This window comes from Klebsiella sp. A-Nf5 (assembly GCF_002810545.1).
Taxonomy (GTDB): domain Bacteria; phylum Pseudomonadota; class Gammaproteobacteria; order Enterobacterales; family Enterobacteriaceae; genus Klebsiella; species Klebsiella variicola.
Map to the genome: position 1 here is coordinate 1 of NZ_PIOG01000027.1, position 56,929 is coordinate 56,929.

Sequence of the window (56,929 nt, forward strand, 5' to 3'; positions counted from 1 at the left end):
CTGTATCGAAGACCCGGGCCACAACCCGCTGGGGCACTGGCTGGCTAATGCCTTCTCCCTGCCGCTGGTCGGCAGCGTGGGCTACGACACGCCGGGCTCCTTTGGCAGCTGGTGCGCCGATATCGGACTCCCCTGCATCACCGCCGAGTTCCCGCCGGTCTCCGCCGACGAGGCAACGGAGCGTTACCTGCCGGCGATGACCGACCTGCTGCGCTGGCAGGCTTAAAGATGAAGCACGCCGGTGCTGAACCGCAGCGCCGGCTCAACGTCCACCGCCAGCCATGTCGGGCCGTCGAGATCGGCGAAGCGCGCCAGCGGCGCCAGGGGGAGCGCGGCGGCGATCCCGCGCGAGGTGCAGAGCATACAGCCCAGCATCCGTTCAAACCCCTGCCGTTCCGCCTCCTCGGCCAGAGCCAGCGCTTCGGTCAGACCGCCCGTTTTATCCAGTTTGATATTGACCATCTCATAGCGCCCGCGCAGCCTCGGCAGGCTCTCCCGGGTATGGCAGCTCTCGTCGGCGCAAATCGGTAACGGATGAACGAAGTTTTCCAGCGCCGCATCGGCGTCAGCCGGGAGCGGCTGCTCGAGCATCGCCACGCCGAGGTCCGCCAGCAGCTGACAGCGCGCCGCCAGCCCCTCGCTGTGCCAGGATTCATTGGCGTCGACAATCAGGGTGGCCTGCGGCGCCGCCTGACGGATAGCGATTAACCGCTCGCTGATCAGCCGGTCGTCAAGCTTCACTTTCAACAGCTGGGCCCCCTTCTGCCACAACGCCGCGGCGCTGGCTGCCATCTGATCCGCCGTACCAATGACCACCGTTTGGGCGGTGATCACCCGGTTGGGTAACGCCACACCCAGCAGCTGGGGCAAGGTTTTGCCTTCGCGCCGCGCCTGCAGATCCCACAGCGCGCAGTCAACGGCATTGCGCGCGGCGCCTGCCGGCAGCAGTCGCTGCAGCTGTTCGCGGGTGAGGCCCGCTTCCAGTTGCTCGCCGATCGCCATCACCTGGGCCATGACCGAAGCGATGCTCTCGCCATAGCGGGGATAAGGTGTGCATTCGCCCACCCCTTTCACACCGTCCTCCTCCAGTTCCACCACCACCACTTTTGCCTCGCTGCGGCTGCCGCGGGCGATCACAAAAGGGGTATGTAGCGGCCAGGCTTCCTCATACACTCGCACGTTGCGCATTCCCTTGTCCTCTCTGGTAGATGTTAAATAGGGTTTGCCGTGTAGCTGGCGGATGTCATACACTACTCGTGACGTTAACTATATGTAAACAGGAAGATAACCATGTCACAAACCGTGCATTTCCAGGGCAACCCCGTTTCTGTTCAGGGCACCATTCCGCAGGCAGGCGCTAAAGCGCAGCCGTTTACGCTGGTCGCCAAAGATCTCTCTGACGTCGCGCTGAGCCAGTACGCCGGCAAACGTAAAGTACTGAATATTTTCCCGAGCATTGATACCGGCGTGTGTGCCGCATCAGTGCGTAAATTCAACCAGCTGGCCGCTGAACTGGACAACACCGTGGTGCTGTGCATTTCCGCTGACCTGCCGTTCGCCCAGTCCCGCTTCTGCGGCGCGGAAGGCCTGAGCAACGTGGTGACCCTTTCCACGCTGCGCGGCGCGTCGTTCCTCGCTGACTACGGTGTCGCCATCGCCGCCGGTCCGCTGGCTGGCCTGGCTGCTCGCGCCGTGGTCGTTATCGATGAAAACGATCAGGTCGTCTACAGCCAGCTGGTGAACGAAATCACCGAAGAGCCGGACTACGACGCCGCGCTGGCCGCTCTGAAAGCCTGATAACAGCGTGCCCGGGCGCATCGCGCCTGCGGACATTCTCTTTGCTCAGCCCCCGCTCTGCGGGGGCTTTTTATTGCCGTGGCGCATAGCGGGAGATAGCCCGCGCCATCGCCGGGCCGGTCAGTAAAATGGTAAACAGCCGCAGCGTCTGTAGCGCCATAATGAACGACATATCCGCCGGGGTGCCGGCGGCGATAATCGCCACCGTGTCCAGCCCGCCGGGGCTGGTGGCCAGATAGGCGGTCATAAAGTCCATCTGCAAAATGTGAGTCAGGCCGAGGGCCATCAGGGCGCACATCATGATCAGCCCGAGAATAGAGGCGATAATCTGCGGCAGCGTCTTCAGCGCCAGCAGAAAAATGGCTTTATTAAACTGGAGCCCCACCGTCCAGCCCAGCACCGCATAGGCCATCGCCAGCAGCCACTCCGGCAGCTCCAGCATCACCCCACCGCTGCCCTGTGCGAGTGCGCCGAGCAGCATCGGCAACAGCATGGCCCCGGAGGGGATGCGCAGCCGCATGCCCAGCCAACAGGCTAGCGCCGTCAGCAGCAGCGTGAAAGGGAAATTCAGGGTCAACGATGGAAACCAGACAATATCCTGAGTCATTTCCTGCGCTTCATTGCCCAACGCATAACGCACCACCAGCGCCGCCGCGCCGACGACAAACAGCACCCGCAGATACTGCATCAGCGCCACCAGCCGCACATCGGCCCCGTACTCCTGGGCCATCACCACCATTGCCGACGCGCCGCCGGGAGAGCTTCCCCAGGCGCCAGTGGCGCCCGGCAGCGCGCTATAGCGGACCAGTAGCCAGCCGGTGAGGCCGCTAATCGCCAGGGTTGTCAACAGGATCGCCAGTACCAGCGCCCAGTTGTTGAACAGCACACCAAAAACAGAGGGGTTGATCGCCCGGGCAATCATGCAGCCGACAATGGCCTGCGCCGCCAGGTAACAGGGGCGGGGAAGCTGCAGCGTCACCCCGCGCAGGCTGAAGATGATGCCGGCGATTAGCGGCCCCAGCAGCAGCGCCGCCGGCAGATGAAGGCGTAACAGCAGCGAGGAAAAGAGAACAGAGAGCAGCAGCAATGCCAGCCATTGCCCGATCGCGCGACGCGACGCCAAGATGCACCACCCCGGAAAAAGGATTAAAAAACCAGTATATACAGGTTTGGCCCGCTTTGCAGGCCAGGATGCCGGCAACGAGGGTCGCCGGCCTGGCGGGATTATTCGTCGCCCTTTTTCTGACTCAGACCATATTCACGCAGCTTATTGGCGATGGCGGTATGCGACACCCCCAGCCGCTTCGCCAGCTTACGGGTGCTGGGGTAGCTGCGATAGAGCTGGGTCAGCACCGAGCGCTCAAAGCGGCGGGTGATGTCGTCCAGCGACCCTTCCATCGCCTCCTCGCCCACTGGCAGCGACGCGACGTCATGGTCCGGCAGCAGAATGTCCTGTGGGCGCAGCTCAAATCCCTCCAGTTGGGTCAGCGCGCGATAGACGGCATTCTTCAACTGGCGAACGTTGCCGGGCCAGCTGTAGCGGGTGAGCACCGTACTGAGATCGGCGGAGAGCTTCGGCCGCGGGACGCCCTGCTCATCAGCAAAGCGGGCCACGAACAGCTCCGTCAGCGGCATAATGTCCTGCGGGCAGTCGCGCAGCGGCGGCAGATACAGCGTCAGGACGTTGAGGCGATAGTAGAGATCTTCACGGAACAGCCCTTTCTGCACCAGCTCGACCAGGTTTTTCTGCGTCGCGCAGATCACCCGCACATCGACGTGCACTTCATGATCCTCGCCAACGCGGCGGAAGGTGCCGTCGTTGAGGAAGCGCAGCAGCTTAGTCTGCATTCGCGGCGACATCTCGCCAATTTCATCCAGCAACACCGAGCCGCCGTTGGCCTGCTCGAAGAAGCCCTTCTTGCCCTGCAGCGCGTCGCCAAACAGTTCGCTCTCGACCGCGTCCTCGGGAATGGAGCCGCAGTTGAGCGCCAGATAAGGTTTGCCCGCCCGCGGACTGGCCAGATGGCAGGCATGCGCCAGCAGATCTTTGCCGGTACCGGTGTCGCCGACAATCAGCAGCGGCGCGCTGAGCATCGCCAGCTTGCGCGCTTGCTCCACCACGTGGCGCATTTTCGGCCCCACCGCGAGGATCTGGCTGAAGGCGCTGGTGTCCTGGCTGGTCATGGTCTGCAGCTGACGTCCCATGCGCACGGTTGAGCGCAGCATCGCCACGGCGCCGGTCAGCACCCGCTCGTTATGCTCCCCCTCCAGATAGACCGGAGTCACTTCCAGCAGGTAATTCTGACCATTCACCACCACATGTTCCGCATGCGTCTCCAGCGGGTTGCTCTCCAGCCAGCGCTGAACGTTAAAATCGGCGATCAGCTGGGCCACCGGATGGTTACGCAGCTTCGCCTGGCTTTGACCAAACAGCAGACAACTGGCGGGGTTGGCCAGTTCCACCTTGCCTTTGGTATCCAGCGACAGCACCGGCTCCGGCATCGCCACCAGCAGGGCGCTGAGCGCCAGGTGTTCACGCTCCGATGGCATCCACGGCACGGTGCGCACATCTGTCACGCCGGCGATACGACGGATCTCTGCCATCAGGCTGCTGAACGTGGCGAACTCCAGTTCGGCAAAATTGAGGTAAATTCGGCCAATAGGGTCAATATCGATACCGCGCAGGTCTATGCCGCGCAGCACCAGCAAATCGAGCAATTCACGAGTCAGACCGAGACGGTCTTCACAAAAGACTTCAAGACGCATGGGAGTGTTCACCCTAAAAGTGCCAATGACGGGAGAATAATAGGACAGGAATGGGTTTTCGGGAAGCTAACTGTCAACAATTATTGACAGTATGGCGGAAAAATGGGCGTTGTGCCGTAAAGTCAGGCGGTCAGTGGCTAAATGACCGCCTCGGCGAGCCGGGATCCGACGTGCCCTGTCGGCCGGGCAAGGCGAAACCGCCGCCCGGCAATGTCTTTCAGCGGGGATCAGTTCTCCGGGCGGGTTTTGCTTTTCTGCAGGGTCTCTTTCAACTGCCCAATCAGCTCGCGACGAAAATCGCCGAGCCGCGGTTTATCATCGGCGATCCACGGCAGTGGGCGGCACAGCTCCATTGCCTTGATCCCGAGACGGGCGGTCAGCAGTCCGGCGCCGATGCCCTGCGCGGCGCGCGCCGACAGCCGGGCCGCCAGATCCTGCGACATCCAGTCCATCCCCACCTCGCGCACCAGTTCGCTGGCGCCAGCGAAAGCGATATTCAGCAATACCAGGCGAAACAGTCGCAGACGGCTGTAATACCCGAGCTCAATGCCGTACAACGTGGCAATTCGGTTGATCAGCCGCAGGTTACGCCAGGCGATAAACGCCATATCCACCAGTGCCAGCGGGCTGACGGCAATCATCAGCGTCGACTCCGCCGCCGAACGGCTGATTTCCCGCCGCGCCTGGGCATCCAGCACCGGCTGCACCAGCTGCGCATAAAGGCTCACCACTTCACGATCGCTTTGCGTTTCGTGGATAGCAGCATACCAGCGCTGCAGCGCCGGATGCGACTGATCCAGACCGGCCTGCTGCGCCAGTTTCTCGCAAAAGGCTTTCCCTTTGCCGACCGCGTGACTGTGCAGCATATCGCGCGCTTCATCGCGTTCGTGGGCGCGCTGGCGCAGTCGCCACAGGCGGCGCCACTCGGTGGCCACCGACCCGACGCCAGCCCCGACGATCAGCGCACCGGCGACGCAGCCGCCCAGCGCAATCCAGTCCTGGGTCTGCCAGGCGTTAGCCGTCCACTGTACGCCTTGCGCCACGACGCTGACGCCGAAAATCGCCAGTCCGGCGCTGACCATCCGCCGCCACAGGCTGCGTTTGGGTCGCAGGACCGACTCCACCACCGCTTCCGCCGCCCCCTCTTCCTCTTCGCCGGTCACCAGCCGCGCTGGCGCGAAGTTGTCCGCCTCGAGGCGGTCGAAGGCGCGGGCGCTTTTCAGCGGCGGTATTTTTTCCGCTTGCAGCGGGCCATCAAAATCAATCCGCGGTTTTAAGGGTTCGCTCATCGCAGTTTATCTCCAATCAAAAATTCCAGCGCCGCGTCGAGGCGAATGTGCGGCAAAGGCCGATCGACATCCATGACCTGCGGACGAAAGTTTTCAAACTGAAATCCCTGCTGCTGCCAGAAGGCCTGGCCCGGCAGGCGCGCGGGTACCTCGCCAGGATAGATGGTCAACGGCTGGCCATCGCTCAGCCGATCGCCGCGCAGGGCGGGAATTTTCTCGCCATTAACCTCAATCAACCCGCTCTGGGTCGCCTGAATGGACGCCAGCCCCAGGCAATCCATACTGATCCCCTCAAAGGCGGCGTTCTGCCACGCGTCCTGAATCAACTGCTGCAGGAGCGACACCATATTGCTGTGCTGATCGACCGTGACGTGATCGGCTTTGGTGGCGGCAAACAGCAGCTTGTCGATGACCGGCGAAAACAACCGGCGGAACAAGGTGCGCTGCCCGTAATGGAAACTTTGCATCAGCTGGGTCAACGCCAGACGCATATCGTTAAAGGCCTGCGGCCCGCTGTTGAGCGGCTGCAGACAGTCCACCAGCACAATCTGCCGATCGAAGCGCAGGAAGTGCTCTTTGTAGAACCCCTTCACCACCCTTTCGCAATAGTATTTGTAGCGTTCGCGCAGCATGCCGGCGTTGCTGTGTTTGTCCGCCTGCGCCAGCTTGGCTTCGCCGACGGCATCGACGTCAGGCCAGGGGAAAAACTGCAGCGCCGGCGCGCCCGCCATTTCACCGGGCAGGACAAAGCGCCCGGGCTGGATAAAGTGCAGCCCTTCACGCTTACAGGCGTGCAGATAGTCCGTCCAGGCGGCGGCGATATCAGCCAGACGGGCCTCGTCGGCAGGTGCCAGCGGATCCAGCCCGGCGCACAGCTGCCGCCAGCGGGCCGACCACTCCGCACGCTGTCCCTGCAGGAGTCCGGTCATCTGTCGTGACCAGCTCAGATAATCCTGTGCCAGCATCGGCAGGTCGAGCAGCCACTCGCCCGGATAGTCGACGATCTCCAGATACAGCGTGGAGGTGTCTTTAAAATGGCGCAGCAGGGAGTCATTCGAACGGTAGCGCAGCGCGAGACGGATCTCGCTCACCCCGCGCGTCGGGGTTGGCCACATAGGAGGCTGGCCGTACAGCTGGGCCAGCCCTTCGTCGTAGGTGAATCGGGGAATGCCAAAGTCCCGCTGCGGCACGCGCTTGACGCCGAGCAGCCGCTCTTCGCGTGCGGCGCTCAACAGCGGCAGGCGGGCGCCGGTGTGGATATTCAACAGTTGATTGACCAGCGCGGTGATAAACGCCGTTTTACCGCTGCGGCTCAGGCCGGTCACCGCCAGACGTAAATGCCGGTCAACCCCGCGGTTGACCAGCGCATTCAATTCAGTTTTCAGTCGCTTCATCGCCAGTCCGTTATGCCCTGAAGGTGGTTCTCGTTATCATAAGCTATCTGGTGAGGATAAGCAGGGCAACGTTCATCCCTGGGGGATTTCCTCACGGCGGCATTATTTCATCCCGCGCGTGACGCGGTTGGCCAGCCGGCTGAGCAGCGGCTCCAGTGCCACCGCCAGCAGCATTTTCAGCGGCCGACGCGCGACCGATTTGACCGCCCAGCCGGCAACGCCCGCCGGGCCATAACGCAGCGCGGTCAGCAGCGCCAGCTTACCGACGATTTTCAGACCGGGCTTTACTTGCTGCCCGGCGCGTTGCCATTTGCTATTCATGCGTTGCCTCACTCGTTAAAAACAGGATTTACAGCTGGCGAAAGCGGCTGCGCAGCGTAAAGGTGTCGGAGGTCACATACCGCTCCATTTCACGCAGACGCTGTTCACCGGAGGCCAGCTCGGCATCCACGGCGGCCAGCAGATCGCCATTGCTCGGCGCTTTGTGTCCGTACAGCTCGCTGTCCGGCATCGGATCCAGAGCAAAAGTCAAAATGATGTAGGCCACCAGGACAAAGAAAAAGAGGCCGAAAATCATCGCCAGCACGGTAATCAGGCGCACCAGCTTCACCGGGACATCAAGATGCTGAGCAATGCCCGCGCAGACGCCCTTCACCATCCCGCGCTGCGGGATACGCCACAGTTTTTTATTCAGATCCAGTCCGGCCATTATTTGTCTCTCCAGTTCGGATGTTCGGCATCCAGGATCGCTTCCAGCGCCTGAATACGTTCGCGCATCCGCTTCGCGTCATCGGTCAACTGCAGCAGCCGTTGCTGTTCATTTTGTGTCAGACTGCCGTTGGCGCCGCGATTGTTATAATGCAGCCACAGCCAGACCGGCAGAACAAACAGCACAAACAGCGTCAGCGGAATGGCGAGAAAAAGCATGCTCATGTGTACTCCTTACAGGGGGGTGAGCCGCGGCGCAACGCCGCGCCGCGCAATCGTACTTACTGGTTCGACTGGTTCATTTTGGCTTTCAACGCCGCCAGTTGATCGCTGATTTCGTCGTCTGCTTTCAGTTCGGCAAACTGCTGATCCAGCGTCTGCTGCTTGCCAAAGCGGTGGCTCTCCGCTTCCGCTTCCATCTGATCGATGCGGCGCTCAAACGATTCAAAGCGGGCCATCGCCTCATCCAGTTTACCGCTGTCCAGCTGGCGACGCACATCGCGGGACGAACTCGCCGCCTGATGGCGCAGCGCCAGCGCCTGCTGACGGGCGCGGGTTTCGCTGAGTTTGTTCTCGAGCTCGCCAATCTCTTTTTTCATGCGCGCCAGCGTTTCATCCACCAGCTGCACTTCGTGGTCCAGCTGAGCAATCAGGTCGGTCAGCTTCTGTTTTTCGATCAGCGCCGCCCGGGCCAGATCCTCTTTCTCTTTACGCAGCGCCAGCTCGGCTTTTTCCTGCCATTCCGCCTGTTGGGCGACCGCCTGCTCAATACGACGGGACAGCTGTTTCTTTTCCGCCAGCGCGCGGGCCGACGTCGAACGCACCTCCACCAGCGTGTCTTCCATCTCCTGGATCATCAGACGCACCAGCTTTTGCGGGTCCTCCGCTTTCTCCAGCAGGGAGTTGATGTTGGCGTTCACGATGTCGGCAAAACGAGAAAAAATACCCATAATTTCAATCCTCATAGTTCTGGTTTCAGGTATTCACCTGTGGCTTAGCTAATACAAATGGCGTGCCAACTTTTTATCTTATTGATTTTAAACAGAGTGGTTGCGAATTGTGCAAGGCGTTGCTACAGTCACCTGGTTAATCACACTACTTAATGGCGAAATTCATCATGGCGCAGTACAAGGATAATCTGCTGGGCGAGGCCAACAGCTTTCTCGAGGTGCTGGAACAGGTTTCCCGGCTGGCCCCGCTGGATAAACCGGTGCTGGTCATCGGCGAGCGCGGTACCGGGAAAGAGCTTATCGCTAACCGTCTGCACTACCTCTCCAGCCGCTGGCAGGGGCCGTTTATCTCGCTGAACTGCGCGGCGCTGAACGACAATCTGCTCGACTCGGAGCTGTTCGGCCACGAAGCCGGGGCCTTCACCGGGGCCAGCAAGCGCCATCCCGGGCGCTTCGAACGCGCCGACGGCGGGACGCTGTTTCTCGATGAGCTGGCGACGGCGCCGATGCTGGTGCAGGAGAAGCTATTAAGAGTCATTGAATATGGCGAGCTGGAGCGCGTAGGCGGTAGCCAGCCGCTGCAGGTTAACGTCCGGCTGGTGTGCGCCACCAACGCCGATCTGCCGCAAATGGTAGAGGAAGGCCATTTTCGCGCCGACCTGCTCGACCGTCTGGCCTTCGACGTGGTACAGCTCCCCCCGCTGCGTGAACGGCAGAGCGACATCATGCTGCTCGCCAACCAGTTTGCCATTCAGATGTGCCGCGAACTTGGCCTGCCGCTGTTTCCCGGCTTTAGCGAGCGGGCGACCGCAACGCTGCTCGGCTACCGCTGGCCGGGCAATATTCGCGAACTGAAGAATGTCGTCGAGCGCTCGGTGTATCGCCACGGCGACAGCGAGCATGAGCTGGACGCGATTATCCTTAATCCTTTCCGCCAGACTACCTCACCCACGCCGGAAGCCGCGTCCGGCGAAGAGCTGCCCGCCCTGCCGCTGGATTTGCGCGATTTTCAGCTGCAGCAGGAAAAACGCCTGCTGCAGCGGAGTCTGGAGCAGGCGAAGTATCATCAGAAGCAGGCGGCGGAGCTGCTGGGGTTGACCTATCACCAGCTCCGCGCGCTACTGAAAAAGCATCAGCTGTGAGAGGTGCGCGGCAGCAGCAGCGCGCTCACCGCCATCGCGCCCAGGCATAAGACGGCGTTGAACCACAGGGCATACTGGGCGGCATGGGCCATGCCCAGCGGTAAAAACAGCGCAAAAAGTGACGCCGTCACGGCAATGCCCATTGCCCCGCCCAGCGAGCTGCCCATCTTGTAGATCCCCGAGGCGACGCCGATTTTGTTCTCCGGCGCGTTGGCCACCGCCGTATCCGTTGACGGCGTGGCGTAGCAGCCCAGCCCGAGACCAAACAGCACATTGCTGGCGAACACCACCCCGATATACAGCGCCTTATCGAGAAAAGTGCAAGATATCAGGCCGATGGCAATGGCGGTCAGCACCGGCCCGGCCATCATCGGCAGCCGGGCGCCATAGCGCTGCAGCAGCTTCTCGCCGACCCGGATCATCGCCAGGACGGTCACCAGATAGCCGAGGGTCATCATCCCGCTCTCCAGCGGCGTCAGGTGGTGCCCCTGCTGCAGCCAGATGCTGGCGATCATCATGGTGCCAATCGCCCCATTGAGCAGAAAGTTCGACAGCACTGCCGCGCCGTAGGCCCGGTTACGAAACAGCGCAAAATCAATCAGCGCCGCCTCGCCTTTGCGCATGCCGTTGCGGATAAATACCGCCCCCGCCGCCAGCGCCCCGACCAGCATGGTCAACGACAGCGGGCTGCTCCAGCCCCAGCCGTGGCCTTTGCTGATAAACAAATTCACCAGCACCAGCGCGGCAATCAGGCTCAGCAGACCGCCGACGTCCAGCTTATGCTGGCTGGCGCTGGCGCTGCGGCTCTCCGGCGTGCCGCGCAGCAAAAACAGCGCCAGCAGGGCGACGGCGATGGAGAAGACGAAGATCCAGCGCCAGCCGAGCCCGGTGGCGATGGCCCCGCCAACGAAGGAACAGAGACCGCTGCCGCCCCACGAGCCGATGACCCAGAAGCTGACCGCCCGTTGACGCGCACGCCCCTCATACCAGGTCTTAATCAGCGCCAGCGTCGCCGGCATAATGCACGCTGCCGACAGCCCCTGTAGCACCCGGCCGGCCAGGAACAGCCCCGGTCCCTGAGCGACCACCAGCATGGCGCTGCCGACGATGCTCAGCCCCAGTCCGAGGGTGGTCATCCGCATCCGGCCAAACTTGTCCGCCAGGCCGCCACTGGCGACCACGAAACAGCCGCTGAACAGCGCGCTGAGGCTGACGGCCAGAGTTAAGGTTTCAAGGGAGATATCAAGACTGCTTTTCATCGCCGGCACCACGTTAATCACCGACTGGGCAAACAGCCAGAAGGTTAAAACGCTTAGCACAATCCCCACCAGCAGGCGATCGCTGCCGACAAAGGGGGTGTCGCTCACGGTGACAGTGCTCATCGCATGGCCCTCCTGTTTCCGGTGATTAACGCAGATAGTGTTCCGCCAGACCGCACCACAGCGCCGCCCCGGTCAGCAACAGCGCGTCGTTGAAGTCATAGCCCGGGTTATGGACCATGCAGCGATCCGGCTCATCGCCGGCGCCGATGGTGAAATAGCTGCCATGCGGGTGCTGCTCCAGCATGAAGGCAAAATCTTCACTGCCCATAAACGGCTTCACCTCGCCCACCTGCTCTGCGCCAAACAGCGATGTCGCCACCTCCCGCACCATCGCGTTGGCCGCCGGATCGTTACGCAATACCGGGCTGCCGTTGACGTGCGTCAGCGTGGCCGTGGCGTTGAAGCTCTCCGCCTGAGCCATGGCGATATCATGGATCCGCTGCAGCACGGTCTCGCGCACCTGCTCATTGAGGGTGCGCACCGTGAGCTTCATCAGCACGTGATCGTTAATGATATTGGGCGCGTGTCCGGCCTGGATGCTGCCGACGGTCACCACCGCCGGTTCGAACGGGGTGATATTGCGCGAGACGATCGACTGCAGCGCGAGGGTGATATGGCAGGCGACCAGCGTGGCATCCACGGTATGCTCCGGTACCGCGCCGTGGCCGCCAACGCCTTTCACCTCAATATGCAGCGTATCGGAGGAGGCCATCATCGCCCCGTCGCGCAGGCCGATCTTGCCCAGCGGCTGACCCGGCATATTGTGCAGGCCGAAGATGGCATCGCAGGGGAACTGGTCAAACAGACCGTCCTCGACCATCACTCGCCCGCCGTACAGCAACTCTTCCGCGGGCTGGAAAATCAGCTGCAGCGTCCCGGTAAACTGGCGGGTGCGCGCCAGATATTCTGCCGCGTAGAGCAGCGTGGTGGTGTGCCCGTCATGGCCGCAGCCGTGGAATCGCCCCTCGACCTGGCTTGCCCACGGCTTCCCGCTCCGCTCCTGCATCGGCAGGGCATCCATATCCGCCCGCAGGCCGAGGCGTTTTTTCCCGTGGCCGACGCGCAGCGTGCCCACCACTCCGGTGCCCGCCAGGCCGCGGTGAACCTCGTATCCCCACTCGCCAAGCAGTCGGGCGACCTCGCTGCTGGTCTGATGTTCTTCAAAGCCGATCTCCGGCTGCTGGTGGAACTGGCGACGCAGGGCAATAAATTGCGCCTCGTTGACCTGCAAGGCTTCAAGCAACGGATGTGTCATTTTTGTTATTCCTGTGTTGTGTTTGCACGACACTTTCGAGTTTATGCGGGTGAAACAGCTTTCAGGTGCGCTTTTTTGTTTTATATTGACGAGAAATCAATGACTGTTTTTCATACATATCAGTTATGACAAAAAATAACGGGTTGTTTTTTGTCTGCGGAGGAGTGTTACGTGGAGCAGCATTCAGGGGACTTTAGCGTTGCCGTGCGCGATGTCCGTCAGTTGAACCAGCCGGAAAGCGATCTGCTGACGCTGCTGTGGGTGCTGGAGGGGTCTGTGACGCTGACGGAGGCCGACGCTGCGCAGCCGCTCGCCGTCGACGGGCTGGCGATCGTTAACCGCAATCGTCGCTGGAACCTGCGCGGCGACGGGGCCAATGCGGTGATGTTCCTGACCCTTTCCGCCAGCTGGTTGACCCGCATTGACAGCGCTTTTTTTGCCGTCGATTACCAGATAACGCCGCGCACCCGGGATGCGGAGGACGGCCTGCGCCGCCTGATGCGCCAGCTGCTGGTGAGCGGCCTCGTCAATCATCCTGGCCATTACCGGCTGGAGGCCAATCGCTGGCTGAGTGAGATAGCGCTCCTGCTGGCCACGCGCTTCAGCCAGCCCATCGCCTCCACGCCACGCCGTGGGGCGGAGAACTGGAGCCGGCGAATCGCCAGCGTGGTGGCGCGGATCGACGCCAACTATCAGCGCCGCCTCTCGTTACAGGAGGTGGCGGCAGCGGAATTTGTCTCCGAGGCCTGGCTGTCGCGCTTATTTCACAAAGAGGTCGGGGTGAGTTTTGTTCAATACCTCACCGCGCTGCGCCTGCGCCACGCCGCCGAACAGTTGTTGACCACCCGCAAACCCGCCCAGCAAATCGCCCGCGAACAGGGGTTCGCCAGTACCCGTATGATGAGCGATCTGTTTAAGCGCCAGCACGGCGTGACGCCGCGCCAGTATCGTGAACAGCATCCCCGGGAGCTTGCCCGGCCGCGGCCGCCGCAGGCCGACCGCTGGCAGCCGGTCGCTGTCGACCGGCTCTATGCTCGCCTCAATGAACCGGAACCACGCGACCGGGAAAGTCCCCCGCTGCCGATCAATCCGCCGCAGACCCGGGAGATCAACCTGCAGGAACGCCCGGCGCGCGCCGCCGTGCTGCGCCATACCCGGATGGTGGTGACCGTGCGCGAGCTGGACGATCTGCTGCGGGAGGATGTGCGCCGGGAACTGGAGCAGTTGCACCGCGCCCTGCCGGTGTATGCCATCGATATCAACGATCCCTTTCTCAGCAGCCGGCTGTTCGGCACCGGCTGGGACGATCCGCAGATGGCCGGCTACGCCTGCTGGTATAACCTGCAGCAGATTTTTAGCTGGCTGGCGGCGATGGGCTGGAACGTGATCCTTCACACCGGCGTCACCACCCGCAGCGACCTGCTGCAGCGGTTTCTGCTGCTCGCCGCCAACCATTTTCCGCCGGCCACGCTCAACAGCTGGCGCTTTGTCTGGCACTGGTCGCCGCAGGCCAGCGAAGCGGCCCGCCAGGCGGCCTGGCGCCAGCAGCGCGAGGTTCTTCACCGCCTGCTGCCGCAGCCGCAGCTGGGGATCTGGCACCGCTTTGCACCCAGCGATCCCGGGAACGATCCGCTGTTTCACTCACCGCTGCTGGCGGAGGCGGATTTTCTCGCCTGCCAGGCAGATGCCAACGAACAGCTGGATCTGGCGCAGGCAGACAGCAGCCGCCTGGCGTCCAGCGAACATTATCCGCTGCACAAGTTGCGGCAGATCCACAGCGCCCTGCGCCAGCGACAGCTTAACCTGCCGCTGTGGCTGCTCTCCTGGAATACCCTGACCGGCGATACGCGGGATACCAACGGCCGCTTTTTTCGCGGCGCGCTGTTGATGGATAATCTGCTGGGGGTGGCGGACCAGGTCTGGCTGGCGGGCTTCTGGTTAAATTCAGGCCTCCAGGGCGAAGCCCGTGCTAACGGGAAGCTCGATACCTCCAGCCTGGCGCTGCACTATCTGCATGGCCTGCCTCGCCCGGTTTACTGGGTACTGTGGCTCTGGCGGCGGCTACGCGGCGAGATCCTGTTTCAGGATAAAAACCTGCTGTTGCTTCACCACCAGGGGCACTACCAGCTGCTGCTGCGCAATACGGTGGTCTACAATCCCTGGCTCTCCAGCGAAGCGGCTTTTATCCAGCGCTTCAGCCAGCCCTACAGCGTGCGGCTGCAGGGGCTGGAGGGCGGCTGGCGCGTCAAACAGCACCTGTTCGATCAGCATCATGGCGCGTTATTCCCGCTGGTCGACGCCTTTCGCAGCCGCAGCGGCCCTGACGCCGAGGATTACCAGTGGCTGATGCATCAGGCCCGTCCGGCGCTCAGCGTGGAAGATGCCCGGCTCGACGGACACTGGCTGCGGGTCGACTCGCTGGAGAGCAATGCTCTGGCGCTGTACGAATTTACGCCTCAGCGCTCACCAGGCGAGGATCCCGCCCCCGCAAGCAAACCGTGAATTTTCCGCTGACTTTCCGTCGTTGCCGGATTAAAGACCAGTAGCGAAAGATCGGGGCGGCCTTCCACGGCAAAAGAGGTGAACTCCAGATCGAGCGGGCCCATCTGCGGGTGGTGAATGCGCTTATAGCCTTCTCCGTGGCCGGCGACGTCATGGCTTTGCCAGAAACGGGCGAACTCAACGCTCTGCTGCGTGAGTTCAGCGATCAACTGGTCAGTTTCCGCCGTCGCCCCCATCCGGGTGACGTCGGCGCGAAAAGCGTTGACGATAAGCTGCCCCACCGTCTGCCAGTCTTCCAGCGTGCTGCGGGCTTCAGGTCGGGTAAACAGGCGGCGCAGTACGTTGCGCTCCGCCAGCGGAAGCTGGCTGTAGTCGGTTAGCACCCTGGCCGCCGCCGCGTTCCAGGCGATGACGTCCCAGCTGGCGGTGCGGATAATCGCCGGAATGGTGAAAGCATCAAGCACCCGCTGCAGCCGCGGCGTCATATCATCTGTCACCGTCAGACGCGTCTGCGGCGGATGGCCAAAGGCGAGAATAAACAGATGCTCGCGCTCCGGGGTGGTCAGCCGCAGACCGCAGGCGATCCGCTCCAGCACCTCGCGGGAGGGCGCCCCGCCGCGCCCCTGTTCAAGCCAGGTATACCAGGTCGGGCTGATACTGGCGAGCTGCGCGACCTCTTCGCGGCGCAGCCCCGGCGTGCGCCGACGTCCCGCCGGGAAGCCAAACGTCACCGGATCAAGACGCTGGCGCCGGGCGCGGAGAAAATCGCCTAAAGCATGGTTGTCAGAAGTGTTCATCATCTGCCTGTGGGATCTGCCTGTTAGAATTTATACCCCGATAATGTCTCTACTTTTATAGTATGACATCGCAGGTAGGATACGCCTGAAACCCGTTCAGGAGATCCATGATGCGTATATTTCTTACCGGTGCGAGCGGCTTTATCGGCTCACGTATTCTTCCGGCCCTGCAGGCGTCGGGCCATCAGGTTATCGGCCTCGCGCGCAGCGACACCGTAGCGCAGACCCTGAAGGCGCTTGGCGTCGAGGTGCACCGCGGCACGCTGGACGCCCCGGAGTCGCTACTGGCCGGCGTCGAGGGCGCCGACGCCGTGATCCATACCGCCTTCGACCACGACTTCAGCCGCTTTGCCGCCAACTGTGAGAAAGACCGCCAGGCGATCCTGACCATGGGTCGGGCGCTGCAAGGCAGCGCGCGGCCACTGATCATCACCTCCGGCACGTTGATGGGCGACGACGGGAGCGGCGTCCCGGCCCGGGAGTCGTGCTTTAACGCAGGGCACCCCAGCCCGCGCACCGCCTCTGAGCTCGGTGGTCAGCAGTTGCTGGAAGCGGGAGTGGATGTCCGGGTGGTTCGCCTGCCGCAGGTGCATGACACCGTGCGCCAGGGGCTACTGACCAGCTACATCGAACGCGCGGTCGCCAACGGGGCGGTGGCCCTGCGCGGCGAGGGAAGCAATCGCTGGTCCGCCGCCCATGTCAATGACGTCGCGCGACTGTACGTTAGCGCCCTGCTGCAGGGCGCGGCCGGTGAGCGCTATCATGCGGTGGACGAAGAGGGGATCGCGTTACGGGATATTGCTGCGCTCATTGCTCAGGGAGTAAACCTGCCGCTGACCCACCTGGATGAGTCGCAGGTCGACGCCTGGTTCGGCTGGTTTGCGCCATTTACCGCCCTCGATCTGCGCGCCAGCTCCGCATGGACCCGTGAGCGATTGCAGTGGCAGCCGGTTGGCCCCGGGCTGCTGGAGGACCTGCGACATATGGATTATCAAAAAGTGACGTTGTCACAATAAGCAGGCGAGGCCCCTGCTTATTTCCTGACGGGCTCGCCCGCTGCCCGTCAGCCCCTCTGCTCTCTCCCCGCTATACTGAATACATCTCCCCGGCGTCAGCGCCTGTTTCATCGTCTTGCAAACCGCGGCCAAACAGACCTGACTGGCGATATCGGCGATAAAAAGTTACCATGTTTCAATATACAGACTCGGTTCCGCTACTATTTTAATCAATTGACTGAATACTATACGCTCCCGGTGACCGCATTATCCCTCAGGCTTGTTGAAGGCGGTGGTGAATGTCTATTAATCTTAATAAGATAGAGTTCAACTCTATAATCAAACAGAAAATATGCGCCTGAAATTGTCATCTCTCCTGGCAGCGGTTTCCCTGCTGTGTGGGCAGGCCTTTGCCGCCCCTGTGCTCCCTGACCGCGCCGATATCCGCGACAGCGGTTTCGTCTATTGCGTCAGCGGCCAGGTGAATACCTTTAATCCGCAGAAAGTCAGCAGCGGCCTGATTGTCGATACGCTGGCCGCTCAGATCTACGATCGTCTGCTTGACGTCGACCCCTATACCTACCGGCTGGTCCCCGAGCTGGCGGAGAGCTGGGAAGTCCTCGATAACGGCGCCACATACCGCTTCCACCTGCGCCGCCATGTCCCGTTTCAACGCACGGCATGGTTTACCCCGACGCGGGACTTCAACGCGGATGACGTGATTTTTACCTTTGGGCGTATTTTTAACCGCGACCATCCGTGGCACAACGTCAACGGCAGCAGCTTCCCCTACTTCGACAGTCTGCAGTTTGCTGACAGCGTGGAGAGCGTGCGTAAGCTGGATAATCAGACCGTGGAGTTTCGCCTCAAGCGGCCGGACGCCTCGTTCCTCTGGCATCTGGCCACTCACTATGCGTCGATTACCTCTGCCGAATATGCCGCCCGCTTAACGCAAGACGACCGCCAGGAACAACTGGATCGCCAGCCGGTCGGCACCGGTCCGTTCCAGTTGTCCGAGTACCGCTCCGGGCAATATATCCGTCTGCAGCGTCACCCCGACTACTGGCGCGGCAAACCGTTGATGCCGCAGGTGGTGGTGGACCTTGGCTCTGGCGGTACCGGCCGACTGTCGAAACTGCTCACCGGGGAATGCGACGTGCTGGCCTGGCCCGCCGCCAGCCAGTTGACAATCCTGCGCGACGACCCGCGCCTGCGCCTGACGCTACGCCCGGGAATGAACATTGCCTGGCTGGCCTTCAACACCGCCAAGCCGCCGCTGGATAACCCCGAGGTGCGCCACGCGCTGGCGCTGGCCATTAACAACCAGCGCCTGATGCAGTCCATCTACTACGGCACCGCAGAGACGGCGGCATCCATGCTGCCGCGCGCCTCGTGGGCCTATGATAACGACGCTAAGATTACCGAATATAATCCCAGGGAGGCCCGCACGCGCCTGAAGGCCCTGGGTCTGGAAAACCTGACCCTCAAGCTGTGGGTGCCCACCAGCTCGCAGGCGTGGAACCCCAGCCCGCTGAAAACGGCGGAGCTGATCCAGGCGGATATGGCGCAGATTGGCGTCAAGGTGATTATTGTGCCGGTGGAAGGACGCTTCCAGGAAGCGCGCCTGATGGACATGAACCATGATCTGACGCTCTCCGGTTGGGCGACGGACAGCAACGATCCGGACAGTTTCTTCCGGCCACTGCTGAGCTGCGCGGCGATCGCCTCGCAAACCAACTTTGCCCACTGGTGTAACCGGGAGTTTGATGACGTGCTGCAAAAAGCGCTGCTCTCGCAACAGCTCTCCTCGCGGATGGACGCTTACAAAGAGGCGCAGCGGATCCTCGCCCGCGAACTGCCGGTCCTGCCGCTGGCCTCCTCGCTGCGTTTGCAGGCCTATCGCTATGATATGAAAGGCCTCGTGCTGAGCCCCTTCGGTAACGCTTCGTTCGCTGGCGTATCGCGGGAGAAAACCGAAGAGGTGAAAAAGCCATGATTATTTTTACCCTGCGTCGTCTGCTGTTGCTGCTGGTCACCCTCTTTTTTCTGACCTTTATCGGCTTCAGCCTGAGTTATTTTACCCCTCATGCGCCGCTACAGGGCGCCTCCTTGTGGAATGCGTGGCTGTTCTGGTTTCAAGGGGTGCTGCACTGGGATTTTGGCGTCTCCAGCATTAACGGCCAGCTGATTTCCGAACAGTTGCGCGACGTGTTCCCGGCGACCATGGAGCTGTGCATCCTCGCCTTCGGCTTTGCCCTGCTGATTGGCATTCCGGTGGGCATGATCGCCGGCGTAATGCGCAATAAATGGCCCGATACGTTGATCAGCGCCATCGCGCTGGTTGGTTTCTCGATTCCGGTGTTCTGGCTGGCGCTGCTGCTGACCCTCTTCTTCTCGCTGACTCTTGGCTGGTTTCCGGTCTCTGGCCGCTTCGACCTGCTGTATGAGGTGAAAACCGTCACCGGTTTTGCGCTGATTGACGCCTGGATCTCGGACTCGCCATGGCGCCATGAAATGATCGTCAGCGCCGCACGACATATGGTGCTGCCGGTGCTGACCCTGGCGGTGGCCCCCACCACCGAGGTGATCCGCCTGATGCGCATCAGCACCAGCGAGGTTTATGACACCAACTATGTGAAGGCGGCTGCCACCCGCGGCGTGTCGCGACGCAAAATTTTACTGCGCCATGTACTGCACAACGCCCTGCCGCCGGTGATCCCGCGCCTCGGCCTGCAGTTTTCCACCATGCTCACCCTGGCGATGATCACTGAGATGGTGTTCAGCTGGCCCGGACTGGGACGCTGGCTGATCAACGCGATCCGCCAGCAGGACTACGCGGCGATCTCCGCCGGCGTCATGGTGATTGGTGCACTGGTTATTATCGTCAACGTGATTTCCGATATCCTCGGTGCCATGGCTAACCCGCTGAAACATAAGGAATGGTATGCCCTACGATAGCGTTTATCTGGAAAAGCGTCCGCCCGGCGCGCTGCGCACCGTATGGCGTAAATTCTATGGTGACACCACGGCGATGATCGGCCTGTACGGCTGCGCGGGTCTGCTGTTGCTCTGCGTCTTCGGCGGCTGGTTCGCCCCCTATGGTATCGATCAGCAGTTCCTTGGCTACCAGTTGCTGCCGCCGTCGTGGTCGCGCTATGGCGAAGTCTCCTTCTTCCTGGGAACCGATGACCTGGGCCGCGATGTGCTGAGCCGGCTGCTGAGCGGCGCGGCGCCGACCGTCGGCGGGGCCTTCGTCGTCACCCTCGGCGCGACGCTGTTTGGCCTGGTGCTGGGCGTAATTGCCGGGTCGACCCACGGCCTGCGTTCGGCGGTGATGAATCATATTCTCGATACCCTGCTCTCTATTCCCTCGCTGCTGCTGGCGATTATCGTCGTCGCGTTCGCCGGGCCGCACCTCAGCCATGCGATGTTCGCCGTCTGGCTGGCGCTGCTCCCGCGCATGGTGCGTTCCGTCTACAGCATGGTCCACGACGAGCTGGAGAAAGAGTACATCATCGCCGCTCGCCTCGACGGGGCGTCGACGCTGAACATTTTGCTGTTTGCCATTCTGCCCAATATTGCCTCTGGCCTGGTGACCGAGATCACCCGCGCCCTGTCGATGGCCATTCTGGATATTGCCGCGCTGGGCTTTCTTGATCTCGGCGCCCAGCTGCCTTCACCGGAATGGGGAGCCATGCTGGGCGATGCGCTGGAGCTTATCTATGTCGCACCGTGGACCGTGATGCTGCCCGGGGCCGCGATTATGCTCAGCGTACTGCTGGTCAACCTGCTGGGCGACGGTATTCGCCGGGCGATCATTGCCGGGGTACAATAATGCCGTTACTCGATATTCGTCACTTAACTATCGAATTTAGAACCAACGAAGGTTGGGTGAAAGCCGTCGATCGCGTCAGTTTGACCCTGACTGAAGGCGAGATCCGCGGCCTGGTGGGCGAATCCGGTTCCGGGAAAAGCCTCATCGCCAAAGCCATCTGTGGGGTGACCAAAGACAACTGGCGGGTCACCGCCGACCGCATGCGTTTCGATGATATCGACCTGCTGCGGCTGTCGAACCGCGAGCGGCGCAAACTGATCGGCCACAACGTGTCGATGATTTTCCAGGAGCCGCAGTCCTGTCTTGATCCCTCTGAGCGCATCGGCCAGCAGCTGATCCAGAGTATCCCCGGCTGGACCTACAAGGGCCGCTGGTGGCAACGGCTGGGCTGGCGTAAGCGCCGGGCGATAGAGCTGTTGCACCGCGTCGGCATTAAGGATCACAAAGACGCGATGCGCAGCTTCCCCTATCAGCTCACCGACGGTGAGTGTCAGAAGGTGATGATTGCCATCGCCCTGGCCAACCAGCCGCGTCTGCTGATCGCCGATGAACCCACCAATGCCATGGAACCCACCACCCAGGCGCAGATTATTCGTCTGCTGACGCGGCTCAACCAGAATAACAACACCACTATTTTGCTGATCAGCCACGACCTGCAGATGCTCAGCAAATGGGCGGATAAAATCAACGTCATGTACTGCGGACAGACGGTAGAGAGCGGCCCGAGTGAAGAGCTGATCACCCTCCCGCATCACCCGTACACTCAGGCATTAATCCGTGCGATCCCGGATTTTGGCAGCGCCATGCCACATAAAAGCCGCCTCAACACCCTGCCGGGGGCGATCCCGCTGCTGGAGCAGTTGCCCATCGGCTGTCGGCTGGGGCCGCGCTGCCCTTACGCCCAGCGCGAGTGTATTGAAACGCCGCGTCTTACCGGGGCGCGCAACCATCTGTACGCCTGTCATTTCCCGCTGAACATGGAGAAAGAGTGAAATGGTCGAAACATTGCTGGAAGTTCGCCAACTCAGTAAGACCTTTCGCTACCGCACCGGCTGGTTTCACCGCCAGACGGTGGAGGCCGTCAAGCCGCTGAGTTTTACTCTGCGCGAACGGCAGACGCTGGCGATCATCGGCGAGAACGGCTCCGGGAAATCCACCCTCGCCAAGATGCTGGCGGGGATGGTGGAACCCACCAGCGGCGAGCTGCTGATCGACGACCATCCGCTGACCTTCGGGGATTACTCCTACCGCAGCCAGAAGATTCGCATGATCTTTCAGGATCCGTCGACCTCACTGAATCCGCGCCAGCGTATCTCGCAGATCCTCGATTTTCCACTGCGGCTGAATACCGACCTCGACGCCGAGGCGCGGCAGAAGCAGATTATCGACACGTTGCGCATGGTCGGTCTGCTGCCGGACCACGTCAGCTATTACCCCCATATGCTGGCACCCGGTCAGAAGCAGCGTCTCGGCCTCGCCAGGGCGCTGATCCTGCGCCCGAAGGTCATTGTCTGCGATGAGGCGCTGGCCTCGCTGGATATGTCGATGCGCTCCCAGCTCATTAACCTGATGCTGGAGCTGCAGGAGAAACAGGGCATCTCCTATATCTATGTCACTCAGCACCTGGGAATGATGAAGCACATCAGCGATCAGGTGCTGGTGATGCATAACGGCGAAGTGGTCGAGCGCGGCAGCACCGCCGATGTGTTGGCCTCACCACTGCACGACCTGACCCGACGCCTGATCGCTGGCCACTTCGGTGAAGCCCTCACCGCCGACGCCTGGCGCAAAGACGGGAAATAGCCCCATCTCATTCACCTCGCCCGGTGACCTCACACCGGCGCGTGGCCAGCGTTCCGCTTGAGGATAGCCACCGCGTTGGCGATATCCGGCGCCAGCCAGCGATCGTCCTCCCAGGTGGGCACGCTTTGGCGCAGCAGATCGCGCGCCCGACGCGTCCCCGCCGCCAGTTTCTGCGGCTCGTGAAAATCGAGCCCCTGCGCCGCGAGTAAATATTCGATACCCAGGATCTGATAGAGGTTGCCGAGCAGGCGCTGTAGTTTCAGCGCGGCGCTGGTGCCCAGGCTTAAATGATCCTCCTGCAAAGCCGAGGTAACAAAATTATCCAGCACCGCCGGCTGCGCCAGCTGCTTATTTTCCGCGCACAACGACGCGGCGACGTACTGGGCAATCATCATGCCTGAATTCACCCCGGGTCGGGCGACCAGAAAGGCCGGCAAGCCGCTCACCAGAGGATTCACCAGCCGGTCAAGGCGTCGTTCGGCGATAGCGCCCAGCTCTGCCATGGCAATGGCCAGCAAATCGCAGGCCATTGCCACCGATTCACCGTGGGGATGCGCCTGGGACACCACCCGCCACTGCTCAAGGGTGCCCAGGATTAGGGGATTATCGGTACAGGCGTTAAGTTCGATATTAATCTGCGTCTCTGCATGACTAAACTGGTCGCGGCAGGCGCCATGCACCTGAGGCATCGAGCGGAGACTCAGCGCATCCTGGGTGCGAAGACCTTCGCTTTCGGCCAGAAGATGGCTGTCCGCCAGCAGCTCACGCAGCCGCTGGCCGCTGGTCTGGATCCCGGGACTGGCTTTCAGCGCCAGGATCTCGGCATCAAACGCCACAAGCTGGCCACGCAGCGCTTCAAAGCTCATCGCTCCGGTCACATCAGCCCAGTTCATTAAGCGCTCAGCGTCGTCTAAGGCCAGGCAGGCCAGGCCGGTCATGCACGGCGTACCGTTAACTAGACTGAGCCCCTCTTTCGCTCCCGGCGCGATGGGTTGCAGATTCAGCTGCGACAGGACCTCTGCCGCAGACCACGTTCGCCCTTGCCATAGCACATCGCCGACTCCCATCAGGGCCAGGCCAATGTGCGCCATATGCGTTAAATAGCCAACCGACCCCTGAGAGGGCACCTGCGGTGTCACGCCATGCTGCAAAAACGTCAGCAGTTGTCGCACTATTCCGGCGGAGATACCGGATTTACCGTGGCTGAAATTGGCCACCGCGGCGCACATAATAGCCCGGGTTGGGGCGACCTCCAGCAGCGGCCCCACCCCGCAGGCGTGGCTAAGCAGCGTATTGCGCGACAGCTGGTGTAACTGCGCTTCCGGCAGCGTAATGTTACACAGCGCCCCCAGCCCGGTGTTAATCCCATAGGCCACCTGACCGGCGTTAACGATATGCTGGACGATCGCCCGCCCCTGCTCGATACGCGCCCAGGCGCTTTCGCTGAGGCTCAAAGTCGCCTCGCCCCGGGCGACACAAACCACCTCCTGCCAGCGTATCGGTGCATCGCCCCACTGGATCATATTCATACGACCTGTCCTGGCTGTTGATGGCTGGAGATAAATTGCTTAAAGCGCGCGGAACCCTGAGTGCCAAATAGCGCCTCAGGCGCACCGTCGCAGTCAATCGTCCCCTGGTGCATAAATACCACCCGATTGGAGACATGGCGGGCGAATCCCAGTTCGTGGGTGACCACCAGCATCGTCCGCCCCTCTTCCGCCAGGCTGCGCATGACCTTTAACACCTCGCCGACCAGTTCGGGATCCAGCGCGGAGGTGGGTTCATCAAAGAGCATGACGTCTGGCTCCATCGCCAGCGCGCGGGCTATTGCCACGCGCTGCTGTTGGCCGCCGGAGAGCTGTGCCGGATAGAAATCCTTTCGGTTCAACATCCCCACCCGCTCCAGCAGCTGCTCAGCCTGTTCAATGCAGGTCCGTTTATCCCGTTTGAGCACGTAATGCGGCCCCTCAATGACATTCTGCAGGACCGTCATATGCGACCACAGGTTAAAACTTTGAAAGACCATCCCCAGCCGCGAACGCAGGCGCTCTATCTGCCGGGGATTCGCCGCCAGCCGATGCCCGCGGGCGTGGTGCTTCATTTCAATCGTCTCTCCCCCGACGCTGACCACCCCGGCATCGGGGGTTTCCAGCAGATTAATGCAGCGCAGCAGCGTACTTTTACCGGAGCCGCTGGCGCCGAGGATCGAAATGACATCGCCCTGCTGGGCCTGGATGGTGATCCCCTTCAGGACATCCAGGGAGCCAAAGGACTTATGAATATCGCTGACCGATAAGGTCACCGGACGTGAATCGAGCATCTTACTCTCCTTTGGTTATCGGCTTGAGCGACACGGTCGCCGGGTTTTGCCGGGTATGCGGCGTTAAACGCCGTTCAAGCAGGGCGTACAGTTGCACAATGATGAAATTAAGCAGCAGATAGATGGCCGCCGCGCAGAGGAATACCTCCATCGTCCGATAGGTACGCTGAATAATCTGTTGCGCCACCCCGGTGACGTCCCAGACGGTCACCAGGCTTGCCAGCGCCGTCGACTTGACCAGCAGAATGGCCTCCGTGGAGTAGGCTGGCAGTGCATAACGTAGCATCACTGGGGCAATGATCCGCCGCAGCAACAGCCAGCGCGACATACCGCAAGCCTGACCGGCTTCAATCTGCCCCGGCGGTATCGCCAGCAACCCGCCGCGCAGAATTTCCGCGGTGTAGGCCGCCGTACAGAGCGCCAGCGCCAGAACGGCGCAGATAAAGGGTTCGCGCAGCAGTGGCCACAGGAAACTGTGACGGATCACCCCAAACTGACCCAGCCCGTAATAAATGAGAAACAACTGGATCAGCAGTGGTGAACCGCGAAAGATCAGGATATAGCCTTTGGCGAAACCGCTAGCCAGCGGCCAGTGGCTCATTCGCAGCGCCAGAACGCCGAGGGCCAGTACGCCGCCGAGGATAAAAGAGCAAATAAAGAGCCCCAGCGTCACCGGCAGCGCCGCGCCGAGCTTCAACAACGTCTCACCGAGGAAGGCAAAATCGATAAACATACGGGCTCCTTACGCCTGCGCGGTGCTGCGACGCAGCCAGGCGCGGTTGAGATGGCTCTCCGCCCGGGTAAACGCGCGGTTAGAGAGCAGCGTCAGGATCAGATAACAGCCGCCGCCGATGAGATAGAACAGGAAATATTCGCGGGTCGAGCCTGCGGCAATCTGGCTGGCGCGCATCAGTTCAACCATCCCGGTCACCGATACCAGCGCCGAATCTTTGAGGCTCATTTGCCACACGTTGGATAACCCCGGCAGCGAATAACGGACAATCTGCGGCAACAGAATGCGCTGCAGGATCCGCCAGCGCGGCATGCCGATGGCGGTAGCCGCCTCCACTTCACCGGGCATCAGCGCCAGGCGAGCAGCACGGTAGACTTCCGCCTGATACGAGGAGGAGATCAAACCAATCGCCAGGGCGCCAATCAGAAAGGGCGGAACCTCAATAAAGCCATCAGCGCCAAACAGACGCCCCACCCATGAAATCATCCCTGAGCCGCCAAAATAAAACAGGTAGATCACCAGTAATTCGGGGATACCGCGGAATACCACCGACCAGGCGGCGCCAAACCAGCGCGCTGGCGCGTGCCGGGATAGCTTCGCGGCGGCAATGACGCCGCCCACCGCCGCACCGACGGCCAGCGCGGCGAGCGACAGCAGCAAGGTGGTCAGCGTGGCACTGAGGATCAGCGTCCCCCACCCGTTTTCACCAAAACTCAGAAGATTCAACATAACAGCCTCACTCAGGGGGTAACGTCGCTTTTAAACCATTTCTCACTCAGTTTTTTTACCGTCCCATCGGCCAGCGCCGCCTGAATGGCGCTATCCAGTTTCGCTTTAAGATCGGTATCGGTCAGGCGCACGCCCATCGCCTCACCGCCTCCCCAGATCGGCCCGCTCATCAGCGGACCGCTCAATGCCAGATTGTTATTCTCCGGTCGCGACAGGGTGGTGTTGGCAAAGGTAATATCATCAAACACCGCATCGATGCGCTCAGCCTGCAGGTCGAGGATCGCATCCGCTGAGTTGTTATATTCCCGGACGTCAGCGATATCCTTGAAATATTTATCAATAAACGGGGTGTACACGGTGCCGGAAGCGATGCCGATAGTTTTCCCTTTCAACGCCGCGCGCAGAGGCGCAATCACCGCCTGAATCTCTTTCTCATCATCATGAAGTTTGACCGTCGGAGATGGAGGGAGCAGTGACCCTTTTACCGCAATGAACGAGGCTGGCGTGGCAGCGTAGGCCTGGGTAAACGCCACGACCTTCGATCGCTCCGGGGTGACGACAATAGCGTCCATGATCACGTCATATTTTCCGGCGTTAAGTCCGGCAATCATGCCATCCCAGTTCTGTACCACCAGCTTGCATTCGATCTGCATCCGCTGGCATAAATTCGCCATGAGCTCAGGTTCGAAGCCGCTCAACTTCCCTCCGGGAAGCGTCAGGTTCCAGGGTTCATAGCCGCCTTCCGTAGCGATGGTGATTGATTTCCACTCTTTAGCGTATGTTGAGCCACCAGACAGCAGTAGCCCCGAAAACAGGGTGACCAGGCAGGCCTGGCGGAAAGTAATACGCTGTTGCATTTTCATTCTCCCGATCGCGTTTTGTCATGATGGCTCTGGTCACTGCGATAAGATAATTCGTAGATGACTGCTCATGTATATACAAGCATTGACAAACCCACACACGCGCTCGATGATGGATTTGTGAGCCCTGTTGTAAATAATTTGTAAGCATGTTGAGACACACATGTAACAAATACCATCCACCCTCTGAATTCCGCCGAGCAGACCATGATCTTTTTTTTTGATATCGCCACCTTACCCATCACGCCATGGAAGAACGGTGCCGGTGCCACCCGGGAAATTATCGCCGTTCCTTCCACAGAGGCTCCCTTTCTCTGGCGAGCGAGCATTGCCACCCTGCAGGCAGATGGTCCATTTTCCCCCTTCCCCGGCGTCGACCGGGTGATTACCCTGCTGGCGGGACAACCGCTACGACTGTGCGGCGAGGACATCGACCATCCGCTGACGCTCTGGCAGCCGTGGGCGTTCCCCGGCGAATGGGCGCTGTCCAGCGTCGGGATCGTTGAGCCAGGGCTGGACTTCAATATCATGACTCAGCGCGGACGTGCCTCGGCGAGAGTAAAGGTGATAAACGACCAGCAACGCCCTGCCACTGAGGGAGTCGCTTATGTTCTTCAGGGCGAGTGGGATCTGGCCGGGCAGCGAAGCGCGGCCGGCAGCGGTCTCTGCTGGCGCGGTGAATCCCCAGGCGAGCTATTGCCCCTCGGCGCCAATGGGCGTCTGCTGCTGGCGGAGATCGCGCTCAAATAATCGTCAGGAGAGATGGTATACTGGAGCCGTCGCGATGAGCTTTTGCCCCGCGGGGCGCGGGCCGGCTGAAAAATATCGTGACACAAGGGGTCGTCAGTGGGATATAATTCCCGGCTAAATTTGAGTTATTTTGAAATAACAATGTTAACGCTATGATTGTTAAAGTAAAAATACGCAATAACGATAAGGATTAAAGCTATGGGTTTTCTTTCCGGTAAGCGCATTTTGATCACTGGCGTCGCCAGCAAACTGTCCATCGCCTACGGTATTGCGCAAGCAATGCACCGCGAAGGCGCGGAACTGGCATTCACCTATCAGAATGAAAAACTGAAAGGTCGCGTAGAAGAATTTGCTGCCGCGCTGGGTTCTAACATTGTGCTGCCGTGCGACGTTGCTGAAGATGAGAGCATTACCGCACTGTTCACCGAGCTGGAAAAAGTCTGGCCGAAATTCGATGGTTTCGTCCACTCTATCGGTTATGCTCCGGCTGACCAGTTAGATGGCGACTACGTCAATGCCGTGACCCGCGAAGGTTTCAAAATCGCGCACGACATCAGCGCTTACAGCTTCGTGGCGATGGCTAAAGCCTGCCGCAGCATGCTGAACCCGGATTCAGCCCTGCTGACGCTCTCCTACCTGGGTGCAGAGCGCGCGATCCCGAACTACAACGTGATGGGTCTGGCCAAAGCCTCTCTGGAAGCTAACGTCCGTTATATGGCTAACGCCATGGGTCCGGAAGGCATTCGCGTCAACGCCATCTCTGCCGGTCCGATCCGTACACTGGCTGCTTCTGGCATTAAAGATTTCCGTAAAATGCTGGCACACTGCGAAGCGGTCACCCCGATCCGTCGCACCGTCACCATTGAAGATGTGGGTAACAGCGCAGCCTTCCTGTGCTCCAACCTGTCTGCGGGGATCTCCGGTGAAGTCGTTCACGTTGACGGCGGGTTCAGCATCGCCGCCATGAACGAACTGGAACTGAAATAAGTTCCATACCCTCCTCACCCGGGTGAGGAGGGCTTATCCCTTACTCCCTTCCGTTGCGCTGTCTCTTGTTATTCCAATCGGCTATTTGTTAGCACGTATCAATATTTTCTCCTGCTTCCGGGTTACGCCAGGATAGTTCTGCATAAACGATCCGCGGAACGGCGGTTCGCCACATACCGAACAAGGAAAGCCCATGGAGCCACGCCGCGTGAATGGCAAAAACCACTGGTATCACGAAACCCAGTCAACAATCTGCCCGGTGGATGTTCTGCCACTTGTCCCTGAAGCCGCCCATGTTGAAGACCGCTTTTTGCTGGACCTGACGCTGCCGGATGCCTGGCTACACATCCACGCAGGCTGGCTACATCCTGCTCGCGAGCTGGCAGTGCGGCTGTTTCCCGATCAGGTGACGGTGAGCCGACTGCAAACTTTTACCGCCTATGATCGCCTGAGCACCGCGCTGACTGTCGCCCAGGTCTACGGCGTCCAGCGGTTGTGTAACCACTATGCCGCCCGTCTGGCTCCCTTGCCTGGCCCTGACTCTTCGCGTGAGAGCAACCGTCGCCTGGCGCAGATCACTCAGTACGCTCGTCAGCTCGCCAGTTCGCCCTCCGTCATTAACGCCCTCTCACGCAGCCAGCTGGACGAAGTAGGCTTAACCAGCCGGGATATTATCCTGATCAACCAGATTATCGGTTTCGTCGGCTTCCAGGCCCGGGCGATTGCTGTCCTGCAGGCGGCGCTGGGCTATCCGGTGCGTTGGATCCCCGGCATGCCTCAGCAAGAAGAGGCCCCCGCCGAACTGTTCACCGCGCCACCAGGAGAGTGGCAGAGCGACCTTGAGGACCCCGATCTGCAGTATGCCGATGATGAACGCCAGCGGCGCATCGCTGGCTGGCAGTCGCTGCCCGGCCTGGGCGAGTTGGCCCCACTGCTGGCCTGCGACCCACCGTTGATCGCGCCTCTGGAGACCTTGATCCGTCAGCTCAGCACGGATGATGCCTTTGGCCCGCAGGTCGCCTTACTCACGGCACGCACCAATGGCAGCCCTACCTGTTTTGATGCCTGGCTCCCCCACTGGCACGGTGAAGAAGAGTTCGCCAGCCACCTGCGGGAAGGCGACCAGGCCCTCCATCGCTGGCTCCAGCAGCATCCTCAGTCCCGGGCCCTCGTTACCGCGGTGCAGCTGTTAACCCGCTCGCCGGACCGGTTTAGCGCCGCCCAGTTAACTCCCCTCGCGGAATATGGACTCTCTGCGGAACAAGCGATCGATCTGTTGACCTGGAGCGGGCTGTGCGGATGGATGAATCGTCTGAAAATCGCCCTCGGCAATGTGCGTCAGCAGACGTAAATTGCTGAAACAGCGCTTGCTGCGGCAGGCATATTCGCGTAAAAATGTCAGCCGCTCTTTTAGCCACGAAAATACCTAATTATGTTTCAGGATAACCCGCTGCTAGCGCAGCTTAAACAGCAACTGCATTCCCAGACGCCGCGCGCGGAAGGGGTCGTTAAGGGCACGGAAAAGGGCTTTGGCTTCCTCGAAGTGGACGCTCAAAAGAGCTACTTCATTCCGCCGCCGCAGATGAAAAAAGTGATGCATGGCGACCGTATCGTCGCGGTGATCCATTCTGAAAAAGATCGCGAAAGCGCCGAACCAGAAACCCTGGTTGAGCCGTTCCTGACCCGTTTCGTCGGTAAAGTCCAGAAGAAAGACGATCGCCTCGCTATCGTTCCTGACCATCCGCTGCTGAAAGATGCCATTCCCTGCCGCGCCGCCCGTGGCGTTGAGCATGATTTCAAACAGGGTGACTGGGCCGTCGCCGAGATGCGCCGTCATCCGTTAAAAGGCGACCGCGGGTTTTACGCGGAGCTGACCCAGTTCATCACCTTCAGCGACGATCACTTCGTCCCATGGTGGGTAACCCTGGCGCGCCATAACCTCGAAAAAGAAGCGCCGGACGGCGTGGCCACGGAAATGCTTGATGAAGGGCTGACGCGCCGCGATTTAACCGCTCTCGACTTCGTCACTATCGACAGCGCCAGCACCGAAGATATGGACGATGCGCTGTACGCCGAATCCACTGCTGATGGCAAACTGCTGCTGACGGTCGCCATTGCTGACCCGACCGCCTGGATTGCCGAAGGTAGCAAGCTGGATAAGGCCGCAAAAGTGCGCGCCTTTACCAACTATCTGCCGGGCTTCAATATTCCAATGCTGCCGCGTGAGCTGTCAGACGATCTGTGCTCCCTGCGCGCTAACGAAGTGCGTCCGGTGCTGGCCTGCCAGATGACTCTGGCGGCCGATGGCACCATCGAAGACAATATCGAATTCTTTGCCGCCACCATCGAGTCGAAAGCAAAGCTGGCCTATGACGACGTCTCTGACTGGCTGGAAGGCCGCGGCAGCTGGCAACCGGGCAGCGACGCCATCGCGCAGCAAATTACGCTGTTGAAAGATGTGTGCCAGCGTCGTAGCGAATGGCGTCAGACCCATGCGCTGGTGTTCAAAGACCGTCCGGACTACCGTTTCGTTCTTGGCGAAAAAGGCGAAGTGCTGGATATCGTCGCGGAGCCACGTCGCATTGCCAACCGCATTGTCGAAGAGTCGATGATCGCCGCCAACATCTGTGCCGCCCGCGTTCTGCGCGACAAGCTCGGCTTCGGCGTTTATAACGTCCATACCGGCTTCGACCCGGCGAATACCGAACAGCTGGCGGCGCTGCTGAAAACCCACGACGTGCACGTCGACCCAACGGAGGTGCTGACGCTGGAAGGGTTCTGCAAGCTGCGCCGCGAACTGGATGCCCAGCCGACCGGTTTCCTCGACAGCCGCATCCGCCGCTTCCAGTCGTTTGCGGAAATCAGCACCGAGCCGGGCCCGCACTTTGGCCTCGGCCTTGAGGCCTATGCCACCTGGACCTCGCCGATCCGTAAATATGGCGACATGATCAACCACCGTCTGCTGAAGGCCATCATCAAAGGCGAGACCATTGCGCGCCCGCAAGATGATGCCACCGTGCAGATGGCGGAGCGCCGTCGTCTTAACCGGATGGCAGAGCGCGACGTCGCCGACTGGCTGTATGCTCGTTTCCTCAACGATAAAGCCGGGACCGATACCCGCTTTGCGGCGGAGATCATCGACATCAGCCGCGGCGGGATGCGCGTGCGCCTGGTGGACAATGGCGCGGTCGCCTTTATTCCGGCTCCGTTCCTCCACGCGGTACGCGACGAACTGGTGTGCAGCCAGGAGAACGGCACCGTGCAGATCAAGGGCGAGGTGGTCTACAAAGTGACTGACGTTATCGATGTCACCATCGCTGAAGTCCGCATGGAAACCCGCAGCATTATTGCGCGTCCGGCAGTCTGACGCCCCTTCACAGCGGTTCCTCCGGGAACCGCTGCTTCTTTTCTCTCCATCCAGCGATTTCCGTCGAACCGATTAAGGTTGTGCGTTTTTTTCGCTTCTCTTTTTCACTCATTTTTAGCATCATTGATTTCATTCGTTTTTGTTACCAGGATAATGCCATGTCAGATGTGAATGCCCACCTGCTCGCCCAACGTATCGATACCGTGCTGGATATTCTGGTTGCCGGTGATTACCACTCTGCGATCCATAATCTGGAAATCCTCAAAGCGGAGCTGCTGGCACTGGCAGCGGACGACGCTGAGCAAAAAAACCAGCCCAAGGCCCCCTGGGAAATCTGATTATCGCCCATGCCGCAACCGGTGACTCATACCGGTTGCTCGCCATATAGCCCCCTAACAGTGATGTTGCTATGAACGCCCGACAACAAAGTATTTTGCAAGTGGTCATTGATAAAGGCCGGATGAGCGTCGCCGATCTGGCGAAGATGACCGGTGTCTCAGAGGTCACTATTCGCCAGGATCTGAATCTGCTGGAAAAGCAGAGCTATTTGCGCCGCACCCATGGCTATGCAGTGCCACTGGACAGTGAAGATGTCGAAACCCGCATGATGACCCATTTCGCCATTAAGCGTGAACTGGCCAGCCGGGCGGCGGCGCTGGTGAGCGCCGGCGAAACGGTATTCATCGAAAACGGCAGCAGCAACGCCCTGCTGGCGCGCACCCTCGCCGAACGCGGCGATATTACCATCATTACCGTGAGCAGCTATATCGCCCATCTGCTGAAAGAGACGCCGGGAGAGGTGATCCTGCTGGGCGGGATTTACCAGAAACGCAGTGAAAGCATGGTGGGCCCGCTGACCCGCCAGTTCATCCAGCAGGTGCATTTCAGCAAAGCCTTCATCGGGATCGATGGCTGGCAGGCAGAAACCGGCTTTACCGGTCGCGATATGATGCGTGCGGATGTGGTTAACGCCGTGCTGGAAAAGCACTGTGAAGCGATTATTCTCAGCGACAGTTCAAAATTCAGCGCGGTTCATCCCTATCCCCTCGGTCCCGCCGGGCGCTTTAACCGCGTGATTACCGACGATCGCCTGCCGGCCGCCTGCCGCGACCAGTTACTGCACAGCGGCCTGACCGTCGATATTGTGCCGTACGCTTGATGTTTACCCTGCCCCGAGCCATGCCATAGCGCCGTTCGGGGCGTAATTACGCTCTGAGAGTATTCCGAGCCGCTAATTAAGATTTTTTACCTGACGATACATTTAAAAAAAAGTAAAATTATTATTAGCGATATAACAGGAAGTGACTATCACCTGCGTGATTTTCGTGACACCTGCGCACCCTAACTTCATGGAATTGCCCTAAAGCTGCTATTTCAGGCTATGCTTAAAGGAGCGTAGTATCCATGAATAGATTATTCAGGAGAAAAAAATGATGACTTCAACGAGCAAAAAAATGGCTGCCGTCGTTCTGGCTGTCACTGTAGCAATGTCTCTGAGCGCTTGCTCTAACATGTCTAAACGCGACCGTAACACCGCGATCGGTGCTGGCGCCGGCGCCATCGGTGGTGCGGTGTTAACTGACGGTAGCGCACTCGGTACCCTGGGTGGCGCGGCAGTCGGTGGTATTATTGGTCACCAGGTTGGCAAATAATATAATTACCTGACGAAATAAAAGAATAATTCACACGAATTGACTTACGCACGTTAAATCATTCAAGGCCGCGGCATTCACCGCGGCCTTGTTATTTCAGCACTCTATTTAATTAGTGTCGAAATAGCATTCAACCACCGGCTAACTTAACCTTCATCCCTTTCGCCTCGAGCAGCGACTTAAGTAAATCCCGTTTATCACCCTGGATCTCGATCACGCCATCTTTCACTGCGCCGCCGCAACCACATTTCTTTTTCAGCTCTGCTGCCAGAGCGTTAAGCGCGGCATCGTCAGCATCGATGCCGCTAATCAGGCACACGCCTTTGCCCTTGCGACCGCTGGTCTGGCGCTGAATACGGACAATACCATCGCCTTTAGGCCGCACCGGCGCCGGTTGTTTCGCCTCGTCGATACGCCCGGTTTCCGTGGAGTAGACCAGGCGGCTATTGGAATCGCTCATTATGCCTCCTTTGACAACGAGACGTTGATTGCCCGTAACGTTGCGGCAGGATCGGCCGACTGAGTCACCGGACGACCAATAACCATATAATCCACCCCCGCCGCCTGGGCCTGCTCGGGGGTCATAATCCGCCGCTGATCCCCGGCCTCGCTCCCCTGCGGACGGATCCCCGGGGTCACCAGCTTAAACGCCTGTCCCAGCTCCTGTTTGAAGCGCACCGCCTCCTGAGCTGAGCACACGACCCCGTCAAGGCCGCAGCGTTGGGTCAACGCTGCCAGCTTCGCCGCGTAATCAGCCGGGGATAAGGTAATGCCCAGATCCTGCAGGTCGCTGGCCTCCATGCTGGTGAGCACGGTGACGGCGATCAGTAGCGGAGCGTCTTTGCCAAACGGCAGCAGCGCTTCACGCGCGGCGGTCATCATCCGCGCGCCGCCGGAGGCATGAACATTCACCATCCATACACCGAGTTCGGCCGCCGCCGCCACCGCGCGAGCCGTGGTGTTGGGGATATCGTGAAACTTAAGGTCAAGGAACACCTCAAACCCACGCTGATGTAGATCGCGAACAAACTGCGGGCCCAGCAGGGTGAACATCTCTTTGCCCACCTTCAGGCGGCAGTCTCGCGGGTCGATGCGGTCGACAAATGCCAGCGCTTTATCGCGATTATCATAGTCGAGCGCAACCACAACGGGAGAGGATGTGACAGCGCGGGAAGATGTGATAGCTGTAGACGTCATGACCAGACCTTAGTGTTGATGGGCGCCAGGGCGGCGCAAAAAAGGTAAACGGGCAGCATTCTACCTGTGATGCTAACAAAATAACAGGCTGCTGTATTGGCGCTGGCCAGACGATGGCGCAGCCGGGGCCGCGCCTGGAGAGGAGAGAAGCGATAAGTATGTTGTAACTAATTAAGGGATTTTTTTTGACTTTATTGGCCGTCGAGGCCGCGAATGGGTTTGATGGTTGCCCACGAACGGCAGGATGGGCAGTGCCAGTAGAGCGTATGGGCGGTAAAGCCGCATTTCTGGCAGCGATAGCGCGGTTTGCTGCGCACCTGTTCCCCGACCATGTTTCTCAGCACCCCGAGGCTTTCTTTCGCGCGCCCTTCTTCCGCTTCGTTGAGATGGTAGTCCATCAGCTTATGGAAGACACGCATGGTCGGGTGACGTTCCAGCTGCCGGGTAACATAGTTTTGCGCGGCTTCGACCCCTTCCCGTTGCTCGAGGATCTGCGCCAGCATCAGTTCAGCAGTGGCCCCGGTGTTCTCATCCACACAACGGCGCAGGAAAACTTCCCACTCTTCGGCTTTACCCAGTTGCTGGTAGCAGGTCTGCAGCATCTCCAGCGTCTCACCGACCAGCTCTTTATCCTGATCGATAACCCGCTCAAGGCTCTCTACCGCTTTGGCGTAATCACCCTTTTCCATCCACACCCGGCCCATCATTATTGAGACCCGGGCGCTATTGCGGTCTGCGGCGGCGCCTTTCTTCAGCAGCGCCATCGCCTTATCCAGATCGTTGGCCGCCATCTGCTGCAGGGCCAGCTCACACCAGAAGTTGGCGATTTCGCCACGATGTTTCTCTTTACCCAGCTTCACCAGCCGTTCAGCCACTTCGATCGCCGACTGCCAGTCGCTGGTCGCCTGGTAGATCTGCAGCAACTGCTGCAGAGCGCTCAGGCGGAAATCGGTCTCATCCACCAGCTGTTTGAACATATCTTCCGCGCGATCGTACAACCCGGCGGCCATATAGTCGCGCCCCAGCTGCTGGACGGCCAGCAGGCGCTGATCGTAGGTTAACGATGCGCTTTCCATCAGGCTCTGATGAATACGGATCGCGCGATCAACCTCGCCGCGCGAGCGGAACAGGTTACCGAGCGTCAGGTGGGCCTCAACGGTGCCGGTATCCTCTTTCAACATATCAAGGAACAGGTCGACGGCTTTATCCTGCTGGTTGCTGAGCAGGAAGTTAACCCCCGCCACGTAATCCCGTGACAGGCGGTTCGCATCGTCCTGTTTGGACTGTTGTGCACTTCTGCGCCCCATGTACCAGCCGTAGGCGGCGGCAACGGGTAAAAGCAGAAACAACAACTCCAGCATAAGAGGTTATTCCTTCACGGCAGGCACGCCTGCGTCGGCAGCTGCCGGGCTGACGGGGGCAATCTGGTGCTCAAGGCGCTTAATTTTTCGCTCCGCGCGCGCCAGCGAAACACGCACCCGCAGCCAGAACAGGCCGCAGATCAACCAGCCAATGGCAAAGCCCGCGGCGAACAGCACCGCCAGCAGCGTCGAAATGCGGAATTCACCCTGCGCGAGTAAATAGTTGAACGTGACCTGTTGGTCATTCTGCGCCCCCAGCGTCACTGAAATGACGAAGATTGCTAGCACCAGTAAGAAAATGAGTAAATATTTCACATGACTTCCCGTTATGTGGGTTGCGCGTAAAAAAGCCCGCTTTCAGCCCTATAAAGTATCATTTTCGCCGCAGCGGTGGAATGAAAAAGCATGGCAACTGTACAGGATATGCGGTCGGATGCCGCTAAAATCAACATTATTCCGCTTCAGACGTCCGTTTTTTAATATCCTGCGCCTCCTCCCCCGGCGGCGAGAGCGGTCCGCACAGGCGCTGCGTCAGCCAGCAGGCCACCGTGACCAGCAGCCAGGAGATCAGCGTGGCGACAATGAGATCCAGCGGCCAGTGCATGCCCAGCGCCAGACGACTGCCCATCACCGCCGTCGCCCATACCAGCAGCACGGCGATCGTGCCCCAACGCCGACGCGGCCACAGTAGTCCGGCGGCCAGCAGCGCCCAGCTGGCGGCGAACATCGTGTGACCAGACGGGAAAGCAAAGCCCGTCTCTTTCTGCCAGTGCTTGCGTAAAAATGGCGGAATGTCCTGCGCCTGCGCCAGCTGAGCATGCACCAGTTTAGCGCGTTCTTTACGCTTCAACGCATAGAATTGCGTCACCGGCACCTGTCTTGAGTTTTCCAGCCAGATGACAAAGGGTCTCGGCTCCTGAACCTGCTCTTTGACCCAGGATTTAACCCCCTGTCCCGCCAGGATGGCGGCGGCAAGAATCAGGAACAGGATCAGTGCTGCGCGCAGCCGGTAGCGCAGACACCAGAGAAACCAGCCGCATAGGGCGACATGCGTGATAATTCCCCACGGCTGCGTCACCGTTTCCGTCACCCACCAGAGGGTTTTCAACATCGCAACCGGCAGTCCTGGCTGCCACAGCCAACCAGACAGCCAGACCGTAACAGGCATAACAAGCAGCAGCGCCGCCGCGAGAGCGGTTCGTCGGGCAATCAACAGCATTTTCTCTCCTTCTCCTTGTAGATGAACATCATAGCGGAAAGTAGTTCGTTTGTGCGCTTTCCACGCGGCTAACCGTTCGCGATTAGGAGAACGTCCCGGCCTTGTGGCAAAATAGCGGCAAACAGAAAGCACATTCAGGTGCTGACAGAATCTGGAGAATCACATGCAGCTTAAACGTGTGGCAGAAGCCAAACTGCCAACCCCATGGGGCGATTTCCTGATGGTGGGTTTTGAAGAACTGGCAACCGGACAAGATCATGTCGCGTTGGTGTATGGCGATATTTCGGGGCAGTCGCCGGTCCTGGCCCGCGTCCATTCAGAGTGTCTGACGGGCGATGCCCTGTTTAGTCTGCGCTGTGATTGTGGCTTTCAGCTGGAAGCGGCCCTGTCGCATATCGCCGAAGAAGGTCGGGGGATCCTGCTCTATCACCGTCAGGAAGGACGCAACATTGGTTTATTGAATAAGATCCGCGCCTACGCGCTGCAGGATCAGGGCTACGACACCGTTGAGGCAAACCATCAGCTGGGCTTCGCCGCCGATGAGCGTGATTTCACCCTGTGCGCCGATATGTTCAAACTGCTCAACGTTGAGCAGGTGCGCTTATTAACCAATAACCCGAAAAAAGTGGAAATTCTTACCGAAGCCGGGATCAACATTGTGGAGCGCGTACCGCTGATCGTCGGGCGCAACCCCAAAAACGCCCACTACCTGGACACCAAAGCTGCCAAAATGGGCCATCTGCTGAACAGCAAGCCGGCGGAATGAATCGTTTGGATCAAAGAGAAAGGGCCAGCGATGCTGGCCCTTTGTTTTACAGCATATTGCGGATGACGTAGTGCAGAATGCCGTCGTTGCGGTAGTAGGTAAGCTCGGTCGCCGTGTCGATACGACACCGACAGGGGATTACCTCCTGCGAGCCGTCAGCGCGAGTCAGGGTCACCGGCACCGTAGCGCCAGGCTGAAGCGACTGCAGATTGCTGATATCAATCTGCTCTTCCCCGGTCAACTGCAGCGTTTTGCGGGTGACGCCCTGCGGGAACTCCAGCGGTAAAATCCCCATCCCGATCAGGTTGGAGCGGTGGATACGTTCGAAGGACTCGGCGATTACCACCCGAATGCCCAGCAGGCGCGGCCCCTTCGCCGCCCAGTCGCGGCTGGAACCTGAGCCATACTCCTTACCGGCAATCACCGCCAGCGGTATGCCTTCCGCTTTATACCGCATCGCCGCATCGTAGATCGCCACCGGTTCGCGGTCCGGCAGATGCCGGGTCATACCGCCTTCCACTCCCGGCACCATTTCGTTACGAATACGGATATTAGCGAAGGTGCCGCGCATCATCACCTCATGGTTACCGCGACGGGAACCATAGGAGTTAAAGTCGCGCCGGGCAACCCCATGCTCCTGCAGATAGCGGCCTGCCGGGCTATCGGCTTTGATGCTCCCCGCCGGCGAAATGTGGTCAGTGGTCACAGAATCGCCCAGCATGGCGAGGATCCGCGCGCCATGAATATCCTCCACCGGCAGCGGCTCGACGCCCATCTCGTCAAAGAACGGCGACAGGCGAATATAAGTCGAGTCCTCCTGCCAGTCGTAGGTATCTGACGCCTCTACTTTGATTGCTTTCCACTCCTCAGTACCGGAAAACACTTCCGCGTACTCTTTGCGGAACATCTCGGTGGAGACCTGTTCCACCGCGCGGGCAATCTCCTCCCCGCTCGGCCAGATATCTTTCAGATAGACCGGCTGACCATCGCTGCCCTGCCCCAACGGCTCGCGGGTAAGATCGATGTTCATGTTCCCCGCCAGCGCGTAAGCAACCACCAGCGGCGGTGAGGCCAGCCAGTTGGTTTTCACCAGCGGATGGATACGCCCTTCGAAGTTACGGTTACCGGAAAGCACCGCCCCGACGGTCAGGTCGCCCTTTTTGATCGCCTCTTCGATAGGTTCTGGCAACGGACCGGAGTTACCGATACAGGTGGTGCAGCCATATCCCACCAGATTAAAGCCGAGCTGGTCGAGGTAAGGCGTCAGGCCAGCATGAGCCAGATAATCCGACACCACTTTCGAGCCTGGCGCCAGGGAAGCTTTTACCCACGGCTGCGGCTGCAGGCCACGCTCGACGGCTTTTTTCGCCAGCAGACCGGCGGCCATCAGCACGCTGGGGTTGGAGGTATTGGTACAGGAGGTGATTGCCGCAATGGCCACGGCGCCGTCCGGTAGCGAATAGTGATGCCCGTTCAGCGTATAATCCACCGGCTGGCGCTGACGCTGCAGATGGTTAACCTCCAGCTCGCCGCTGGCGGCGAAGGCTTTCGGTACATCGCCGAGCGCCACGCGATCCTGCGGCCGCTTCGGCCCCGCAAGGCTCGCTTCAACGCTGCCCATGTCCAGCCCCAGGGTGCTGGTAAAGACCGGCTCATCGCCAGGTTTGCGCCACATGCCCTGCGCTTTGGCATAGGCTTCCACCAGCGCGACCTGCTCTTCGCTACGGCCGCTGAGACGCATATAGCTGAGCGTCACGTCATCGATCGGGAAGAAACCACAGGTGGCGCCATACTCCGGCGCCATATTGGCGATGGTGGCGCGATCGGCCAGGGGTAAGGTATCCAGGCCATCGCCGTAGAATTCAACAAACTTGCCGACGACACCGTGCTGGCGCAGCATCTGGGTGACCGTCAGCACCAGATCGGTGGCGGTAATGCCTTCACGCAGTTTGCCACTGAGCTTAAAGCCCACGACATCCGGGATCAGCATCGACACCGGCTGGCCCAGCATGGCGGCTTCCGCTTCAATCCCACCCACGCCCCAGCCCAGTACGCCGAGACCGTTAATCATAGTGGTATGGGAGTCGGTGCCCACCAGCGTATCCGGCCACGCCATCCATTTCCCGTTCACCTCTTCGCTCCAGACGGCCCGACCAAGGTATTCCAGGTTGACCTGGTGACAAATACCGGTGCCTGGCGGCACCACGCTGAAGCGGCTGAAGGCCTGCTGACCCCAGCGCAAAAAAGCGTAACGTTCGTGGTTACGCTCCATTTCCAGACGGACGTTATCTTCGAAGGCCTCGTCATCGCCAAAGCGGTCGACGGTGACCGAGTGGTCGATCACCAGATCGACGGGCGACAGCGGATTCACTTTCGCGGTGTCGCCGCCCAGGCGCTTCACCGCCTCGCGCATGGCGGCCAGATCCACCACTGCCGGCACGCCGGTAAAGTCCTGCATCAGAACGCGCGCCGGACGGTAGGCTATCTCCCGGTCGGCATGGGCCTGTTGCAGCCAGCCGGCCAGGGCACGAATATCTTCTTCTGTCACCGAGTCACCGTCCTGCCAGCGCAGCAGGTTCTCCATCAGCACCTTCAGCGACTTAGGCAGTCGACTAAGATCGCCCAGCTGCTTCTCTGCCAGCGGCAGACTGTAGTAATGCCAGGTTTTCTCGTTGACCAGCAGCGTGTCCTTACTGGCTTCTCGTAGGGTTGACGACATAGCTCCTCCTTTATCTCAGGGATGGCATACCCCGATTCTCCTCAGGGTCTCCATTAAAGATAACACATGCAGAGCATAACACTTTGATAACAACCCAAATTGCTAAATGCGCAGATGGCGAGAGTGATTATTCGGGAATTATCCTGGAATCGGAGAAATAGCACCAAAATAGTGCAGAAGCGACGATTAAGCCGATATTGTATTAGTACACGAGGACAAAAAAAGAGCTAATCGGCCAGCAGGCTATGATTAGCTCTTGTGAGTGATTTCAGAGTGGATGAATCCAGCGGCAAAATATATTCTCCCTGTATTGCCGGTCACTGATCTTATATTACCGTTTCCTTTCACTGTCATAAAAATGACATGTATCTACAACGATGACCTACAGCTTTAGCTGACAATCCAGATGTTGCAGATGGTAAGCGCGATGATGCTCCAGAACATCGCCAGCCCTACCAACACTACGCCCCATACGCGACTACGCAGAACGGGATCGATTTCGGTTTTGTCATTCTCGTATGACATCGCCAGTTTCATGTAATCGATATTACTTATCATATTGTCACCACCAATTGCTCAAATCATCAGGTACAGATAAATCTTAATTATGGATAAAAGATTAATCCAGTGAATTTAGGCCTGATGGAATATATTTAACCGGTTATTTGATCGCGGCGGGCATAATGACAAACGTGTTGCCAGAAATTACTAATTTTGTGATTGGTTCGAGGTTTAAGATGTTAAATTGGGACCATGATAGTCAATGGCACTCCCCACAGGGAATGCCATTATTTTTTTAAGGGTTATTTTTCCGGAAGTTTTATATCTTTAAACATCGCTTCAATATCTTCATTCGACCGCAAAGCCACCGCGGTATCCACGACATCCCGGGTCAGATGGGGTGCAAAACGTTGAATAAAATCATACATGTAGCTTCGTAAGAACGTGCTACGGCGGAAACCAATTTTGGTGGTGCTGTGGCTGAATATACCGTTCGCATCCAGCTTCACCAGATCAGGGTCAGAGACCGGATCGACCGCCATGCTGGCAATCACCCCTACCCCAAGGCCCAGACGAACATAGGTTTTGATGACGTCGGCGTCAGTGGCGGTAAAGACAATGCGCGGCGTCAGGCCCGCACGGTTAAACGCGGTATCCAGTTCCGAACGACCGGTAAAGCCAAAGGTATAGGTCACCAGCGGGTACTGCGCCAGCTCTTCAATGGAAACCGAGCCCTTCGCGGCCAGTGGATGCTCAGGCGTCACCACAATCGACCGGTTCCAGTGATAGCATGGCAACATCACCAGATCGTCATACAGATGCAGCGCCTCGGTGGCGATGGCGAAGTCGGCATTGCCTTTCGATACGGCTTCGGCAATCTGGGTTGGCGAGCCCTGATGCATATGCAGCGACACGCGCGGGTAGCGTTCAATAAAGCCCTTGATCACCCCCGGTAACGCATAGCGCGCTTGAGTATGGGTCGTCGCCACATATAACGACCCTTTATCAGGCCAGGTATGCTCCCCGGCGACAGATTTGATCGCATCGACTTTCGACAACACCTCGCGGGCGATACGGATGATCTCCTGCCCGGCAGGCGTCACCTGGGTTAAATGTTTGCCGCTGCGGGCAAAGATCTGGATGCCCAGCTCATCTTCCAGCATGCGGACCTGCTTACTGATGCCCGGCTGGGAGGTATAAAGCCCTTCGGCGGTGGATGAAACATTCAGGTTATGGTTCACCACCTCAACGATGTAGCGAAGCTGTTGTAGTTTCATGCTGATATCCGTTTGCGCGTAAAATGAAGCCGCTTAATACACTTTACGTTCAGGCAACTTGTCGACCGTGAGGCCCGGCCTCCCGGCAGTTGGCCATAGTGGCGCCGCAACGCATCCTGAAAGCGATGATGTATAAGACGTTTTAATAATAAAAAAGGGATTAACTATAACCACTATATCATTTATATCAACAGTGTATAGATACTAACGAAAAATAATATAGGTGGTTATAAGGGGAAGAAAAGCCGATCCAGAAGGGGAAACGATGCGGCAGAAGCATCCACTTCTTCTGCCGGTCGTTAGAGCAGGAAAAGCGCGCTTTTCCTGCCAGGTCATGCACAATTACTTCTTGGCTTCAGTCCATTTACCGTCGATAAAGAAGGCTGACCAGCCGGTCGCTTTGCCCTCTTTTTCGGAAGCCACGTACTGCTGTTTCGTTTTACGGCTAAAGCGCACCAGCGTTTTATTACCTTCCGGATCCTGCTGCGGCGCATCGGCGAGATAGCGCAGTTTTTCCGGCAGACGATCGCGGAAGCGGTACAGCTCTTCCACCAGCGGCGCACGCGTTTCCCGTGATTTCGGGAAGGTGTTGGCCGCCAGGAAGACACCCGCCGCCCCGTCGCGCAACACGAAGTATGCATCAGACTTCTCGCACGGCAGCTCCGGCAGCGGCACCGGATCTTCCTTCGGCGGAGCCACTTCGCCATTGCGCAGGATCTTACGCGTGTTTTTACACTCGTCGTTGGTACAGGCCATGTACTTGCCGAAACGCCCCATTTTCAGGTGCATTTCAGAACCGCACTTCTCGCACTCTACTACCGGACCGTCATAGCCCTTGATGCGGAATTCGCCCTCTTCAATCTCATAGCCGTCGCAGGTCGGGTTATTACCACAGACGTGCAGTTTACGCTTGGGATCGATAAGGTAGCTGTCCATTGCCGTCCCGCACTTCTGACAGCGACGTTTGGCACGCAGCGCGTTGGTTTCCGCGTCATCGCCTTCCAGCACGTTGAGGACTTCGTTTTCCGGCACCAGGTTGATGGTGGTTTTGCAACGCTCTTTCGGCGGCAGAGCATAGCCCGAACAGCCGAGGAAAACGCCGGTACTGGCAGTACGGATCCCCATTTTACGTCCACAGGTCGGGCAGTCGATGCTGGTAAGCACCATCGGATTCGGCTGCATGCCGCCCTCTTCCGGATCTTTCTCAGCGGTCTCCAGCTGAGTGGTAAAATCGCCGAAGAAGTGGTTCAGCACCTCTTTCCATTCGGCCTGGTGGTTGGCCACCTGGTCGAGACGATCTTCCATCTGCGCGGTGAAGTCGTAGTTCATCAGATCGCGGAAGTTTTCTTCCAGCCGATCGGTGACGATTTCACCCATTTTCTCCGCGTAGAAACGACGGTTTTCCACCCGCACGTAGCCGCGATCCTGAATGGTCGAGATGATCGAAGCGTAAGTGGAAGGACGGCCGATACCGCGTTTTTCCAGCTCTTTGACCAGCGAAGCTTCGCTGAAGCGCGCCGGCGGCTTGGTAAAGTGCTGCGCAGGCGTCAGCTCCACCAGACTCAGGCGGTCGCCCTGTTTGACCACCGGCAGCGTCCGGTCTTCATCGCCCTTGCGCAGCGCCGGCATCACTTTGGTCCAGCCGTCGAAACGCAAGGTACGACCGCGCGCTTTCAGTTTGAAATCACCTGCCGCCACGGTCAGCGTGGTGGAATCGTATTGCGCCGGCGTCATCTGACAGGCGACAAACTGGCGCCAGATCAGCTGATAGAGCTTCTGCGCATCGGCTTCCATATCTTTCAGCGTTTCCGCCAGCACGCTCACATCAGAAGGACGAATCGCTTCGTGCGCTTCCTGCGAGTTTTCTTTGCTGGCGTACTGGTTAGCGCTCTCCGGCAGATATTTTTTGCCAAAGTTGTCGCTGATATAACCACGAACCATGTTCAGCGCGTCCTGACTCAGGTTGGTGGAGTCGGTACGCATATAGGTGATGTGCCCCGCCTCATAGAGACGTTGAGCCATCATCATGGTCTTTTTCACGCCGAAGCCGAGACGGGTGCTGGCCGCCTGCTGCAGCGTGGAGGTGATGAACGGCGCGCCCGGCTTGCTGCTGGTCGGCTTGTCTTCTCGCTCCAGCACGCTGTAGCTGGCTTTTTCCAGCAGCGATACCGCCGCCATGGTCTCATCACGGCTGACCGGACGGAACGGCTTATCGTCTTTATGGGTCACCTGCAGAGGCAGCGCGTCGCCGCCCGGCGTGGTGGTGCTGGCATCAACTTCCCAGTACTCTTCCGGGACGAAGGCTTTGATTTCACGCTCACGTTCCACCACCAGGCGGACCGCAACGGACTGCACGCGCCCGGCAGAAAGACCACGGGCAATTTTTTTCCACAGCAGCGGCGAGACCATATAGCCCACCACGCGGTCCATAAAGCGGCGCGCCTGCTGGGCGTTAACCCGATCGATATTCAGTTCGCCCGGCTTTTCGAAGGCCTGACGAATAGCGTTTTTGGTGATCTCATTGAACACCACGCGGCTGTAACGCTGTTCATCACCGCCGATCACTTCCCGCAGGTGCCAGGCAATGGCTTCCCCTTCGCGGTCAAGGTCGGTTGCGAGATAGATGTGGTCAGCTTTTTCCGCCAACTGTTTGAGTTCTGAAACTACCTTTTCTTTACCCGGAAGTACTTCATAGTGCGCATTCCAGTCATGCCATGGGTCCACGCCCATGCGGTTAACCAGAGCACCACGTTCGTCCTTTTTAGGCTTTTTAGCCCCTTTGGTGGCGGTAGAGTCGGTGCTCTTTTTGGAAGCTGATCCACTGGTCGGCAAATCGCGGATATGACCGACGCTGGATTTCACCACGTAGTCATTACCCAGATACTTATTGATCGTTTTGGCTTTTGCCGGGGACTCAACGATAACGAGAGCTTTACCCATATTCACCTTTACCTAATTTGATTCATCCAGGAATACATCGCACATTCATACACCCTCCACTGGCGACTGCCTCATATGTTGCGGCACCGTCGGTGAATATCAACCCTGAACACCCGTTTCATCTCCGTAAAACCAGGCGTTTGAGTTTGCTGACTTTTTTTCGTCAGGTGACATAGCACGAAGAATTTTTGGCCGAATGTCAAGCAAATCTGTTGCCAGATCGCCGAAAGCGTCACACTGTACCTGATAAAATTCGTTACGCAACTTTATTAGCATGCAAAAGCGAATCCCGCCAGTAAACGGCTGTTTCTCCACTGGTTACGATTACCCCTGATTTGTCCATGGAAAATTTGCCCCACGCCGCCGCACGGCGTAAACTACGCGCGGAGAAAAAGAGGAGTCCGTTATGCAAGGTACAACCCAACCTATCGATCGCCAGACGCTGCTCGAAAAAGCCAACAAACTTATTCGCGAACATGAGGATACGTTAGCCGGTATCGAAGCCACCGACGTCGTTCAGCGCAATAATGTCCTGGTGTTTAGCGGTGAGTTTTATCTTGACGAGCAAGGTTTACCGACGCCGAAGAGTACGGCGGTATTTAACATGTTTAAGTACCTCGCCCACGAGCTGTCGGACAAGTATCACCTGGTCGATTAAGGCCAGTGGAAACGATAACGCGAGGCCTGGCCTCGCGTTATGTTGTTTACATCAGCGGTTTCTGACCGCGCTGCCACCAGCGCAGCAGAAGTCGATCGGCGCTCTCCGCGGCGCTGCCGGTGAAGCGGTCGAGCATTTTCTTACGCTGTTGATAATGCACCCCGATCACCTCGTGGCTCTCCATGAGCCCCAGCAACAGCTCATCGCTGGTTTCAACCGCATCCACCAGCCCTTTTTCCAGCGCCTGCACCCCGTACCAGTGCTCGCCGGTAGCTACCTGCTCAATATCAAGTCCCGGACGCATCCGATGGACGAAATCCTTGAACAGATGGTGCGTCTCATTGAGATCCTCACGGAACTTGCGCCGCCCTTCTTCGGTATTTTCACCCAGCATAGTGAGGGTTCGCTTGTACTGACCAGCGGTGTGCAGTTCGATATCAATATCTTTGTTCTTCAGGAAGCGATGGAGGTTAGGGATCTGCGCCACCACGCCAATGGAGCCAAGGATCGCAAACGGCGCCGACACAATTTTGTTCGCCACGCAAGCCATCATATAGCCGCCGCTGGCCGCCACTTTGTCAACCGCCACCGTCAGCGGGATCTGTTTGTCGCGCAACCGCTGCAGCTGAGAGGCTGCCAGCCCGTAACCGTGCACCACCCCGCCGGGGCTTTCCAGACGAATCACCACCTGGTCACGCGCTTTCGCCGCCGCCAGTACCGCCGTGATCTCTTCCCGCAGGCTGTTGACCTCATGGGCATCCATGCTGCCTTTGAAATCCAGCACCCAGGCGCGCGGCTTGCCTTCCGGCTCCACATTACCCAGCTTCGCCCGCGCTTTCGCGGCCTTCGCCTCTTGTTTTTGCTTTTTTTTCTGCGCCTTATGCCACTGCTTCTGCTGTGGCCCGTCCAGCAGCGCCACCGCCAGTGATTCCTTCATCTCTTTATAATGCTCGCTAAGATTGGTCACCCGCAGCTCGCCGCGTTGCTTCTTGCGCTGGGCCAGGTTGACGATAATAGCGGCAATCACCGCGATAGCGACGACAACCGTCGCGATCTTGGCTAAAAATAAGCCGTACTGAGCAAGTAATTCCACGTTTTCACCTTGTGTAAAGCACTGACGTTGCTGCACAGTGTACATCAGCCCCTGGCGAGAAGTCTTTGTGCTTTGTGTCTTGTGCGCAGCGGATTCCGTTTTTTTTCAGCGAGGTTGAAATCGTTGCAAGATATTAATTTTCTGAATAGTTTCCGCTTCGCCGATTGCAATGGCGAGCGCTTTCAGGCATAACAGCGCAAAAGTGAGATACCAAAGATGAAGCGCGATCGGGAACCGATCGCCCAAGGAGTCGCCGTGCATTATCAACCGCAACGCCACTTGCTGAAAGATCGCATCATCCTGGTCACCGGCGCCAGCGACGGGATTGGTCGTGAAGCGGCCCTAACCTACGCGCGCTATAGCGCCAGCGTGATCCTGCTTGGCCGCAACGACGAAAAACTGCGCGCCGTCGCCCAGGAGATTGAACGCGAGGGCGGCCTTCCCGCCCGCTGGTTTACTCTCGACCTGCTAACCTGCACACCACAGGAGTGCCAGCAGCTGGCGCAGCAGATAAGCATGCACTATCCCCGTCTTGACGGCGTGCTGCACAACGCCGGCCTGCTCGGCGACATCTGCCCTATGGACGAGCAGAAGCCGGAGGTCTGGCAGCAGGTGATGCAGGTGAACGTCAATGGCACTTTTATGCTGACCCAGGCGCTTCTTCCTTTATTACTCCGTTCGGATGCGGGCTCGCTGGTCTTCACTTCGTCCAGCGTCGGCCGTCAGGGTCGCGCCAACTGGGGCGCCTATGCGGTCTCCAAATTCGCCACCGAAGGAATGATGCAGGTGCTGGCCGACGAGTACCAAAGCCGCCATCTGCGGGTGAACTGCATCAACCCCGGCGGCACCCGCACCGGGATGCGCGCCAGCGCCTTCCCGACGGAAGATCCGCTAAAACTGAAGACCCCCGCTGACATCATGCCCGTCTATCTGTGGCTGATGGGTGACGACAGTCGCCGCAAGACGGGAATGACCTTTGACGCCCAACCGGGCCGTAAGCCAGGAATTGCCCAATGAGTGATGAACGCTACCGCGAACGCCAGCAGCGGCTGAAAGATAAAGTTGACGCCCGGGTGGCGGCAGCCCAGGACGAACGCGGCATTGTGATGGTCTTTACCGGCAACGGCAAAGGCAAAACCACCGCCGCCTTTGGCACCGCGACCCGCGCCGTCGGCCACGGTAAAAAGGTCGGCGTGATCCAGTTTATCAAGGGGACCTGGCCTAACGGTGAGCGTAACCTGCTGGAACCCCACGGCGTCGAATTTCAGGTGATGGCGACAGGCTTCACCTGGAACACCCAGGACCGCGACAGCGACACCGCCGCCTGTCTGGCGGTCTGGGAGCATGCCCGCCGTATGCTTGCTGACGACCAGCTCGATCTGGTGCTGCTGGATGAACTGACTTACATGGTGGCGTACGATTACCTGCCGCTGGAGTCGGTGCTGAGCGCCCTGCGTGAGCGTCCTGCCCATCAGTCGGTGATCATTACCGGCCGCGGCTGCCATCGCGATATTATTGAACTGGCGGATACCGTCAGCGAACTGCGTCCGGTCAAGCATGCGTTTGATGCCGGGATTAAAGCGCAGATGGGAATTGACTACTGAGGGCCTGATACGGCGGAAGGCAGTACGCGTTCCGGCGGCAAGCCACCGGAACGCACAACATTAACCGTTGGTCTTATTGCGAGTACTGGAACGACGGTTGCTGTTGTTACCCTGGCGCGGGTTAGCGCTGGTCTGGCTGTGACGCTTCACCGCCCGCCGGATCTGATTGGCTTTCATCCGGCGACGGTCTTTCTCGACGGCAACTTTAGAACTGGTTTCCGGCGTCAGCTCCACCAGCTCACGCAGGTAGTTGGTCTGCGCCAGGTCCAGTTCGGTATAGCCGCCGCGCGGCAGGCCTTTCGGCAGCAGAATATCGCCGTAGCGCACGCGGATCAGGCGGCTGACCTGCACACCGACCGCTTCCCACAGGCGACGCACTTCGCGGTTACGCCCTTCGGTCAGGGTGACGTTGTACCACTGGTTAATCCCTTCACCGCCGGTGAATTTGATGGTTTTAAATGCTGCCGGACCATCTTCTAACTGCACGCCGCGAGACAGCTGACGCAGCTTATCATCATCCACCTGGCCGAAAACGCGAACGGCGTACTCACGCTCGACTTCACGGCTCGGATGCATCAGGCGGTTTGCCAGTTCGCCATCGGTGGTGAACAGCAGCAGGCCGCAGGTGTTCACGTCCAGACGGCCAACGGCAATCCAGCGCGCGCCGCGCAGTTTTGGCAGACGATCAAACACCGTCGGGCGCCCTTCCGGATCGTTACGGGTGCACAGCTCGCCTTCCGGCTTATAGTAAGCCAGCACGCGACAGATCTGCTCAGCAGACTCTTTCACCGAGATCAGATGACCATCGATACGAATTTTTAAACCGGGGACGATTTCTACACGATCGCCGAGGGTGGCGATTTTTCCGTCGACGCTGACGCGGCCAGCTTCGATTTTCGCTTCAATTTCACGGCGGGAGCCGTGGCCGGCGCGGGCCAGCACTTTTTGCAGTTTCTCGCTCATTGAGCTTCCTTAAGGTGTCGCCTTCCCAGGCGTCTGGTATGCTTTATGAAACAATGAGGCCTGTATCAACAACTCATTGTTACGTATATACTTTTTACGTAAAGTCTCGCTAGCATGCGCAAAACATTCACCGCGAGCCCGTAATCGTGGCCAAACATACTACACTAACTTCGTCGGGAAAGCTTCTGTTCGCCGCATCGCGCCTTGAGTATGGAACAGATTTTCCTCATTCTCCTGTGCACATTCACGTATGGAGGTCTTTACCGGACAGTGAGCTCCCCTCACTGCGCGCCCTCCTCCACAACTGCCGGGCGCTGGTCGAGCAGCCAGTCGCGAAAACAGCGGTTGGCAGGCGCCAGCAGCGCGGTCTCGTGGTAAACCAGATGATAGGCCAGCGGACAAGCGATGGGCTGAGCCAGAGGATTAATCAGCCGCCCCTGCGTCAGCGCAGGCGCTATGAATGAACGTCGTAGTAATGCCATCCCCATACCGGCGAACGCCGCCTCCGTCACGCCGTTGGAATCAGTGAACACCGGGCCGCGGCGCGCGCGGTGCGGCTCCAGCCCCACGGCCTCACACCACAGCGCCCAGTCTTCACGATGTTCATCGTGCAACAGCGGATACTGTAGCAGCTCGCTCACATCGATGAGGGTCCGGCGCGGAGCAATCAGTTGCGGACTGCAGACCGGGATAAGGTCGTCATCCAGCAGGCGGTAAGCCTGCAGTTCCGGCCAGCCGCCGACACCATGACGCACGGCAAAATCGATCCCTTCACTCAGCAAATCTACTCGCCGGTTGGTGGCGCCAATCTGGATCTCAATCTGCGGATAGCGTCGTTCAAAATCAGCCAGCCGTGGCAACAGCCACTGAATGGCGAAACCGCTGGTACAGCTGAGTGTCACCTTTTCAGGCCCCGCGGGCACCTGCAGGCGATGAGTGGCGGCGGCTATCTGGAGAAACGCGGGCTGAACGGCCCGCAGGTAGATCTCCCCTACCTCCGTTAACTGTAACTGTCGGGGAGTACGAATAAAAAGCGGGGTATTTAGCGCTTCCTCGAGGCGGGCAATTTGCTGGCTGACGGCGCTGGGCGTAACGCAAAGCTCACTGGCGGCCTGCTTCAGACTGAGCAGCCGTGCCGCCGCTTCAAAGCAGCGCAGCGCATTCAGCGGTGGAAGTTTCATCAACATGGCATCTCAGTTAAGAATAACTTAATCATGTAAGCATAACGCGTTTGTCGGACGCTGCACGTGAGTTCTACAGTTGACTTCCTTCGTGACTACAAGGAGTCAATCATGCGTGTTATCGACTATGGCCGCCTGCTGCTACTCGCCGCTCTGTGGGGTGCCAGCTTTTTGTTTATGCGCATCACCACCCCGGCCTTCGGGGCGATGAACAGCGCTTTTCTTCGCGTACTGTTCGCCGCTCTCGCGCTAGGGCTGTTACTCGGCGTGCAGGGTAAATGGAGCGGGTATCAGGGAAAATTCATATCCACTCTGAAGCTGGGGGTCATTAATTCAGGCCTTCCTTTTCTGATGTACTGCCTTGCCGCACAGTGGCTGCCGGCAGGGTACTCCGCCACGCTCAACGCCACGGCGCCGATGATGGGAATGCTTATCGGCGCGTTATGCTTTGCAGAACCGTTAACCCTGCGCAAAGGCGGCGGCGCGTTACTGGGCGCCATTGGCGTGGCAGTCATTGCGCGCCCAACCTCCAGCCTCAGCGCCGCCCTCCTGCTGCCAGGGATCGGGGCCTGCCTGATCGCGACCGCTTGTTACGGTCTGGCCGGCTTTCTGACCCGCCGCTGGATCCAGCAGCGGGGCGGCCTTGAGGCTGAGCGCGTTGCGTTGGGCAGCCAGGTCGGCGCCACGCTGTTTCTGTTGCCTTTCTTTCTCTGGTCAGGCTGGTATGGTCCGGTCATAGACTGGCGGCAGAGCCTGCCGTGGATAGCGATAGTCATGCTGGGCGTGGTCTGTACAGCAGCAGGGTATATTCTCTATTTTCGCCTGATTGCTGATATAGGACCGCTGCGTTCGCTGTCGGTGACCTTTTTGATCCCACCTTTTGCGGCGCTGTGGGGCTATTTGTGCCTCGGAGAAGCCATACAAAAAGAGCTGATTCTCGGCGCACTGCTGATCGGTCTGGCGCTGTGGTTGATTGTCGTCCCGTCAGGAAGGAAACGCGGGGTGTCGGGCGGAGCATGATCCACCGCCCGACGAGGACGATCAGAGGAAAGGCTTCACGTCGCCGACGCCTTCGCGCAGCACCACCGGAGTATCTTCCGTCAGGTCAATAACCGTGGTCGGCTGCTGCCCAAGGAAGCCGCCGTGAATGATGAGGTCCACCACTTTCTCCAGACGATCTTTGATCTCTTCCGGGTCGGACTCGGTAAAGTCGCTGCCGGGCAGCATCAGCGACGTGGACAGCATCGGTTCGCCTAAAGTCTCGAGCAACGCCTGAGCAATGGGGTTAGACGGGACGCGCATGCCGATGGTTTTACGTTTCTCCTGCAGCAGCCGGCGCGGCACTTCTTTGGTCCCCTTGAGGATAAAGGTGTAGTTGCCCGGCGTGTTGTTTTTCATCAGACGAAACGCCACGTTGTCTACAAAAGCGTAGGTTGACAGCTCGGACAGATCGCGGCACATCAGGGTAAAGTTGTGGCCGTCCGGCAACTGACGGATACGGCAGATCCGCTCCATCGCACCCTTATCTTCAATTTTGCAGCCCAGGGCGTAGCCGGAGTCGGTAGGATAAACGATCACCCCGCCCTTACGCACAATCTCCACCGACTGGTTAATCAACCGCGCCTGCGGGTTATCCGGATGGATATAAAAAAACTGGCTCATACTTCCCTCTCAATTTTTATTCGGCGGCCGCTTCCCAGCTGTGCCAGACGCCTTCCACGCCGGCAGGAAGCCAGAGCTTACGGCCAAGCTCGATCCACGCACAGGGCTGATGAAAATCGGATCCCTGTGACGCCAGAAGACCAAACTGCACGGCCAGGGTGGCCAGCTGGGCGCGTTCATGGGGCGCCTGCTGACACTGGGCCACTTCCATGGCATCACCGCCCTGCTCGCTAAAGTGGGCCAACAGCCGCTTCAACCACTTGGCGGAGAGATCGTAGCGCCCGGGATGGGCTATCACCGCCTTGCCGCCAGAATGATGAATGACATCAATCGCTTGTTTTATTGTACACCACTGCGGCGGCACGTAACCGGTTTTCCCGCGGGCAAGGTATTTTTTGAAGACTTCCGCCATGTTTTTCGCATGGCCGGCCTCCACCAGAAAACGGGCAAAATGGCCGCGGGTGACGGCGCCACCGTCCGCCAGCCGCAGCGCCGCTTCCCAGGCGCCAGGGATCCGCGCCTTCTCCAGGCGTTCGGCAATCATTTGTCCCCGCAGCTGGCGTCGCGCTTTCTGCTCCTCCAGCAGCGCGGTCATCGTCGGGTGCGCAATATCAATATTCAGACCCACGATATGTATTTCGTGATTCTCCCAGAGCGTCGAAATCTCGACGCCGTTTACCAGCGTTAAGGGTAATCCGGCGCGGGCGATCTCTTCCCGGGCGGCCGGGATCGCCGCCACGCTGTCATGGTCGGTGATCGCCAGAGTGCCAACGCGCATCTCATGGGCGCGATGGACCAGTTCCTGCGGAGTCAACCGCCCATCAGAGGCGGTGGTGTGGCTGTGCAGATCGTAAATCACTGCGTATTGGCTGTCGCTCAAAAGGACTCCTGCTGGACATCAACGTAAATAAGCGCATTATCATACCGACAGGCAGAGAAAATCTGCAAACAAGGGTTGACTTTATTCCATCGAACTAGTTAACTAGTACGCAAGTTCACATGAAGGGGTATCACGATGAAAACGTATGTTATCACTCTGCACAGCTGGTGGCGCACCTCCTGACTTCGGGCGGCGTGATCGCGTTTTGCATTCAGCATACAGATACCCGGCCCGCCAATGAGCGGGCTTTTTATTGGACAAAAATAATACGAACAGGCGAGAACAATAATGCAAACATCCAAACCGGCACTCGAGCTTCTCACCAGCGACGCCATCTACCGGGAGAACCCGACGGAGTTATTCCACCAACTGTGCGGCGCCCGTCCGGCCACGCTGCTGCTGGAATCCGCTGACATCGACAGCAAAGATGACTTAAAAAGCCTGCTGCTGGTCGACAGCGCGCTGCGCATCACCGCCCTTGGTGACACTGTCACTATTCAGGCCCTTTCCGCTAACGGCGCCGCGCTGCTGGAACTGCTGGACGGCGCGCTGCCCTCCGGGATCGCCAATCAGCGCCAGCCCAACGGCCGCATCCTGACCTTCCCCGCGGTCAGCACCCTGCTCGATGAAGACGCCCGTCTCTGCTCACTGTCGGTGTTTGACGCCTTCCGTCTCCTGCAGGAGCTGGTGACCGTCCCGGCCAACGAGCGTGAAGCGATGTTCTTCGGCGGCCTGTTCGCCTATGACCTGGTCGCCGGCTTTGAAGATCTTCCACCGCTGCAGAGCGACACCGCCTGCCCGGACTACTGCTTCTATCTGGCAGAAACTCTGCTGGTCATCGACCATCAGACCAAGCATACCCGCATTCAGGCCAGCCTGTTCACCCCGCTGGAAAGTGAAAAGCAGCGCCTGGAGCAGCGCCTGAGCCAGCTGCGTCAGCAGCTGAACGAGCCGCCGGCGCCGCTGCCGGTCACCACCGTGACCGAAATGCAGTGCGACGTTGACCAGAGCGATGAAGAGTACGGTGCGGTGGTGCGTAAAATGCAGCGCGCGATCCGCGCCGGGGAAATCTTCCAGGTGGTCCCTTCCCGTCGCTTCTCGCTGCCCTGCCCGTCGCCGCTGGCCGCCTATGATGTGCTGAAGAAGAGCAACCCCAGCCCGTACATGTTCTTTATGCAGGACAACGATTTCACCCTGTTCGGCGCCTCGCCGGAGAGTTCGCTGAAATATGATGCCGTCAGCCGTCAGATTGAGATCTACCCGATCGCCGGCACCCGGCCACGCGGCCGCCGCGCCGACGGCTCGCTGGATCGCGATCTTGACAGCCGCATCGAACTGGAAATGCGCACCGACCATAAAGAGCTTTCCGAACACCTGATGCTGGTGGACCTGGCGCGTAATGACCTGGCCCGCATCTGCACCCCGGGCAGCCGCTATGTCGCCGATTTAACGAAGGTTGACCGTTACTCCTTCGTGATGCATCTGGTCTCCCGGGTGGTGGGTGAACTGCGTCAGGATCTCGATGTGCTGCACGCCTACCGCGCCTGCATGAACATGGGCACCCTCAGCGGCGCGCCGAAGGTCCGCGCCATGCAGCTGATTGCCGCCGCCGAAGGTAAACGCCGCGGCAGCTACGGCGGCGCGGTGGGCTATTTCACCGCCCACGGCGACCTCGACACCTGCATCGTCATCCGTTCCGCCTACGTGCAGGAGGGTATCGCTACCGTCCAGGCCGGAGCCGGCATTGTGCTCGACTCGGTTCCCCAGTCGGAAGCGGATGAGACCCGAAATAAAGCCCGCGCGGTGCTGCGCGCCATTGCCCAGGCCCATCACGCGAAGGAGATTTTCTGATGGCTGACATTCTGCTGCTCGATAATATCGATTCTTTCACCTATAACCTGGCAGACCAGCTGCGGGCCAATGGTCATAACGTGGTGATTTACCGTAACTCCGTCCCGGCGCAGGCGCTGATTGAGCGTCTGGGCACCATGGACAACCCGGTGCTGATGCTCTCCCCGGGCCCGGGTACGCCGAGCGAAGCTGGCTGCATGCCGGAACTGCTGACCCGTATGCGTGGCAAGCTGCCGATCATCGGCATCTGCCTCGGTCATCAGGCCATTGTTGAAGCCTACGGCGGCTATGTCGGCCAGGCGGGCGAGATCCTCCATGGCAAAGCTTCCAGCATTGAGCACGACGGCCAGGCCATGTTTGCCGGTCTGGCTAACCCGCTGCCGGTGGCGCGCTACCACTCGCTGGTTGGCAGCAATATTCCCGCCGGGCTGACGATTAACGCCAATTTCAACGGCATGGTGATGGCGGTGCGTCACGATGCGGACCGGGTGTGCGGCTTCCAGTTCCATCCGGAATCGATCCTTACCACTCAGGGCGCACGGCTGCTGGAGCAGACCCTGGCCTGGGCGCTGCAGAAGCTGGAGCACACTAACACCCTCCAGCCGATCCTTGAGAAGCTGTACCAGGCGGAAACCCTGAGCCAGCAGGAGAGCCACCAGCTGTTCTCCGCCGTCGTGCGCGGTGAAGTGAAACCTGAGCAACTGGCCGCCGCGCTGGTCAGTATGAAAGTGCGCGGCGAGCAACCGCAGGAAATTGCCGGCGCCGCCACCGCGCTGCTGGAAAACGCCGCGCCGTTCCCGCGCCCGGACTACCTGTTTGCTGACATCGTCGGCACCGGTGGCGACGGCAGCAACAGCATCAACATCTCCACCGCCAGCGCCTTTGTCGCTGCGGCCTGCGGATTGAAAGTGGCGAAACACGGCAACCGTAGCGTCTCCAGTAAATCAGGCTCTTCTGACCTGCTGGCGGCCTTCGGCATCAATCTCGATATGAACGCCGATAAATCCCGCACGGCGCTCGATGAGCTGGGGGTTTGCTTCCTGTTCGCGCCGAAATACCACACCGGTTTCCGCCATGCGATGCCGGTCCGTCAGCAACTGAAGA

The 56,929-nt window shown here is 59.3% G+C and carries 54 protein-coding genes, 1 pseudogene and 1 other annotated feature (1 of these 56 cut by a window edge); of the genes and pseudogenes, 24 read left to right on the forward strand and 31 right to left on the reverse strand.

Annotated features, from left to right (window positions below; genetic code table 11):
* A pseudogene (locus CWM53_RS02345) lies at positions 1–226 on the forward strand (murein tripeptide amidase MpaA); the annotation flags it as partial.
* On the opposite strand, the gene ycjG reads toward CWM53_RS02345, so the two are convergent.
* Entirely contained in the window at positions 223–1,188 is a 966-nt protein-coding gene (gene ycjG, locus CWM53_RS02350) for an L-Ala-D/L-Glu epimerase (protein WP_074386089.1), read from the reverse strand. The pseudogene CWM53_RS02345 and the gene ycjG sit on opposite strands and share 4 nt — an antisense overlap.
* A gap of 102 nt (positions 1,189–1,290) precedes the next feature.
* Here ycjG and tpx point away from each other — a divergent pair, with 102 nt between their 5' ends.
* Positions 1,291–1,797: a thiol peroxidase gene (gene tpx, locus CWM53_RS02355; RefSeq protein WP_008805229.1), complete on the forward strand. Its 507-nt coding sequence runs from the start codon at positions 1,291–1,293 to the stop codon at positions 1,795–1,797.
* A gap of 70 nt (positions 1,798–1,867) precedes the next feature.
* Here tpx and CWM53_RS02360 read toward each other — a convergent pair whose 3' ends face one another.
* The 8 genes from CWM53_RS02360 to pspA all read right to left on the reverse strand — a co-directional run bounded on the left by CWM53_RS02360 (position 1,868) and on the right by pspA (position 8,904).
* A complete protein-coding gene (locus CWM53_RS02360) occupies positions 1,868–2,920 on the reverse strand; it encodes an AbrB family transcriptional regulator (protein WP_165785005.1) in 1,053 nt (350 codons plus the stop codon).
* A gap of 101 nt (positions 2,921–3,021) precedes the next feature.
* Positions 3,022–4,563 (reverse strand): transcriptional regulator TyrR, encoded by a 1,542-nt coding sequence (tyrR, locus tag CWM53_RS02365; RefSeq protein WP_061154881.1) that lies wholly within the window; start codon positions 4,561–4,563, stop codon positions 3,022–3,024.
* A 227-nt stretch (positions 4,564–4,790) separates the two neighbouring features.
* Positions 4,791–5,852, reverse strand: a complete 1,062-nt coding sequence (locus tag CWM53_RS02370) for a YcjF family protein (RefSeq protein WP_074386090.1) — start codon at positions 5,850–5,852, stop codon at positions 4,791–4,793.
* Positions 5,849–7,246, reverse strand: a complete 1,398-nt coding sequence (locus CWM53_RS02375) for a YcjX family protein (protein ID WP_023297458.1) — start codon at positions 7,244–7,246, stop codon at positions 5,849–5,851. Before CWM53_RS02375 ends, CWM53_RS02370 begins: the two co-directional genes overlap by 4 nt.
* 102 nt (positions 7,247–7,348) lie before the next feature.
* Entirely contained in the window at positions 7,349–7,567 is a 219-nt protein-coding gene (pspD, locus tag CWM53_RS02380) for a phage shock protein PspD (protein ID WP_002901915.1), read from the reverse strand.
* Positions 7,568–7,595: 28 nt separating this feature from the next.
* Complete coding sequence (gene pspC / locus CWM53_RS02385) at positions 7,596–7,955, reverse strand: envelope stress response membrane protein PspC (RefSeq protein WP_004203911.1); 360 nt, start codon at positions 7,953–7,955, stop codon at positions 7,596–7,598.
* The gene (gene pspB / locus CWM53_RS02390; protein WP_002901911.1) at positions 7,955–8,179 is read right to left on the reverse strand and encodes an envelope stress response membrane protein PspB; all 225 of its coding nucleotides are present in this window, start codon (positions 8,177–8,179) and stop codon (positions 7,955–7,957) included. The genes pspC and pspB overlap by 1 nt, the downstream gene beginning before the upstream one ends.
* Before the next feature lie 56 nt (positions 8,180–8,235).
* Complete coding sequence (pspA, locus tag CWM53_RS02395) at positions 8,236–8,904, reverse strand: phage shock protein PspA (protein ID WP_061154884.1); 669 nt, start codon at positions 8,902–8,904, stop codon at positions 8,236–8,238.
* A 152-nt stretch (positions 8,905–9,056) separates the two neighbouring features.
* Between pspA and pspF the strand changes: the two genes are divergently transcribed.
* Positions 9,057–10,046 (forward strand): phage shock protein operon transcriptional activator, encoded by a 990-nt coding sequence (gene pspF / locus CWM53_RS02400; protein ID WP_165784139.1) that lies wholly within the window; start codon positions 9,057–9,059, stop codon positions 10,044–10,046.
* Here the strand turns inward: pspF and CWM53_RS02405 are convergent.
* Positions 10,037–11,428 carry an MFS transporter gene (locus tag CWM53_RS02405; protein ID WP_100630914.1) on the reverse strand — a complete coding sequence of 464 codons (1,392 nt, stop codon included), beginning with the start codon at positions 11,426–11,428 and terminating at the stop codon, positions 10,037–10,039. The genes pspF and CWM53_RS02405 overlap by 10 nt on opposite strands.
* Before the next feature lie 25 nt (positions 11,429–11,453).
* Entirely contained in the window at positions 11,454–12,623 is a 1,170-nt protein-coding gene (locus tag CWM53_RS02410; RefSeq protein WP_074386093.1) for a M20 aminoacylase family protein, read from the reverse strand.
* 171 nt (positions 12,624–12,794) lie between these two features.
* Here CWM53_RS02410 and CWM53_RS02415 point away from each other — a divergent pair, with 171 nt between their 5' ends.
* Positions 12,795–15,125 (forward strand): helix-turn-helix domain-containing protein, encoded by a 2,331-nt coding sequence (locus CWM53_RS02415; RefSeq protein WP_100729910.1) that lies wholly within the window; start codon positions 12,795–12,797, stop codon positions 15,123–15,125.
* Here the strand turns inward: CWM53_RS02415 and CWM53_RS02420 are convergent.
* Positions 15,080–15,922, reverse strand: coding sequence for a helix-turn-helix transcriptional regulator (locus CWM53_RS02420; protein ID WP_061154887.1), 843 nt, complete (start codon positions 15,920–15,922; stop codon positions 15,080–15,082). The two genes, CWM53_RS02415 and CWM53_RS02420, sit on opposite strands and share 46 nt — an antisense overlap.
* 107 nt (positions 15,923–16,029) lie before the next feature.
* Between CWM53_RS02420 and CWM53_RS02425 the strand changes: the two genes are divergently transcribed.
* The 6 genes from CWM53_RS02425 (at position 16,030) to sapF (ending at position 22,555) form a co-directional block, all read left to right on the forward strand.
* Complete coding sequence (locus CWM53_RS02425; protein ID WP_165785006.1) at positions 16,030–16,938, forward strand: SDR family oxidoreductase; 909 nt, start codon at positions 16,030–16,032, stop codon at positions 16,936–16,938.
* 331 nt (positions 16,939–17,269) lie between these two features.
* Positions 17,270–18,913: an ABC transporter substrate-binding protein SapA gene (gene sapA, locus CWM53_RS02430; RefSeq protein ID WP_074386096.1), complete on the forward strand. Its 1,644-nt coding sequence runs from the start codon at positions 17,270–17,272 to the stop codon at positions 18,911–18,913.
* On the forward strand, positions 18,910–19,875 hold the full coding sequence (sapB, locus tag CWM53_RS02435) for a putrescine export ABC transporter permease SapB (protein ID WP_061154890.1): 966 nt from the start codon (positions 18,910–18,912) through the stop codon (positions 19,873–19,875). Before sapA ends, sapB begins: the two co-directional genes overlap by 4 nt.
* On the forward strand, positions 19,862–20,752 hold the full coding sequence (sapC, locus tag CWM53_RS02440) for a putrescine export ABC transporter permease SapC (protein ID WP_061154891.1): 891 nt from the start codon (positions 19,862–19,864) through the stop codon (positions 20,750–20,752). The genes sapB and sapC overlap by 14 nt, the downstream gene beginning before the upstream one ends.
* Complete coding sequence (gene sapD, locus CWM53_RS02445; RefSeq protein ID WP_061154892.1) at positions 20,752–21,744, forward strand: putrescine export ABC transporter ATP-binding protein SapD; 993 nt, start codon at positions 20,752–20,754, stop codon at positions 21,742–21,744. Before sapC ends, sapD begins: the two co-directional genes overlap by 1 nt.
* A 1-nt stretch (position 21,745) precedes the next feature.
* A complete protein-coding gene (gene sapF / locus CWM53_RS02450; RefSeq protein ID WP_004140269.1) occupies positions 21,746–22,555 on the forward strand; it encodes a putrescine export ABC transporter ATP-binding protein SapF in 810 nt (269 codons plus the stop codon).
* Between the two features lie 29 nt (positions 22,556–22,584).
* Here the strand turns inward: sapF and CWM53_RS02455 are convergent, their stop codons facing one another.
* From CWM53_RS02455 to CWM53_RS02475, 5 genes are read right to left on the reverse strand one after another with little or no spacing between them, the layout of a single operon-like run.
* Positions 22,585–24,084 carry an HAL/PAL/TAL family ammonia-lyase gene (locus CWM53_RS02455; protein ID WP_100729912.1) on the reverse strand — a complete coding sequence of 500 codons (1,500 nt, stop codon included), beginning with the start codon at positions 24,082–24,084 and terminating at the stop codon, positions 22,585–22,587.
* Positions 24,081–24,875 carry an ABC transporter ATP-binding protein gene (locus tag CWM53_RS02460; protein ID WP_061154894.1) on the reverse strand — a complete coding sequence of 265 codons (795 nt, stop codon included), beginning with the start codon at positions 24,873–24,875 and terminating at the stop codon, positions 24,081–24,083. Before CWM53_RS02460 ends, CWM53_RS02455 begins: the two co-directional genes overlap by 4 nt.
* Before the next feature lies 1 nt (position 24,876).
* Positions 24,877–25,608, reverse strand: a complete 732-nt coding sequence (locus CWM53_RS02465) for an ABC transporter permease (protein WP_012968438.1) — start codon at positions 25,606–25,608, stop codon at positions 24,877–24,879.
* A 9-nt stretch (positions 25,609–25,617) separates the two neighbouring features.
* Entirely contained in the window at positions 25,618–26,337 is a 720-nt protein-coding gene (locus CWM53_RS02470; RefSeq protein ID WP_061154895.1) for an ABC transporter permease, read from the reverse strand.
* Between the two features lie 11 nt (positions 26,338–26,348).
* Positions 26,349–27,194 (reverse strand): transporter substrate-binding domain-containing protein, encoded by an 846-nt coding sequence (locus tag CWM53_RS02475; protein WP_100729913.1) that lies wholly within the window; start codon positions 27,192–27,194, stop codon positions 26,349–26,351.
* A gap of 210 nt (positions 27,195–27,404) precedes the next feature.
* Between CWM53_RS02475 and CWM53_RS02480 the strand changes: the two genes are divergently transcribed.
* The 7 genes from CWM53_RS02480 to osmB all read left to right on the forward strand — a co-directional run bounded on the left by CWM53_RS02480 (position 27,405) and on the right by osmB (position 33,953).
* On the forward strand, positions 27,405–27,947 hold the full coding sequence (locus tag CWM53_RS02480; protein ID WP_074386100.1) for a HutD family protein: 543 nt from the start codon (positions 27,405–27,407) through the stop codon (positions 27,945–27,947).
* Positions 27,948–28,145: 198 nt separating this feature from the next.
* Positions 28,146–28,934, forward strand: a complete 789-nt coding sequence (fabI, locus tag CWM53_RS02485) for an enoyl-ACP reductase FabI (RefSeq protein ID WP_061154898.1) — start codon at positions 28,146–28,148, stop codon at positions 28,932–28,934.
* Positions 28,935–29,127: 193 nt separating this feature from the next.
* Positions 29,128–30,285, forward strand: coding sequence for a CMD domain-containing protein (locus tag CWM53_RS02490; RefSeq protein WP_100729914.1), 1,158 nt, complete (start codon positions 29,128–29,130; stop codon positions 30,283–30,285).
* An 81-nt stretch (positions 30,286–30,366) separates the two neighbouring features.
* Positions 30,367–32,301, forward strand: coding sequence for an exoribonuclease II (locus tag CWM53_RS02495; protein WP_008807795.1), 1,935 nt, complete (start codon positions 30,367–30,369; stop codon positions 32,299–32,301).
* Positions 32,302–32,459: 158 nt separating this feature from the next.
* Positions 32,460–32,639, forward strand: coding sequence for a hypothetical protein (locus tag CWM53_RS02500; protein WP_012542045.1), 180 nt, complete (start codon positions 32,460–32,462; stop codon positions 32,637–32,639).
* A 71-nt stretch (positions 32,640–32,710) separates the two neighbouring features.
* On the forward strand, positions 32,711–33,460 hold the full coding sequence (locus CWM53_RS02505; protein WP_100630918.1) for a DNA-binding transcriptional regulator YciT: 750 nt from the start codon (positions 32,711–32,713) through the stop codon (positions 33,458–33,460).
* 274 nt (positions 33,461–33,734) lie between these two features.
* Positions 33,735–33,953 (forward strand): osmotically-inducible lipoprotein OsmB, encoded by a 219-nt coding sequence (gene osmB / locus CWM53_RS02510; RefSeq protein ID WP_002901783.1) that lies wholly within the window; start codon positions 33,735–33,737, stop codon positions 33,951–33,953.
* Positions 33,954–34,083: 130 nt separating this feature from the next.
* Here the strand turns inward: osmB and yciH are convergent, their stop codons facing one another.
* The 5 genes from yciH to pgpB all read right to left on the reverse strand — a co-directional run bounded on the left by yciH (position 34,084) and on the right by pgpB (position 37,730).
* Positions 34,084–34,413, reverse strand: a complete 330-nt coding sequence (gene yciH, locus CWM53_RS02515; RefSeq protein ID WP_100675711.1) for a stress response translation initiation inhibitor YciH — start codon at positions 34,411–34,413, stop codon at positions 34,084–34,086.
* Entirely contained in the window at positions 34,413–35,150 is a 738-nt protein-coding gene (gene pyrF / locus CWM53_RS02520; RefSeq protein ID WP_023297452.1) for an orotidine-5'-phosphate decarboxylase, read from the reverse strand. Before pyrF ends, yciH begins: the two co-directional genes overlap by 1 nt.
* Before the next feature lie 191 nt (positions 35,151–35,341).
* Positions 35,342–36,511, reverse strand: coding sequence for a lipopolysaccharide assembly protein LapB (lapB, locus tag CWM53_RS02525; RefSeq protein WP_008807790.1), 1,170 nt, complete (start codon positions 36,509–36,511; stop codon positions 35,342–35,344).
* A gap of 6 nt (positions 36,512–36,517) precedes the next feature.
* Positions 36,518–36,826 carry a LapA family protein gene (locus CWM53_RS02530; protein ID WP_061154905.1) on the reverse strand — a complete coding sequence of 103 codons (309 nt, stop codon included), beginning with the start codon at positions 36,824–36,826 and terminating at the stop codon, positions 36,518–36,520.
* A gap of 136 nt (positions 36,827–36,962) precedes the next feature.
* On the reverse strand, positions 36,963–37,730 hold the full coding sequence (gene pgpB / locus CWM53_RS02535) for a phosphatidylglycerophosphatase B (RefSeq protein ID WP_100729915.1): 768 nt from the start codon (positions 37,728–37,730) through the stop codon (positions 36,963–36,965).
* A gap of 163 nt (positions 37,731–37,893) precedes the next feature.
* Here pgpB and ribA point away from each other — a divergent pair, with 163 nt between their 5' ends.
* A complete protein-coding gene (gene ribA, locus CWM53_RS02540) occupies positions 37,894–38,496 on the forward strand; it encodes a GTP cyclohydrolase II (protein WP_008807788.1) in 603 nt (200 codons plus the stop codon).
* A gap of 46 nt (positions 38,497–38,542) precedes the next feature.
* Here ribA and acnA read toward each other — a convergent pair whose 3' ends face one another.
* The 4 genes from acnA to topA all read right to left on the reverse strand — a co-directional run bounded on the left by acnA (position 38,543) and on the right by topA (position 45,933).
* A complete protein-coding gene (gene acnA, locus CWM53_RS02545; RefSeq protein WP_100729916.1) occupies positions 38,543–41,215 on the reverse strand; it encodes an aconitate hydratase AcnA in 2,673 nt (890 codons plus the stop codon).
* 390 nt (positions 41,216–41,605) lie between these two features.
* Positions 41,606–41,773: a YmiA family putative membrane protein gene (locus tag CWM53_RS02550; RefSeq protein ID WP_002901776.1), complete on the reverse strand. Its 168-nt coding sequence runs from the start codon at positions 41,771–41,773 to the stop codon at positions 41,606–41,608.
* Between the two features lie 245 nt (positions 41,774–42,018).
* Complete coding sequence (gene cysB / locus CWM53_RS02555; protein ID WP_008807786.1) at positions 42,019–42,993, reverse strand: HTH-type transcriptional regulator CysB; 975 nt, start codon at positions 42,991–42,993, stop codon at positions 42,019–42,021.
* A 342-nt stretch (positions 42,994–43,335) separates the two neighbouring features.
* Positions 43,336–45,933, reverse strand: coding sequence for a type I DNA topoisomerase (gene topA, locus CWM53_RS02560; protein ID WP_008807785.1), 2,598 nt, complete (start codon positions 45,931–45,933; stop codon positions 43,336–43,338).
* 406 nt (positions 45,934–46,339) lie between these two features.
* Here topA and CWM53_RS02570 point away from each other — a divergent pair, with 406 nt between their 5' ends.
* The gene (locus CWM53_RS02570) at positions 46,340–46,591 is read left to right on the forward strand and encodes a YciN family protein (protein ID WP_002901761.1); all 252 of its coding nucleotides are present in this window, start codon (positions 46,340–46,342) and stop codon (positions 46,589–46,591) included.
* 46 nt (positions 46,592–46,637) lie between these two features.
* On the opposite strand, the gene sohB is transcribed toward CWM53_RS02570, so the two are convergent.
* Positions 46,638–47,684 carry a protease SohB gene (gene sohB, locus CWM53_RS02575; RefSeq protein ID WP_100729961.1) on the reverse strand — a complete coding sequence of 349 codons (1,047 nt, stop codon included), beginning with the start codon at positions 47,682–47,684 and terminating at the stop codon, positions 46,638–46,640.
* Positions 47,685–47,939: 255 nt separating this feature from the next.
* Between sohB and CWM53_RS02585 the strand changes: the two genes are divergently transcribed.
* Complete coding sequence (locus CWM53_RS02585; RefSeq protein ID WP_074386106.1) at positions 47,940–48,701, forward strand: YciK family oxidoreductase; 762 nt, start codon at positions 47,940–47,942, stop codon at positions 48,699–48,701.
* Positions 48,698–49,288 (forward strand): cob(I)yrinic acid a,c-diamide adenosyltransferase, encoded by a 591-nt coding sequence (gene cobO / locus CWM53_RS02590; protein WP_002901749.1) that lies wholly within the window; start codon positions 48,698–48,700, stop codon positions 49,286–49,288. Before CWM53_RS02585 ends, cobO begins: the two co-directional genes overlap by 4 nt.
* A gap of 60 nt (positions 49,289–49,348) precedes the next feature.
* On the opposite strand, the gene rluB is transcribed toward cobO, so the two are convergent.
* Complete coding sequence (gene rluB, locus CWM53_RS02595; protein WP_008807781.1) at positions 49,349–50,251, reverse strand: 23S rRNA pseudouridine(2605) synthase RluB; 903 nt, start codon at positions 50,249–50,251, stop codon at positions 49,349–49,351.
* A gap of 281 nt (positions 50,252–50,532) precedes the next feature.
* On the reverse strand, positions 50,533–51,432 hold the full coding sequence (gene gcvA, locus CWM53_RS02600; protein WP_100729962.1) for a transcriptional regulator GcvA: 900 nt from the start codon (positions 51,430–51,432) through the stop codon (positions 50,533–50,535).
* 111 nt (positions 51,433–51,543) lie between these two features.
* On the opposite strand from gcvA, the gene CWM53_RS02605 reads away from it, so the two are divergent.
* On the forward strand, positions 51,544–52,452 hold the full coding sequence (locus CWM53_RS02605; protein ID WP_100729917.1) for a DMT family transporter: 909 nt from the start codon (positions 51,544–51,546) through the stop codon (positions 52,450–52,452).
* Between the two features lie 21 nt (positions 52,453–52,473).
* Here the strand turns inward: CWM53_RS02605 and CWM53_RS02610 are convergent, their stop codons facing one another.
* Positions 52,474–53,094 carry an L-threonylcarbamoyladenylate synthase gene (locus CWM53_RS02610; RefSeq protein WP_100729918.1) on the reverse strand — a complete coding sequence of 207 codons (621 nt, stop codon included), beginning with the start codon at positions 53,092–53,094 and terminating at the stop codon, positions 52,474–52,476.
* A 16-nt stretch (positions 53,095–53,110) separates the two neighbouring features.
* Positions 53,111–53,974, reverse strand: a complete 864-nt coding sequence (gene rnm, locus CWM53_RS02615; RefSeq protein ID WP_061154911.1) for an RNase RNM — start codon at positions 53,972–53,974, stop codon at positions 53,111–53,113.
* A 159-nt stretch (positions 53,975–54,133) separates the two neighbouring features.
* Positions 54,134–54,229: a sequence feature (Trp leader region), on the forward strand.
* Between the two features lie 33 nt (positions 54,230–54,262).
* Here rnm and CWM53_RS02620 point away from each other — a divergent pair.
* Together CWM53_RS02620 and trpD are read left to right on the forward strand one after the other, a co-directional pair.
* Complete coding sequence (locus CWM53_RS02620; protein WP_100729919.1) at positions 54,263–55,825, forward strand: anthranilate synthase component 1; 1,563 nt, start codon at positions 54,263–54,265, stop codon at positions 55,823–55,825.
* Positions 55,825–56,929, forward strand: partial view of a bifunctional anthranilate synthase glutamate amidotransferase component TrpG/anthranilate phosphoribosyltransferase TrpD gene (trpD, locus tag CWM53_RS02625; RefSeq protein WP_021312925.1) — the 5' portion only. The gene runs 491 nt beyond the window's last position; the window shows 1,105 of its 1,596 coding nt (coding positions 1–1,105); it begins with the start codon at positions 55,825–55,827; its stop codon lies beyond the right edge, outside the window. Before CWM53_RS02620 ends, trpD begins: the two co-directional genes overlap by 1 nt.

Bases quoted from the DNA above. Each gene is read 5' to 3' on its own strand.
- rluB (WP_008807781.1), bottom strand. From the start codon at position 50,251: ATGAGCGAGAAACTGCAAAAAGTGCTGGCCCGCGCCGGCCACGGCTCC.
- ribA (WP_008807788.1), top strand. From the start codon at position 37,894: ATGCAGCTTAAACGTGTGGCAGAAGCCAAACTGCCAACCCCATGGGGC.
- CWM53_RS02410 (WP_074386093.1), bottom strand. From the start codon at position 12,623: ATGACACATCCGTTGCTTGAAGCCTTGCAGGTCAACGAGGCGCAATTT.
- pspB (WP_002901911.1), bottom strand. From the start codon at position 8,179: ATGAGCATGCTTTTTCTCGCCATTCCGCTGACGCTGTTTGTGCTGTTT.
- sapC (WP_061154891.1), top strand. From the start codon at position 19,862: ATGCCCTACGATAGCGTTTATCTGGAAAAGCGTCCGCCCGGCGCGCTG.
- sapA (WP_074386096.1), top strand. From the start codon at position 17,270: ATGCGCCTGAAATTGTCATCTCTCCTGGCAGCGGTTTCCCTGCTGTGT.
- cysB (WP_008807786.1), bottom strand. From the start codon at position 42,993: ATGAAACTACAACAGCTTCGCTACATCGTTGAGGTGGTGAACCATAAC.
- CWM53_RS02495 (WP_008807795.1), top strand. From the start codon at position 30,367: ATGTTTCAGGATAACCCGCTGCTAGCGCAGCTTAAACAGCAACTGCAT.
- pspA (WP_061154884.1), bottom strand. From the start codon at position 8,904: ATGGGTATTTTTTCTCGTTTTGCCGACATCGTGAACGCCAACATCAAC.
- CWM53_RS02620 (WP_100729919.1), top strand. From the start codon at position 54,263: ATGCAAACATCCAAACCGGCACTCGAGCTTCTCACCAGCGACGCCATC.
- pspC (WP_004203911.1), bottom strand. From the start codon at position 7,955: ATGGCCGGACTGGATCTGAATAAAAAACTGTGGCGTATCCCGCAGCGC.
- fabI (WP_061154898.1), top strand. From the start codon at position 28,146: ATGGGTTTTCTTTCCGGTAAGCGCATTTTGATCACTGGCGTCGCCAGC.
- pspF (WP_165784139.1), top strand. From the start codon at position 9,057: ATGGCGAAATTCATCATGGCGCAGTACAAGGATAATCTGCTGGGCGAG.
- ycjG (WP_074386089.1), bottom strand. From the start codon at position 1,188: ATGCGCAACGTGCGAGTGTATGAGGAAGCCTGGCCGCTACATACCCCT.
- sapD (WP_061154892.1), top strand. From the start codon at position 20,752: ATGCCGTTACTCGATATTCGTCACTTAACTATCGAATTTAGAACCAAC.
- gcvA (WP_100729962.1), bottom strand. From the start codon at position 51,432: ATGAAACTTCCACCGCTGAATGCGCTGCGCTGCTTTGAAGCGGCGGCA.
- CWM53_RS02500 (WP_012542045.1), top strand. From the start codon at position 32,460: ATGTCAGATGTGAATGCCCACCTGCTCGCCCAACGTATCGATACCGTG.
- tpx (WP_008805229.1), top strand. From the start codon at position 1,291: ATGTCACAAACCGTGCATTTCCAGGGCAACCCCGTTTCTGTTCAGGGC.
- CWM53_RS02460 (WP_061154894.1), bottom strand. From the start codon at position 24,875: ATGCTCGATTCACGTCCGGTGACCTTATCGGTCAGCGATATTCATAAG.
- acnA (WP_100729916.1), bottom strand. From the start codon at position 41,215: ATGTCGTCAACCCTACGAGAAGCCAGTAAGGACACGCTGCTGGTCAAC.
- CWM53_RS02570 (WP_002901761.1), top strand. From the start codon at position 46,340: ATGCAAGGTACAACCCAACCTATCGATCGCCAGACGCTGCTCGAAAAA.
- cobO (WP_002901749.1), top strand. From the start codon at position 48,698: ATGAGTGATGAACGCTACCGCGAACGCCAGCAGCGGCTGAAAGATAAA.
- pspD (WP_002901915.1), bottom strand. From the start codon at position 7,567: ATGAATAGCAAATGGCAACGCGCCGGGCAGCAAGTAAAGCCCGGTCTG.
- osmB (WP_002901783.1), top strand. From the start codon at position 33,735: ATGACTTCAACGAGCAAAAAAATGGCTGCCGTCGTTCTGGCTGTCACT.
- CWM53_RS02420 (WP_061154887.1), bottom strand. From the start codon at position 15,922: ATGAACACTTCTGACAACCATGCTTTAGGCGATTTTCTCCGCGCCCGG.
- CWM53_RS02605 (WP_100729917.1), top strand. From the start codon at position 51,544: ATGCGTGTTATCGACTATGGCCGCCTGCTGCTACTCGCCGCTCTGTGG.
- lapB (WP_008807790.1), bottom strand. From the start codon at position 36,511: ATGCTGGAGTTGTTGTTTCTGCTTTTACCCGTTGCCGCCGCCTACGGC.
- CWM53_RS02465 (WP_012968438.1), bottom strand. From the start codon at position 25,608: ATGTTTATCGATTTTGCCTTCCTCGGTGAGACGTTGTTGAAGCTCGGC.
- CWM53_RS02550 (WP_002901776.1), bottom strand. From the start codon at position 41,773: ATGATAAGTAATATCGATTACATGAAACTGGCGATGTCATACGAGAAT.
- CWM53_RS02370 (WP_074386090.1), bottom strand. From the start codon at position 5,852: ATGAGCGAACCCTTAAAACCGCGGATTGATTTTGATGGCCCGCTGCAA.
- yciH (WP_100675711.1), bottom strand. From the start codon at position 34,413: ATGAGCGATTCCAATAGCCGCCTGGTCTACTCCACGGAAACCGGGCGT.
- pgpB (WP_100729915.1), bottom strand. From the start codon at position 37,730: ATGCTGTTGATTGCCCGACGAACCGCTCTCGCGGCGGCGCTGCTGCTT.
- CWM53_RS02375 (WP_023297458.1), bottom strand. From the start codon at position 7,246: ATGAAGCGACTGAAAACTGAATTGAATGCGCTGGTCAACCGCGGGGTT.
- sapF (WP_004140269.1), top strand. From the start codon at position 21,746: ATGGTCGAAACATTGCTGGAAGTTCGCCAACTCAGTAAGACCTTTCGC.
- CWM53_RS02405 (WP_100630914.1), bottom strand. From the start codon at position 11,428: ATGAGCACTGTCACCGTGAGCGACACCCCCTTTGTCGGCAGCGATCGC.
- CWM53_RS02490 (WP_100729914.1), top strand. From the start codon at position 29,128: ATGGAGCCACGCCGCGTGAATGGCAAAAACCACTGGTATCACGAAACC.
- tyrR (WP_061154881.1), bottom strand. From the start codon at position 4,563: ATGCGTCTTGAAGTCTTTTGTGAAGACCGTCTCGGTCTGACTCGTGAA.
- CWM53_RS02610 (WP_100729918.1), bottom strand. From the start codon at position 53,094: ATGAGCCAGTTTTTTTATATCCATCCGGATAACCCGCAGGCGCGGTTG.
- topA (WP_008807785.1), bottom strand. From the start codon at position 45,933: ATGGGTAAAGCTCTCGTTATCGTTGAGTCCCCGGCAAAAGCCAAAACG.
- CWM53_RS02475 (WP_100729913.1), bottom strand. From the start codon at position 27,194: ATGCAACAGCGTATTACTTTCCGCCAGGCCTGCCTGGTCACCCTGTTT.
- CWM53_RS02455 (WP_100729912.1), bottom strand. From the start codon at position 24,084: ATGAATATGATCCAGTGGGGCGATGCACCGATACGCTGGCAGGAGGTG.
- sapB (WP_061154890.1), top strand. From the start codon at position 18,910: ATGATTATTTTTACCCTGCGTCGTCTGCTGTTGCTGCTGGTCACCCTC.
- pyrF (WP_023297452.1), bottom strand. From the start codon at position 35,150: ATGACGTCTACAGCTATCACATCTTCCCGCGCTGTCACATCCTCTCCC.
- CWM53_RS02470 (WP_061154895.1), bottom strand. From the start codon at position 26,337: ATGTTGAATCTTCTGAGTTTTGGTGAAAACGGGTGGGGGACGCTGATC.
- CWM53_RS02480 (WP_074386100.1), top strand. From the start codon at position 27,405: ATGATCTTTTTTTTTGATATCGCCACCTTACCCATCACGCCATGGAAG.
- CWM53_RS02425 (WP_165785006.1), top strand. From the start codon at position 16,030: ATGATGCGTATATTTCTTACCGGTGCGAGCGGCTTTATCGGCTCACGT.
- CWM53_RS02505 (WP_100630918.1), top strand. From the start codon at position 32,711: ATGAACGCCCGACAACAAAGTATTTTGCAAGTGGTCATTGATAAAGGC.